At 71.0% G+C, this 57671-nt stretch carries 45 protein-coding genes and 6 pseudogenes; 16 read left to right on the plus strand and 35 right to left on the minus strand.

Annotation, left to right across the window (positions count from 1 at the left end; genetic code table 11):
- Positions 1-63 precede the first annotated feature (63 nt).
- From KGS77_RS08580 to thyX, 3 genes are all read right to left on the minus strand, one after another.
- The gene (locus KGS77_RS08580) at positions 64-1749 is read right to left on the minus strand and encodes a ribonuclease J (protein ID WP_242579998.1); all 1686 of its coding nucleotides are present in this window, start codon (positions 1747-1749) and stop codon (positions 64-66) included.
- Between the two features lie 140 nt (positions 1750-1889).
- Positions 1890-2804 (minus strand): 4-hydroxy-tetrahydrodipicolinate synthase, encoded by a 915-nt coding sequence (gene dapA, locus KGS77_RS08585; RefSeq protein WP_242579999.1) that lies wholly within the window; start codon positions 2802-2804, stop codon positions 1890-1892.
- 224 nt (positions 2805-3028) lie between these two features.
- Complete coding sequence (thyX, locus tag KGS77_RS08590) at positions 3029-3787, minus strand: FAD-dependent thymidylate synthase (protein ID WP_242580001.1); 759 nt, start codon at positions 3785-3787, stop codon at positions 3029-3031.
- A gap of 232 nt (positions 3788-4019) precedes the next feature.
- On the opposite strand from thyX, the gene KGS77_RS08595 reads away from it, so the two are divergent.
- Both KGS77_RS08595 and KGS77_RS08600 read left to right on the plus strand, forming a co-directional pair.
- Positions 4020-4268, plus strand: coding sequence for a hypothetical protein (locus KGS77_RS08595; RefSeq protein WP_242580003.1), 249 nt, complete (start codon positions 4020-4022; stop codon positions 4266-4268).
- 101 nt (positions 4269-4369) lie between these two features.
- Positions 4370-4921, plus strand: a complete 552-nt coding sequence (locus tag KGS77_RS08600) for a PH domain-containing protein (RefSeq protein ID WP_242580006.1) — start codon at positions 4370-4372, stop codon at positions 4919-4921.
- Between the two features lie 122 nt (positions 4922-5043).
- Here the strand turns inward: KGS77_RS08600 and KGS77_RS08605 are convergent, their stop codons facing one another.
- From KGS77_RS08605 to eccD, 6 genes and pseudogenes are all read right to left on the minus strand, one after another.
- Complete coding sequence (locus KGS77_RS08605) at positions 5044-5496, minus strand: hypothetical protein (RefSeq protein WP_242580008.1); 453 nt, start codon at positions 5494-5496, stop codon at positions 5044-5046.
- 15 nt (positions 5497-5511) lie between these two features.
- The gene (gene dapB, locus KGS77_RS08610) at positions 5512-6288 is read right to left on the minus strand and encodes a 4-hydroxy-tetrahydrodipicolinate reductase (RefSeq protein ID WP_242580011.1); all 777 of its coding nucleotides are present in this window, start codon (positions 6286-6288) and stop codon (positions 5512-5514) included.
- 90 nt (positions 6289-6378) lie between these two features.
- On the minus strand, positions 6379-7758 hold the full coding sequence (locus KGS77_RS08615) for a pitrilysin family protein (protein WP_242580014.1): 1380 nt from the start codon (positions 7756-7758) through the stop codon (positions 6379-6381).
- A pseudogene (locus KGS77_RS08620) lies at positions 7755-9970 on the minus strand (polyribonucleotide nucleotidyltransferase). The gene KGS77_RS08615 and the pseudogene KGS77_RS08620 overlap by 4 nt, the downstream one beginning before the upstream one ends.
- A gap of 285 nt (positions 9971-10255) precedes the next feature.
- Positions 10256-10543 carry a 30S ribosomal protein S15 gene (gene rpsO, locus KGS77_RS08625; protein ID WP_030414166.1) on the minus strand — a complete coding sequence of 96 codons (288 nt, stop codon included), beginning with the start codon at positions 10541-10543 and terminating at the stop codon, positions 10256-10258.
- 187 nt (positions 10544-10730) lie between these two features.
- Complete coding sequence (gene eccD, locus KGS77_RS08630) at positions 10731-12209, minus strand: type VII secretion integral membrane protein EccD (RefSeq protein WP_242580016.1); 1479 nt, start codon at positions 12207-12209, stop codon at positions 10731-10733.
- Positions 12210-12461: 252 nt separating this feature from the next.
- Here eccD and eccCa point away from each other — a divergent pair.
- Positions 12462-16411, plus strand: a pseudogene (gene eccCa / locus KGS77_RS08635) (type VII secretion protein EccCa).
- 126 nt (positions 16412-16537) lie between these two features.
- Here the strand turns inward: eccCa and KGS77_RS08640 are convergent.
- On the minus strand, positions 16538-17377 hold the full coding sequence (locus KGS77_RS08640) for a WXG100 family type VII secretion target (RefSeq protein WP_242580018.1): 840 nt from the start codon (positions 17375-17377) through the stop codon (positions 16538-16540).
- Positions 17374-17682 (minus strand): hypothetical protein, encoded by a 309-nt coding sequence (locus KGS77_RS08645; protein WP_242580021.1) that lies wholly within the window; start codon positions 17680-17682, stop codon positions 17374-17376. The genes KGS77_RS08640 and KGS77_RS08645 overlap by 4 nt, the downstream gene beginning before the upstream one ends.
- 336 nt (positions 17683-18018) lie before the next feature.
- Here KGS77_RS08645 and KGS77_RS08650 point away from each other — a divergent pair, with 336 nt between their 5' ends.
- The 4 genes from KGS77_RS08650 to KGS77_RS08665 all read left to right on the plus strand — a co-directional run bounded on the left by KGS77_RS08650 (position 18019) and on the right by KGS77_RS08665 (position 23715).
- Positions 18019-18429 (plus strand): hypothetical protein, encoded by a 411-nt coding sequence (locus KGS77_RS08650; protein WP_242580022.1) that lies wholly within the window; start codon positions 18019-18021, stop codon positions 18427-18429.
- A 281-nt stretch (positions 18430-18710) separates the two neighbouring features.
- Positions 18711-19880, plus strand: coding sequence for a hypothetical protein (locus KGS77_RS08655; RefSeq protein WP_242580023.1), 1170 nt, complete (start codon positions 18711-18713; stop codon positions 19878-19880).
- A gap of 149 nt (positions 19881-20029) precedes the next feature.
- Positions 20030-22384, plus strand: coding sequence for an ATP-binding protein (locus KGS77_RS08660; protein WP_242580025.1), 2355 nt, complete (start codon positions 20030-20032; stop codon positions 22382-22384).
- Positions 22381-23715 carry an SUKH-4 family immunity protein gene (locus KGS77_RS08665; protein ID WP_242580027.1) on the plus strand — a complete coding sequence of 445 codons (1335 nt, stop codon included), beginning with the start codon at positions 22381-22383 and terminating at the stop codon, positions 23713-23715. Before KGS77_RS08660 ends, KGS77_RS08665 begins: the two co-directional genes overlap by 4 nt.
- A 129-nt stretch (positions 23716-23844) precedes the next feature.
- Here the strand turns inward: KGS77_RS08665 and KGS77_RS08670 are convergent, their stop codons facing one another.
- Entirely contained in the window at positions 23845-24153 is a 309-nt protein-coding gene (locus KGS77_RS08670) for a hypothetical protein (RefSeq protein ID WP_242580029.1), read from the minus strand.
- 237 nt (positions 24154-24390) lie between these two features.
- Here KGS77_RS08670 and KGS77_RS08675 point away from each other — a divergent pair, with 237 nt between their 5' ends.
- Positions 24391-24723: a hypothetical protein gene (locus tag KGS77_RS08675; RefSeq protein WP_242580030.1), complete on the plus strand. Its 333-nt coding sequence runs from the start codon at positions 24391-24393 to the stop codon at positions 24721-24723.
- 134 nt (positions 24724-24857) lie between these two features.
- Complete coding sequence (locus KGS77_RS08680; protein ID WP_242580032.1) at positions 24858-25838, plus strand: PE-PGRS family protein; 981 nt, start codon at positions 24858-24860, stop codon at positions 25836-25838.
- A gap of 77 nt (positions 25839-25915) precedes the next feature.
- Here KGS77_RS08680 and KGS77_RS08685 read toward each other — a convergent pair whose 3' ends face one another.
- The 11 genes and pseudogenes from KGS77_RS08685 to eccB form a co-directional block, all read right to left on the minus strand.
- Positions 25916-26545, minus strand: coding sequence for a hypothetical protein (locus KGS77_RS08685; protein WP_242580034.1), 630 nt, complete (start codon positions 26543-26545; stop codon positions 25916-25918).
- A gap of 23 nt (positions 26546-26568) precedes the next feature.
- Complete coding sequence (locus tag KGS77_RS08690) at positions 26569-27525, minus strand: WXG100 family type VII secretion target (protein ID WP_242580037.1); 957 nt, start codon at positions 27523-27525, stop codon at positions 26569-26571.
- Positions 27522-27869, minus strand: coding sequence for a hypothetical protein (locus tag KGS77_RS08695; RefSeq protein ID WP_242580048.1), 348 nt, complete (start codon positions 27867-27869; stop codon positions 27522-27524). The genes KGS77_RS08690 and KGS77_RS08695 overlap by 4 nt, the downstream gene beginning before the upstream one ends.
- A 193-nt stretch (positions 27870-28062) precedes the next feature.
- Positions 28063-28809: a S8 family serine peptidase gene (locus KGS77_RS34935; protein WP_347404456.1), complete on the minus strand. Its 747-nt coding sequence runs from the start codon at positions 28807-28809 to the stop codon at positions 28063-28065.
- Positions 28810-28865: 56 nt separating this feature from the next.
- Positions 28866-29414, minus strand: a pseudogene (locus KGS77_RS34940) (S8 family serine peptidase); the annotation flags it as partial.
- 89 nt (positions 29415-29503) lie between these two features.
- Positions 29504-31033, minus strand: coding sequence for a hypothetical protein (locus KGS77_RS08705; RefSeq protein ID WP_242587841.1), 1530 nt, complete (start codon positions 31031-31033; stop codon positions 29504-29506).
- Positions 31034-31093: 60 nt separating this feature from the next.
- Positions 31094-31423 (minus strand): hypothetical protein, encoded by a 330-nt coding sequence (locus KGS77_RS08710; protein WP_242580051.1) that lies wholly within the window; start codon positions 31421-31423, stop codon positions 31094-31096.
- A gap of 1 nt (position 31424) precedes the next feature.
- On the minus strand, positions 31425-32708 hold the full coding sequence (mycP, locus tag KGS77_RS08715; RefSeq protein WP_242580053.1) for a type VII secretion-associated serine protease mycosin: 1284 nt from the start codon (positions 32706-32708) through the stop codon (positions 31425-31427).
- A gap of 179 nt (positions 32709-32887) precedes the next feature.
- Entirely contained in the window at positions 32888-33181 is a 294-nt protein-coding gene (locus KGS77_RS08720) for a WXG100 family type VII secretion target (protein ID WP_242580054.1), read from the minus strand.
- 137 nt (positions 33182-33318) lie between these two features.
- Positions 33319-33642 carry a WXG100 family type VII secretion target gene (locus KGS77_RS08725; protein WP_242580055.1) on the minus strand — a complete coding sequence of 108 codons (324 nt, stop codon included), beginning with the start codon at positions 33640-33642 and terminating at the stop codon, positions 33319-33321.
- A 272-nt stretch (positions 33643-33914) separates the two neighbouring features.
- Entirely contained in the window at positions 33915-35564 is a 1650-nt protein-coding gene (gene eccB, locus KGS77_RS08730) for a type VII secretion protein EccB (RefSeq protein ID WP_242580056.1), read from the minus strand.
- Between the two features lie 285 nt (positions 35565-35849).
- On the opposite strand from eccB, the gene eccE reads away from it, so the two are divergent.
- From eccE to KGS77_RS08745, 4 genes are all read left to right on the plus strand, one after another.
- Complete coding sequence (gene eccE / locus KGS77_RS08735; protein ID WP_242580057.1) at positions 35850-37133, plus strand: type VII secretion protein EccE; 1284 nt, start codon at positions 35850-35852, stop codon at positions 37131-37133.
- Positions 37133-37333 carry a hypothetical protein gene (locus tag KGS77_RS34945; RefSeq protein ID WP_347404457.1) on the plus strand — a complete coding sequence of 67 codons (201 nt, stop codon included), beginning with the start codon at positions 37133-37135 and terminating at the stop codon, positions 37331-37333. Before eccE ends, KGS77_RS34945 begins: the two co-directional genes overlap by 1 nt.
- Before the next feature lie 47 nt (positions 37334-37380).
- On the plus strand, positions 37381-37980 hold the full coding sequence (locus KGS77_RS08740; RefSeq protein WP_347404458.1) for a hypothetical protein: 600 nt from the start codon (positions 37381-37383) through the stop codon (positions 37978-37980).
- 330 nt (positions 37981-38310) lie between these two features.
- Positions 38311-41475: an SCO5717 family growth-regulating ATPase gene (locus KGS77_RS08745; RefSeq protein ID WP_242580058.1), complete on the plus strand. Its 3165-nt coding sequence runs from the start codon at positions 38311-38313 to the stop codon at positions 41473-41475.
- A 92-nt stretch (positions 41476-41567) separates the two neighbouring features.
- Here the strand turns inward: KGS77_RS08745 and KGS77_RS08750 are convergent, their stop codons facing one another.
- The 8 genes and pseudogenes from KGS77_RS08750 to rimP all read right to left on the minus strand — a co-directional run bounded on the left by KGS77_RS08750 (position 41568) and on the right by rimP (position 50162).
- The gene (locus KGS77_RS08750) at positions 41568-42518 is read right to left on the minus strand and encodes a bifunctional riboflavin kinase/FAD synthetase (protein WP_242580059.1); all 951 of its coding nucleotides are present in this window, start codon (positions 42516-42518) and stop codon (positions 41568-41570) included.
- Between the two features lie 356 nt (positions 42519-42874).
- Entirely contained in the window at positions 42875-43840 is a 966-nt protein-coding gene (gene truB, locus KGS77_RS08755) for a tRNA pseudouridine(55) synthase TruB (RefSeq protein WP_242580061.1), read from the minus strand.
- Positions 43837-44307, minus strand: coding sequence for a 30S ribosome-binding factor RbfA (rbfA, locus tag KGS77_RS08760; RefSeq protein ID WP_242580063.1), 471 nt, complete (start codon positions 44305-44307; stop codon positions 43837-43839). The genes truB and rbfA overlap by 4 nt, the downstream gene beginning before the upstream one ends.
- A 54-nt stretch (positions 44308-44361) precedes the next feature.
- Positions 44362-44658 carry a DUF503 domain-containing protein gene (locus KGS77_RS08765; protein WP_242580064.1) on the minus strand — a complete coding sequence of 99 codons (297 nt, stop codon included), beginning with the start codon at positions 44656-44658 and terminating at the stop codon, positions 44362-44364.
- 181 nt (positions 44659-44839) lie between these two features.
- Positions 44840-47950, minus strand: a pseudogene (gene infB, locus KGS77_RS34950) (translation initiation factor IF-2).
- Positions 47951-48128: 178 nt separating this feature from the next.
- Positions 48129-48421: pseudogene (locus tag KGS77_RS08785) on the minus strand (YlxR family protein).
- 173 nt (positions 48422-48594) lie between these two features.
- The gene (gene nusA, locus KGS77_RS08790) at positions 48595-49587 is read right to left on the minus strand and encodes a transcription termination factor NusA (RefSeq protein WP_242580069.1); all 993 of its coding nucleotides are present in this window, start codon (positions 49585-49587) and stop codon (positions 48595-48597) included.
- A gap of 2 nt (positions 49588-49589) precedes the next feature.
- A complete protein-coding gene (gene rimP, locus KGS77_RS08795; protein ID WP_242580071.1) occupies positions 49590-50162 on the minus strand; it encodes a ribosome maturation factor RimP in 573 nt (190 codons plus the stop codon).
- 160 nt (positions 50163-50322) lie between these two features.
- On the opposite strand from rimP, the gene KGS77_RS08800 reads away from it, so the two are divergent.
- The 3 genes and pseudogenes from KGS77_RS08800 to KGS77_RS08810 all read left to right on the plus strand — a co-directional run bounded on the left by KGS77_RS08800 (position 50323) and on the right by KGS77_RS08810 (position 52794).
- A complete protein-coding gene (locus KGS77_RS08800) occupies positions 50323-50952 on the plus strand; it encodes a hypothetical protein (RefSeq protein WP_242580073.1) in 630 nt (209 codons plus the stop codon).
- 313 nt (positions 50953-51265) lie between these two features.
- Positions 51266-51768 (plus strand): annotated as a pseudogene (locus KGS77_RS08805) (DUF4439 domain-containing protein).
- A 114-nt stretch (positions 51769-51882) separates the two neighbouring features.
- Positions 51883-52794: an aminoglycoside phosphotransferase family protein gene (locus KGS77_RS08810; protein WP_242580075.1), complete on the plus strand. Its 912-nt coding sequence runs from the start codon at positions 51883-51885 to the stop codon at positions 52792-52794.
- 192 nt (positions 52795-52986) lie between these two features.
- On the opposite strand, the gene KGS77_RS08815 is transcribed toward KGS77_RS08810, so the two are convergent.
- The 4 genes from KGS77_RS08815 to ispG all read right to left on the minus strand — a co-directional run bounded on the left by KGS77_RS08815 (position 52987) and on the right by ispG (position 57583).
- Positions 52987-54687, minus strand: coding sequence for a proline--tRNA ligase (locus KGS77_RS08815; protein WP_242580078.1), 1701 nt, complete (start codon positions 54685-54687; stop codon positions 52987-52989).
- Positions 54688-54840: 153 nt separating this feature from the next.
- Entirely contained in the window at positions 54841-55377 is a 537-nt protein-coding gene (locus KGS77_RS08820; RefSeq protein ID WP_242580080.1) for a GNAT family N-acetyltransferase, read from the minus strand.
- Positions 55378-55491: 114 nt separating this feature from the next.
- The gene (locus KGS77_RS08825; protein WP_242580082.1) at positions 55492-56337 is read right to left on the minus strand and encodes a GNAT family N-acetyltransferase; all 846 of its coding nucleotides are present in this window, start codon (positions 56335-56337) and stop codon (positions 55492-55494) included.
- A gap of 91 nt (positions 56338-56428) precedes the next feature.
- Positions 56429-57583: a flavodoxin-dependent (E)-4-hydroxy-3-methylbut-2-enyl-diphosphate synthase gene (gene ispG / locus KGS77_RS08830; protein WP_242580084.1), complete on the minus strand. Its 1155-nt coding sequence runs from the start codon at positions 57581-57583 to the stop codon at positions 56429-56431.
- Positions 57584-57671: the final 88 nt, after the last annotated feature.

Raw genomic sequence — 57671 nt, forward strand, 5'->3', positions numbered from 1 at the left:
GGGCGCCCGGATGCAAATCAGGGCGCCCCGCTCCGGCCGTGTGTGAACGGCTACGCCGGCACGTCAGACCTCGACGACCACGGGAAGGATCATCGGGCGGCGGCGGTAGTTGTCGGAGACCCACTTGCCGACCGCTCGGCGGACGAGCTGCTGGAGCTGGTGGGGCTCGGCCACGCCGTCCTGTGCGGCCCTGGCCAGGGACTCGTCGATCTTGGGCATCACGGCGGCGAACGATGCGTCCTCGATGCCGGAACCGCGGGCCTGGATGTGCGGGCCGCCCACGATCTTGCCCGTACTGCTGTCCACGACCAGGAAGACCGAGATGATGCCCTCGTCGCCGAGGATGCGGCGGTCCTTCAGGGAGGACTCGGTGACGTCACCGACGGAGAGGCCGTCGACGTAGACGTATCCCGCCTGGACCTTGCCGACGATCTTGGCGATGCCGTTGACCAGGTCGACCACGACACCGTCCTCGGCGATGACGATCCGGTCCTTGGGGACTCCGGTCAGCGCGCCCAGTTCGGCGTTGGCGCGCAGATGACGCCATTCGCCGTGCACCGGCATCAGGTTCTTGGGCTTGCAGATGTTGTAGAAGTACAGCAGCTCGCCGGCCGAGGCGTGGCCGGAGACATGGACCTTGGCGTTGCCCTTGTGGACGACGTTGGCGCCCCAGCGGGTCAGGCCGTTGATCACCCGGTAGACCGCGTTCTCGTTGCCCGGGATGAGCGAGGAGGCCAGGATCACCGTGTCGCCCTGGACGATACGGATCTGGTGGTCACGGTTGGCCATCCGGGACAGCGCGGCCATCGGCTCGCCCTGCGACCCCGTACAGATCAGTACGACCTCTTCGTCCGGCAGGTCGTCCAGCGCCTTGACGTCCACGACGAGTCCGGCAGGCACCCGCAGATAGCCCAGGTCACGGGCGATGCCCATGTTGCGGACCATCGAGCGGCCGACGAAGGCGACCCGGCGGCCGTATTCGTGTGCCGCGTCCAGGATCTGCTGGATGCGGTGGACGTGGCTGGCGAAGCTCGCCACGATGATGCGCCGCTGGGCGCTCGCGAAGACCTGGCGCAGGACGTTGGAGATGTCCCGCTCGGGCGGGACGAAGCCCGGCACCTCGGCGTTCGTGGAGTCGGAGAGGAGAAGGTCGATGCCTTCCTCCCCGAGCTTGGCGAACGTGGGCAGGTCGGTCAGCCGGCGGTCCAGCGGGAGCTGGTCCATCTTGAAGTCGCCGGTGTGCACGACCATGCCCGCGGGGGTGCGGACGGCGACCGCGAGGGCGTCCGGGATGGAGTGGTTGACCGCGACGAACTCGCAGTCGAACGGGCCGATGCGCTCCCGGTGCCCTTCGCGGACCTCCAGGGTGTACGGACGGATGCGGTGCTCCTGGAGCTTGGCCTCGATCAGGGCGAGGGTCAGCTTGGAGCCGATCAGCGGGATGTCCGGCTTCTCGCGCAGGAGGTAGGGCACACCACCGATGTGGTCCTCGTGGCCGTGCGTGAGCACGATGCCCTCGATGTCGTCCAGGCGGTCCCTGATCGAGCTGAAGTCCGGCAGGATCAGGTCGACACCGGGCTGCTCTTCCTCGGGGAAGAGCACGCCGCAGTCGACGATCAGCAGCCGGCCCCCGTACTCGAAGACCGTCATGTTGCGGCCGATCTCGCCCAGGCCGCCGAGGGGGGTGACCCGCAGGCCGCCCTTGGGGAGCTTCGGCGGGGCGCCGAGCTCGGGATGCGGATGACTCAAAAGACTCTCCTCACCACACGCGCCACGTCGCCCTGAGGCACGTGGCGCGCATGACATTCGTGCACTTGCTGTTGTGGCGGTTGTTGTCCGTGTTCAGTTGTGAAGTCTGTGATGACGGCTGTGAAGCCTGTGGCGACGTACTACGGAGCCTGCGAGGACAGCGCCACGCCGCCGGCCGTGAGGTCACGCTTGAGCTGCTCCGTCTCATCGGCGGTCAGCTCGACCAGGGGCAGCCGCAGCGAGCCGGCGGGCAGGCCCTGGAGGGCGAGCGCGGCCTTGGTCGTGATGACGCCCTGGGTGCGGAACATGCCGGTGAAGACCGGCAGCAGCTTCTGGTGGATCTCGGTGGCCTTGGTGACGTCACCGCTGAGGTGGGCGTTCAACAGGGCGCGCAGCTCCGGGGCGACGACATGGCCGACGACCGAGACGAAGCCGACCGCACCGACCGAGAGCAGCGGCAGGTTGAGCATGTCGTCGCCGCTGTACCAGGCGAGGCCGGAGCGGGCGATGGCCCAGCTCGCACGGCCGAGGTCGCCCTTGGCGTCCTTGTTGGCGACGATGCGCGGGTGCTCGGCGAGCCGCACGATGGTCTCGGTGTTGATCGGGACGCCGCTGCGGCCGGGGATGTCGTACAGCATGACCGGCAGGTCGGTGGCGTCGGCGATGGCGGTGAAGTGCCGCAGCAGACCTTCCTGCGGGGGCTTGCTGTAGTACGGGGTCACCGCGAGCAGACCGTGGGCGCCGGCGTCCTGGGCGGCGCGGGCCAGCTCCAGGCTGTGCCGGGTGTCGTTGGTGCCGGCTCCGGCGACGATGTGCGCCCGCTCTCCCACCGCGTCGACCACGGCCCGTACCAGTTGCGCTTTCTCCGCGTCGCTGGTGGTCGGGGACTCACCGGTGGTGCCGTTGACGACGAGACCGTCGTTGCCGGCGTCCACCAGGTGGGCGGCGAGCCGCTGCGCGCCGTCGAGGTCGATAGCGCCATCGGCCGTGAACGGCGTGACCATGGCGGTCAGCACCCGCCCGAAGGGGGTCTGCGGTGTGGAAGTCGGAGCCATGGGTCCCACGCTACTCGTAGCTCACCGCGGGTCGCGCCCCTGGGGAGTGGGGAGGTGGACACCGGCACTGCCTGCTCGGGGGTTCAGGCAGTGCCGGGTCCGTTTCTTCAGCGTAGATGAAGTTCTCAAAATGCTGCAATACGGACACCTCGCTCGTCCGTGCGGAGCGTGACGGTGCCCGTGACCGGTCCCCCGTCGGCTCCCACCCGGTGTCCCGCCTGTCCCTACGGAGCGATACGGCCGTTGGCGTTGAAGGCGGCGTACGTCAGCGGCATGAGCTTGGCCCAGTGGGCCTCCATCTGCTCGCCGACCATCTCGATCTCCCGCTGCGGGAAGGACGGCACGGCCGCCTGCTCGTGCTGCGTGCGCAGGCCGAGGAAGTGCATCAGCGAGCGGGCGTTGCAGGTGGCGTACATGGACGAGAAGAGGCCGACGGGCAGGACGGCGCGGGCGACCTCGCGGGCCACCCCGGCGGCGAGCATTTCCTGGTACGCCTCGTAGGACCGGCGGTAGCTGTCCTCCATGACGCGGCTGGTCAGTTCGTGCTGCTCGCGGGTGCCTTCGACGAACTCGTACTTGCCCGGGCGGCCCTGCTGGACGAGCTTGCGGGACTCGCCGGGGACGTAGAAGACCGGTTCGAGCTGACGGTAGCGGCCCGACTCCTCGTTGTAGGACCAGCCGACGCGGTGCCGCATGAACTCACGGAAGACGAAGATCGGCGCGCTGACGAAGAAGGTCATGGAGTTGTGCTCGAAGGGGCTGCCGTGCCGGTCCCGCATCAGGAAGTTGATCAGCCCCTTGGACCGCTCCGGGTCCTTCTGGAGCTCCTCCAGGGACTGCTCGCCGGCCGTGGAGACGCGGGCCGCCCACAGGACGTCGCTGTCGGCGGCGCTGTGCTTGACCAGCTCGACGCTCACCTCGCTCCGGAAGCTGGGGGCCGTGCCGTCGGGGCTGGCGGCGCTGTCGGCGGGGGTCTGGGACACCGGCGGTTCCTTCCGTTCGTTCCTCGGGGCGCCCAGCCTACGGCCCGCCACCGACAGCACCGCGAAATACGGCGTGATGCCAACGGGCCGTACAAAACGGACCCCGGCGTGCTCATGGACGGCCGAGGTTGATATTTTTCACAGAAGCCACTGAAAACGGGCACTCACCGGACGACACAGTCGTTGGACCGTGTGACAGTGCCCACTTCGAGGTTCCTAGGAGAGCCCGCTCATGTTCCGCCGGCGAGAGCCCGTCCCGTTCGCCTTCGTTGCCGAGGCAGACCGGTTCCGCAGCAATGTCGCGCCCCCTCCGCGCGAGCGTGCCAGTCGCGCGCAGGTCGCGGGGCGCACACTCATGGGCCTGGTGGTGGCAGGCGGCCTGGCCGGTGCGCTGCTGCTCGGCCTTCCGGCGCTTCAGCAGGACAGTGCCGGGATGAGCACGGTGCACCACTCCCGCTCCGAGGCGGCCAACAGCCGCTGAGCCGGTGGGCGGTGGGCGCGGCTGAGTGGTTCGGGGCCATGGGTCCCGATAGCCTCACCGGTCACAGCGTTGATCAGCGTGACCTTGAGTGAGGTTCAGCCGTGCCCCTGCCCTTCCTGACGGCCGACCACGACACGACGGACGGCCGTGGCGGGGAGACCGCTGCGCTGCCCCACGACGGGCCCGATCACTGGCGCCGTCCCTACCGGCCGGGTTCCTGGCGGGTGGGGGCGGCGTCGCTGCTTCTGCTGCTCGCCGCCTTCGTCCTGCTCTCGGCGACGGTCATCGCCCTGGCGGGCGCGCCGGCGACCGCGGCGCTCGTCACCGGCGCCGGGCTGTTCCTCGTCGCGTTCACGGCACGCATGCTGCGCGTGGGAGTGTGGGTGAGCGCGTACGGCCTGCGGCAGGTGGAGCCGCTGCGGACCACGACGCTGGCGTGGAGCCAGGTCGCGGCGGTCCGTACGGAACGGCGGCCGGTGCGGTGGCTGGGGCTGCCGCGCACCGTACGGGGCCGGGCGCTGATCGTCCAACGGGCGGACGGCGGGTCGCTGCGTCCGCTGCTCACCGACCACAGCGGCGACTTCCTCGCCCGTCCCGAGGCGTTCGACAGGGCCGCCGACGTGCTGGCGGTGTGGGTGGCTGACCACCGCTGAGCGGGCGCCGAGCGGCGTCCGGCCGGCTGGATTCCGTACGCCTGGGCCGCACGCCTGCGTCCGTACGCCTGGGCCGTACGTCCGCGCTGCACGACGGCAAGCCCGTACGTCTGCGCCGCCCGTCAGGGCCGTACGGGCTTGCCGTCGTGCAGGGCGATGGCCCGCTGCATCGCCTTACGGGCGCGCGGGGTGTCCCGGGCGTCGTGGTAGGCGATCGCCAGCCGGAACCACGAGCGCCAGTCCTGCGGTGCCCGTTCCGTCTCGGCCTGCCGCTTGGCGAAGACCGCGTCGGCCGAGTCCCGGTCGATGCGTCCCCCCGGGGTGCGCTTGAGTTCGTCGACGGGCAGGCCGCCCTCGGCCTCCAGCTCCCGCGCCAGCCGGCCCGCCTTGCGGGCGAACTGGGTGGTGTGCCACAGGAACCAGATCCCGATGAACGGCAGGATCAGGACGGCCGCCCCGAACGCGACGGTGACCGCGGTGCCCTGCCGGATGAGCAGGACCCCGCGGCTGCCGACGAGGACGAAGTAGACGACCAGAACCGCCGCGAGGACGCAGTAGGTGATCTTTGCTCGCACGGTCGGATCTGCCCGTCAGCCCTGGTCGCGGTGGTGCTCGTCGAACAGGAAGTGTTCCAGGCCGACCGTCAGCCCGGGGGTGTCCACCACCCGGCGCACACCGAGCAGGATGCCCGGCATGAAGCTGCTGTGGTGCAGCGAGTCGTGGCGGACGGTGAGGGTCTCGCCCACCCCGCCGAACAGCACCTCCTGGTGGGCCAGCAGTCCGCGCAGCCGTACGGAGTGGACCGGGATGCCGTCCACGTCCGCGCCGCGCGCCCCGTCCAGCGCGCTGCTGGTGGCGTCCGGCTGCGGCGCGCTGCCCGCTTCCCGGCGCGCCTGGGCGATGAGCTGTGCCGTACGGGAGGCGGTCCCCGAAGGCGCGTCGGCCTTGTTCGGGTGGTGCAGCTCGATGACCTCGACGGACTCGAAGAAGCGGGCCGCTTCCTGGGCGAAGCGCATGGTCAGCACGGCGCCGATGGAGAAGTTCGGGGCGATGAGCACACCGGTCCCCTCCGGCCCGTCGGCGAGCTGCTCGCGCAGCGTCGTCAGCCGCTCCTCGGTCCAGCCGGTGGTGCCGACCACGGCGTGGATGCCGTGGCCGAGGCAGTACTCCAGGTTGGCCATGACCGCGTCCGGGTGGGTCAGGTCGACGGCGACCTGGGCGCCGGCGGAGGTCAGCTCCGTCAGCGCGCTGTCCCGCCCCAGGGCGGCGACCAGTTCCATGTCCGGGGCGGCCTCGACGGCCCGTACGGCCTCCGAACCGATCCGGCCCCGGGCGCCCAGCACCGCCACCCGCAGCTTGCTGCTCATCTCGCTACCTTCCTGCCATCGGTGTCCGTGTCCTGCTCACCGCGCCGCGTGTGCCGCGGCGCGGTGCCCGTCCCGCGCGCCGTCCTCCACTCAGGACACCGCTTGGTGCAGACGGTCGGCCTGCTTGTCCTTCAGCGGGCCGATGACGGACAGCGAGGGGCGCCGTCCCAGTACATCGCGGGCGACCTCGCGGACCTCGTCCGGGGTGACCGCCGCTATCCGGGCGAGCATCTCGTCCACCGACATCTGCTCGCCCCAGCACAGCTCGCTCTTGCCGATGCGGTTCATCAGCGCGCCGGTGTCCTCCAGGCCCAGCACCGTCGAACCGCGCAACTGGCCGATCGCCCGCCGGATCTCGTCGTCGGTCAGGCCGTCGGCCGCCACCTGGTCGAGTTGGTCGCGGCAGATCTTCAGGACGTCGTCCACCTGGCTGGGGCGGCAGCCCGCGTAGACGCCGAAGAGTCCGCAGTCGGCGAAGCCGGAGGTGTAGGAGTACACGCTGTAGGCCAGCCCGCGCTTCTCCCGTACCTCCTGGAAGAGGCGGGAGCTCATGCCGCCGCCCAGGGCCGTGTTCAGCACGCCCATCGCCCAGCGGCGGTCGTCGGTGCGGGCCAGGCCCGGCATGCCGAGGATGACATGGGCCTGCTCGGTGCGGCGGCTGAGCAGTTCGACCCGGCCGGCCGTACGGATCGTACGGGCGCCGGAGCGCGGGGCGACGGGTACCGCGTCGCCGCGGTCCAGGGCGCCGGCCCGCTCGAAGGCGCGGCGGACCATGCGTACGACCTTGGCGTGGTCGATGTTGCCGGCGGCGGCGACGACCAGGTGGGTGGGGTCGTAGTGCTTCTTGTAGAAGCGGCGGATGCGCTCGGCGGTCAGCGCGTTGACCGTGTCGACGGTGCCCAGGACCGGGCGGCCCAGCGGGGTGTCACCGAGCATGGTGTGCGCGAACAGGTCGTGGACGCAGTCGCCCGGGTCGTCCTCGGTCATCGCGATCTCTTCGAGGATGACGCCCCGCTCGGCGTCCACGTCCTCGGACTCGATCAGCGAGCCGGTCAGCATGTCGCAGACCACGTCGATGGCCAGCGGCAGGTCGGTGTCCAGCACCCGCGCGTAGTAGCAGGTGTATTCCTTGGCCGTGAAGGCGTTCATCTCGCCGCCGACCGCGTCGATCTCGGCGGAGATGTCCAGGGCGCTGCGCCGTCCGGTGCCCTTGAAGAGCAGGTGCTCCAGGTAGTGGGTGGCGCCGTTGAGCGAGGGGGTCTCGTCGCGGGAGCCGACGTGGGCCCAGATGCCGAAGGTGACCGAGCGGACGGAGGGCAGGGTCTCGGTGACCACGCGCAGGCCGCCGGGGAGGGTGGTCCTGCGGACGGTGCCGGCGCCGGCGGTGCCCTTGAGAAGCGTTTGGGTACGGGCGACGGCCCGCCCCTCCGAAGAGGGGCGGGCCGTCGCGCGTGAGCTGCGGGACGTCACTTGGCGGCGTCGTCCTTCGCCTCGTCGCCCTCTTCACCCTCGATGACCGGGGTCAGGGAGAGCTTGCCGCGCTGGTCGATCTCGGCGATCTCGACCTGGACCTTGGCGCCCACCGCGAGCACGTCCTCGACGTTCTCCACGCGCTTGCCGCCGGCGAGCTTGCGGATCTGCGAGATGTGCAGCAGGCCGTCCTTGCCCGGGAGCAGGGAGACGAACGCGCCGAAGGTCGTGGTCTTGACGACCGTGCCCAGGTAGCGCTCGCCGACCTCCGGCATGGTCGGGTTGGCGATGCCGTTGATCGTGGCGCGGGCGGCCTCGGCGGCCGGGCCGTCGGCGGCACCGATGTAGATGGTGCCGTCGTCCTCGATCGTGATCTCGGCGCCGGTGTCCTCCTGGATCTGGTTGATCATCTTGCCCTTGGGGCCGATGACCTCACCGATCTTGTCCACCGGGATCTTGACGGTGATGATCCGCGGGGCGTTGGGGACATCTCGTCCGGGGTGTCGATCGCTTCCATCATCACGTCGAGGATGTGGAGGCGGGCGTCGCGGGCCTGCTTGAGGGCCGCGGCCAGGACGGAGGCCGGGATGCCGTCCAGCTTGGTGTCGAGCTGGAGGGCGGTGACGAACTCCTTCGTACCGGCGACCTTGAAGTCCATGTCACCGAAGGCGTCCTCCGCACCGAGGATGTCGGTGAGGGTGACGTAGTGGGTCTCGCCGTCGATCTCCTGGGAGATCAGACCCATGGCGATGCCGGCGACCGGGGCCTTGAGGGGCACACCGGCGTTCAGCAGCGACATGGTGGAGGCGCAGACCGAGCCCATGGACGTGGAGCCGTTGGAGCCCAGCGCCTCGGAGACCTGGCGGATGGCGTACGGGAACTCCTCACGCGTGGGGAGCACCGGCACCAGCGCGCGCTCGGCGAGCGCGCCGTGGCCGATCTCGCGGCGCTTGGGGGAGCCGACGCGGCCGGTCTCACCGGTGGAGTACGGCGGGAAGTTGTAGTTGTGCATGTAGCGCTTGCGCGTCACCGGGGAGAGGGTGTCGAGCTGCTGCTCCATGCGGAGCATGTTCAGGGTCGTGACGCCCAGGATCTGGGTCTCGCCCCGCTCGAACAGCGCCGAGCCGTGCACCCGCGGGATGGCCTCGACCTCGGCGGCCAGCGTACGGATGTCCGTCACGCCACGGCCGTCGATGCGGACCTTGTCCTTGATGACGCGCTCACGGACCAGGGACTTGGTCAGCGAGCGGTACGCCGCGGAGATCTCCTTCTCGCGGCCCTCGAACTGCGGCAGCAGCTTCTCGGCGGCAACCGCCTTGACCCGGTCCAGCTCGGCCTCGCGGTCCTGCTTGCCGGCGATGGTCAGCGCCCGGGCCAGCTCGTCCTTGACGGCGGCGGTCAGCGCCTCCAGGACGTCGTCCTGGTAGTCGAGGAAGATCGGGAACTCGCCGACCGGCTTGGCGGCCTTGGCGGCGAGGTCCGACTGGGCCTTGCACAGCACCTTGATGAAGGGCTTGGCGGCTTCCAGACCGGCGGCGACGACCTCCTCGGTCGGGGCCTCGACGCCGTCCTTGACGAGCTGGATGGTCTTTTCGGTGGCCTCGGCCTCGACCATCATGATCGCGACGTCGCCGTCGGAGAGGACGCGGCCGGCCACGACCATGTCGAAGACGGCGTCCTCGAGCTCGGTGTGGGTCGGGAACGCCACCCACTGGCCCTTGATCAGCGCGACGCGGGTGCCGCCGATGGGACCGGAGAAGGGCAGGCCGGCGAGCTGCGTGGAGCAGGAGGCGGCGTTGATGGCGACCACGTCGTAGAGGTGGTCGGGGTTGAGCGCCATGATCGTCTCGACGATCTGGATCTCGTTGCGCAGGCCCTTCTTGAAGGAGGGGCGCAGCGGCCGGTCGATGAGGCGGCAGGTGAGGATCGCGTCCTCGGAGGGCCGGCCCTCACGGCGGAAGAAGGAACCGGGGATCTTCCCGGCCGCGTACATCCGCTCCTCGACGTCGACCGTCAGGGGGAAGAAGTCGAGCTGGTCCTTGGGGTTCTTCGAAGCGGTGGTGGCCGACAGCACCATGGTGTCGTCGTCCAGGTACGCCACGGCGGAACCGGCGGCCTGCTTGGCCAGGCGGCCCGTCTCGAAGCGGATGGTACGGGTGCCGAAGGAACCGTTGTCGATGACGGCCTCGGCGTAGTGGGTCTCGTTCTCCACCAGGAATATCTCCTCGTCTGCGTCGGCTGCCCGTTTGGCAGCAGACCTTCTGCAGGGGAGCGCCGGGGTGCGGGCCGGTCTTCGATCGAAGCACCCGGTGTGATGCCGTGGTGGCGGTCATCCGGGGGCCACTACCGAGGACCGGCGGCGTGGGGGCGCCCCACCTCATGGTGTTGCTCGTGGAACCAGACTACAAAGCTTCCGCCTGCCATGGGCCGGCAGAAGCGTCCGGTACGTACGGCAAAGGGAGCGGTCCCGGGTGGGAACCGCTCCCTTCACGGCGTCTTACTTGGCGCCCGCCGCGCCGCGGCGGATGCCCAGGCGCTCGACCAGCGCACGGAAGCGCGTGATGTCCTTCTTCGCCAGGTACTGCAGCAGGCGGCGGCGCTGGCCGACCAGCAGCAGCAGACCACGGCGGGAGTGGTGGTCGTGCTTGTGGGTCTTCAGGTGCTCGGTCAGGTCCGAGATGCGGCGGGAGAGCAGCGCGACCTGGACCTCGGGGGAACCGGTGTCACCCTCCTTGGTGGCGAACTCGGCCATGATCTGCTTCTTCGTAGCGGCGTCGAGCGACACGCGGTACTCCTTCGATGCGTCCTGACCCGGGAGCGCCCCTGGTTTGCCTCACAGGGGATCTTCGATGACTCGTCCGGGCCGTTACTTAGCGTACCAGCAGCGGACGGCCCCCTGACCGGGCGGTCAGGGGCCGTGGTGCGCGGGCGGGCGTCCGGGCCGTCGCGGCGCCGGGGCGGGCCGGGCGGCGCTAGGAGGTGCTGGTCAGGCCGCGTACGGTGCCGTACACGTCCAGGACCGCCAGGCACAGCGGCACCAGCGACAGCAGGACCACGCCGTCGAAGATGTCGAAGAGCCGGCCCCAGAAGGGAGTGACACCCTTACGGGGGACGACCAGGCCCACGGCGACCAGGACCGCGGCACCGGCGGCGATGCTGGTGGTGAACCAGACGGTGCGGATGTTCAGCGGGCCGGAGTCCCCGAACCGGATGAGGTCGACGAAGATGTCGGTGGGCGGGTGCAGCGAGATGCCCAGGATCAGCAGGACGATCGTCAGGATGCCGGCCACCGTCATGCAGGCGACCTGCGAGGTGTAGTCGAACAGCCGCGCGCGCAGCATGATCGTGATGCCCGCGGCGAGCGCGAGGAGCTGGGCCCAGACGTTGTCGGAGAAGCCCAGGACCACGCCGGCGGCGCCGACGACCAGGGCCGAGCAGCCCGCGACCAGGCCGAGCAGCAGCTCGTGGCCGCGCTTGGCCTGGTTGCCGATCTTGATGAAGTCCACCGACTCGGTCTCGGGCTGCTGGCCGGGGCCGTCGTAGTTCGAGCCCTTGGCGATCTGGTCGGGCGACTTGTAGCCGATGGGCAGCCGGGCGAAGCGCGCGGAGAGGCTGGGCAGCCAGGCCACCACCGCGATGGCGACGACAGCGGTGACGGCGGCGACCTCCCGCGGCTCGGCGTCGGTGAGGATGGCCGCGAAGACGGCGAGGGTGCCGATGGTGGACAGGAAGGCCGCGGCCACGAAGGGCGCGTCACCGCGCGGCAGCAGCACCACCAGCAGGACGGAGGCGATCAGTACGGTCACGCAGCCGACCAGGAAGTGCAGCCGTCCCGGGGTCTCGCCGGCGTCGACCGGGAAGACACCGGAGCCCGCGAGGAGCAGATGGGGCAGGGAGGCCAGGCCCAGGGCGATGGAGGAGGCGTGGTCGTCGTAGACCCGGGCGCGTACGCCGGCCAGCGCGACCAGGACGACGCCGGTGACACCGGCGATGATGCCCGGCAGGCGGTGCATGTCGCGGTTCTCCGGGTTGGAGAACCACAGCGCGAACGCCATCATCACCAGCAGCAGGACACCGGCGGTCAGGCCGACGACGCGCATCAGGTCGTCGCTCCAGCGGTTGCGGTTGCGCTTGACCGCGGAGGCGACGGCGTCGGAGACGTCGTCGAAGACCGGCAGGGGCAGCGACTCGGCGAACGGCCGCAGCAGGAGCAGGTCACCGTCCAGGATCTGCTGCTGGGCGAGCGAGAGGCCGGCGTCCAGGACCGTACCGTCGCGGCGCACCAGGTGATAACCGGTCGGGGCGCCCTCCGCCTGGGACTGACCGGAGAGCCGCAGGATCTCCGGGTAGATGTCGACGAGTGCGACGTCCTCGGGCAGTGCCACGTCGATCCGTGCGTCCGGCGCGGCGACTGTGACCCGGCAGAAGCCGGTGCCTGTGGTCGTGCTCACCTGGCGGTTCCCCCTATCCGTTGGGCGGTTTGTCGCGTGCGCTCCCTTATATATAGGGCCGTGATGACGGGGCCGGGCGCGCTCGCGGTGCGTCAGCGTACCCCTCGGTTACGCCGCCGCCCCACCCGCCCCAGGGCTTGACCACGGACAGTAGGATCAACGCCTGCGTCGGGCCATGCACTTGGCTCGGGGGACCGTCGAACCAACGGGGGCGGTCCGAATCTGCGAGAAGCATGAAGGACTGATGCCTCGGTGAGCGTTGTCATCGTCAAGCGCCCGCCCCGCGCGCTGCCACCTGATGTCCCCAGTGAGGAGTTGACGCTCGAAGCACCTCCGGAGCTGCCTCGCGAGGGCGACGACAACCTCATGATGAACCTGCTGCCGATGCTCGGCATGGGTTCCTCGGCGGCGTTCTTGTTCATGCCCGGCTCCCAGCCGTTCATGAAGATCATGGGCGGCATGATGGTGGTCTCCACCCTCGCGATGGCGATCGTCCAGATCGTCAAGGCGCGGCAGGGACCGTCGGGGCAAATGCTCCAGGAGCGGCAGGACTACCTCAAATACCTTACGCAAAAGCGTAAGGAAGTGCGGCGTACGGCACGCAAGCAGCGCGACGCTCAGCTCTTCCTGCACCCCGACCCGGCGCAGCTCTGGTCGATCGTGGCCGAGGGCAAGCGGGTGTGGGAGCGGCGCGCCTCGGACGAGGACTTCGCGCAGATACGGATGGGACTGGGGCCGCAGCAACTGGCCACGCCCCTGAAGGCTCCGGAGACCGCGCCGGTGGACGAGCTGGAGCCGCTCACCGCGCACGCGATGAAGGAGTTCCTCGACAAGCACGGGCATTTGGACGCGCTGCCGCTGGCCGTCTCGCTGCGCGCCTTCTACCACCTGACCATTTCCGGCGATCCGGACACCGTGTACGGTTCCGCGCGCGCCATGATCGCGCAGTTGTGCACCCTGCACTCCCCCGAGGACCTGGTCGTGGCCGTGGTGGCGTCGCCGGGCGCACAGGCGGAGTGGGAGTGGACCAAGTGGCTGCCGCACGTCCAGGACAAGTCCGTGGACGGCGCCGGCACCCGCCGGCTGATCGTCGGGGACCTGGGCGAGATCGAGGAACTGCTCGCGGACGAGCTGGAGGGCCGGGGCCGCTTCAACCCGCAGGGCGCTCCGGTCAGCGACACCCCGCACGTGGTGGTCGTACTGGACGCCGGTGAAGTGCCGGTCGACTCGGTGATCGCCGGCGCGGAGGGTCTTCAGGGCGTCACGATCCTGGAGATCGTGCCGGGCGACCTGGACGAGATCCGCGGCGGTCTGGCTGTACAGGTGTGGCCGGACAAGCTGGTGCTGGAGTCGGCGAACGGCGCCGTCTACACCGGCACCTGCGACGTTCTGTCGGTCCCCGAGGCCGAGTCGCTGGCGCGGCTGCTGGCCCCGCTGCGGGCCGGTTCGGGCGCCGACGGCGAGGAACCGCTGCTGTCCAACCTGGACTTCACCGACCTGATGAACATCGGTGACGCCGGGTCGGTGGACGTATCGCGCACCTGGCGCCCGCGCACGCTGCACGAGCGGCTGCGGGTGCCGATCGGTGTCGACAAGGACGGCCAGCCCGTCATGCTCGACCTCAAGGAGGCCTCGCAGGAGGGCATGGGCCCGCACGGCCTGTGTGTCGGCGCCACCGGTTCCGGCAAGTCCGAGGTGCTGCGCACCCTCGTGCTCGCCCTGGCGGTCACCCACTCCTCGGAGACCCTCAACTTCATCCTCGCGGACTTCAAGGGCGGTGCCACCTTCACCGGCATGTCCGAGATGCCGCACGTCGCCGCCGTCATCACCAACCTCGCCGACGACGTCAGCCTGATCGACCGCATGCGCGACTCGATCACCGGTGAACTCCAGCGCCGTCAGGAGCTGCTGCGCTCGGCGGGCAACTACGCCAACATCACGGACTACGAGAAGGCGCGCGCCGCCGGCGCCCCGCTGGACCCGCTGCCGTCGCTGGTGATGGTGCTCGACGAGTTCAGCGAGCTGCTGACCGCCAAGCCCGACTTCATCGACATGTTCATCCAGATCGGCCGGATCGGCCGTTCGATGGGTGTGCACATGCTGCTCGCCTCGCAGCGCCTGGAGGAAGGCAAGCTGCGCGGCCTGGACACCTTCCTGTCCTACCGGCTGGGTCTGCGGACCTTCTCCGCGGCCGAGTCCCGTACGGCGATCGGCGTCCCGGATGCCTACCACCTGCCGAACGTGCCGGGTTCGGGCATCTTGAAGTACGACACCGAGACCATGGTGCAGTTCAAGGCCGCCTACGTCTCCGGTCCCTACCGTGGCCCCGGGGCCACCAGCGGCGGTGGCGGCAGCCGTACGCACCGCAGGCCGGTACCGTTCACCGCCGCGCCGGTCGCCCTGCAGGTCATCGAGGAAGCGCCCCGGGAGCCCGTCGCCCCGCAGCAGGACGACGCGCTGGCCGACACCGTCCTGGACGTCATCGTCCAGCGGATGCAGGGCCAGGGCCCGCCGGCGCACCAGGTGTGGCTGCCGCCGCTGGACGAGCCCCCGACGGTCAACCAGCTCCTCCCGGCGCTCGCGGTCACGCCCGAGCGGGGCGTGCACGCCCCGGAGTACACGGCGCTCGGCAAGCTGGTCGTGCCGGTCGCGCTCGTGGACAAGCCGTTCGAGCAGCGCCGCGACGTGATGTACCTGGACTTCTCCGCCGGTGCCGGCCACGGCCTGGTCGTCGGTGGTCCGCAGTCCGGCAAGTCGACGCTGATCCGCTCCACGATGGCCGCCTTCGCGCTCACCCACACCCCGGCGGAGGTGCAGTTCTACTGCCTGGACTTCGGTGGCGGCGGCATGCTCGCCATGGAGGACCTGCCGCACGTCGGCGGGGTCGCCTCACGTCTGGACGCCGAGAAGGTCCGCCGTACGGTCTCCGAGGTCGTCGGCATCCTCAACGAGCGCGAGGAGTTCTTCCGCTCCAACAGCATCGACTCCATGGGGACCTACCGCCAGCGCCGTGCGGCGGGCGCCTTCCCCGACCAGAAGTGGGGCGATGTCTTCCTGATCATCGACGGCTGGGGCACCTTCAAGACCGACTACGAGCAGCTCGACCCGGTGATCCTGGACCTGGCCACCCGCGGCCTGGGCTTCGGTATCCACCTGATCATCGGCTCGTCCCGGTACACCGAGGTCCGGCCGGCCCTGCGCGACCAGCTCCTGAACCGCGTCGAGCTGCGCCTGGGCGACCCGATGGAGTCCGAGTTCGACCGCAAGCGCGCCGAGAACGTCCCCATGGGCAAGCCCGGCCGCGGTCTGTCGCCCGAGAAGCTGGACTACCTGGCCGCGCTGCCGCGCATCGACGGGATCAGCGACCCGGAGTCCCTCAGCGACGGCATGGCGCACCTGGTGGCCACCGTCAAGGAGCACTGGCAGAAGGAACCGGCCCCCAAGGTGCGGATGCTGCCGACCATGCTCCACGTCAACGAGCTGCCCCGGGGCGGCGACTACCCGGAGCACGGTATCGCCATCGGTGTCGACGAGACGACGCTCTCCCCGGCGTTCATCGACTTCGAGACCGACCCGCTGCTGGTCATCTACGGAGAGAGCGAGTCCGGCAAGTCCTCGCTGCTGCGGCTGCTCGCCAAGCAGATCGCCGAGCGCTACCCGACGGACAAGGCCCTGATGGTCGTGTCGGACTACCGGCGCGCGCTGCTCGGCGAGGTGCCGGAGAGCCATGTCTACAAGTACTGCGCGGCGGGGCCGCAGTTGCAGGAGGTCATCACCGGACTGGCCGGCTCGCTGGGCCGCCGGATGCCGGGCCCGGACGTCACGCCCGAGCAGTTGCGCAACCGTAGCTGGTACGACCTGCCGGACGCCTTCGTCATCGTCGACGACTACGACCTGGTGGCGACCAGCAGCGGCAACCCGCTCATGCCGCTGGTGGAGTACCTGCCGTTCGCCCGTGACCTGGGCCTGCGGCTGATCCTGGCGCGCAGTTCCTCCGGCGCGGGACGGTCCTCCTTCGAGCCCGTCATGCAGCGCACCAAGGAACTCGGCGCGCAGGGTCTGATCCTCTCCGGTGACCCGGGCGAGGGCCGCTGTTCGGCAACATCAAGGCGACGAGCCTGACGCCGGGACGGGCGCAGTTCATCACGCGCAAGCGGGGGGCGCAGCTCGTCCAGACGGGCTGGCTGCCACCCAACAGCTGAGCCGGTGTACGCCGATATGCGAAGACGGCGGTGGGGCGTTCCTCCTGGGAGGGGCGCCCCACCGCCGTTGTGCGGGGAAGTGGGGGTGAGGGGGTACGGGGATTCGGGGGGTATGAGGGCCTGGGATCAGCCGAAGGCGCCGTGCCGCTGGACGTCGGTCCGCGGCGCGGCGGCCGGTGCGGCGCTGGTTCCCTTCTCCTTGCCGCTCTTCTCCGCACCCGCGCCGGGGCCGGTGCCGGTACCGGCGTCCGCGGGCTTTGCCTCGCCCGAGCCGCCCTTCGCGCCCGAGCCGACCTGCGTGCCCGTGGTGTCTTTGGCGCCCGCGGCCGTGGCGGCGTCCGTACGGGATCCCGTACGTGTTCCCACGCCGGAGCCCGTGACGGAGGCGGGTCCGCCGGCCGCGCTCACGCCCGTACGCACCCCCTTCGCCACGCCCTCGCCACCGCGCCGTGCGGAAGAGCCGGTCCCGGGCGGGCCGAAGGGGTCGGGGCCCGACGGCGCGGAGGAGGTGGCCCACTCGCCGTGGAGGGCGGGCCGCTGCCCCTGGCCGCCGCCCTTGCCGCCCTTGCCCCGCCCGCCGAACATCCCGCCAAGGGAAGTAGCCATCTGGCCCAGGGCCATGAAGCCGTACGCCGTCTGGGAGCCGGAACCGGAGGACCGGGAGCCGCCGTCGGAGGAGTCCTCGGCCGGCGCGTCGCCGCCGCCCTTGCTGTCCGCGGGATGTGCGGCGGCGCTCTCCAGGTCGGCGGCGGCCAGTTCGAAGGCGGGCAGCGATTCGTCCACGGTCCGCTTCAGCCGGTGCCAGTCCGCCGCGAACGCCTCGCCCGCCGGGCCCTGCCAGTTCTCCGCCGCGGCCCTGGCCACCTGACGGTCCAGATCCCGCACCAGGCCGTCCAGGTGCTTGCCCATGTCCCGCCAGCCGGCCGCCGCGTCGTGCAGCACTCCCGGGTCACGCCGCTCGGTCACTGAACACTCCGGATCATCTCGGCGATTTCTTCTTCGGCCGCTTCGGTGCCGGCGGCGTTCTCCTTTATGCCGCCACCGACCTCCGCCAGGCGCTGCTGGAGCTGTACGAGCGCGCGCTCGGCCTGTTCGTACATCTCCAGAAAGGGACCGGCCGCCTCCCGCGAACCGAATCCGTCACACAGCGCCTCGGCATCGGTCCGCCGTCTGAAAGCGGTGAGTTGCCGGCCCAGGTCGTCCGCGTGCATCTCGAAGGCCGTACCGAGCCTGTGCAACTCCCCGGTACTGATCCGGACCTCTTCGGACATCTTTTCTCCCCGTATTGATGGGCGCGGCAAACCCGCTGAACACCGCCCCAGGTCTAGCACACCCGGAAAGCCGCCGACGTGCCGTCCTCGCGGTCGGCGCCGGCCGGGACGGAAGGAAAACGGAAGGAAAACGGATCAAGATCCCGTAATGCCAACCACCCGCCCCGACCGATGTTTTGCCCGCTGCGTCGGCCACGGCTTCGGCTGCCGTATCGGGCACCGTATCGGGCACCGCCGCGACCGCCGTCTTGACCGAATGTTCGGCGCCGTCATTAGACTCGTGACGCCGGTGCCGCACGAGCGGTTGCTGTACCACGGAGTTCTCTGGGGGAACACATGAGCAATGAACGGCAGATCCGGGACGAGGACCTGATGGACGTCGCCCAGGATCCCGAGCAGGCGCACCGGCTGCGCAAAGCCCTGCAGACGCTGGCGACCAACCCCAAGGTGGGCGGCAAGCTCCAGGAAATGGCCCAGGAGGTGCTTTCCGGGCGGATCGGCATGAAGGAAGCCATCCAGACGGAGCGCTACATGGACGCATTGGGCGACCGGATTCAGGAGATCCGGCACGCGGCGGAGAACCAGACCACGCAGGAGCGGGAGGCCCAGCGCGAACTGGTCGAGCGCTGGAAGCGGCAGCAGCAGGAAGAGGAGGACCGGGAGCGCGCCGAGCGCGACGGCCCCACGGCGGGCATCATCAGCACGCCACGGCGCAAGGGCCACAGCGGGCCGGGCCACCGGGGATAAGGGACGAGGCGTCCACCGGGGAGCAAGGGACGAGGCGGGCCACCCACCGGGGACAAGGCCCCCCGTTCCCGCCGCCGTTGCTATCCTGCGCGGTCGCGTGTCTTCCGCACGGCGCGCAGGAGAGAGCGGAGCAAATGCCACAAATTCGGGTGCTCAGTAACGGTGCACGTATCACCGCCGGCATATTCTGCCTTCTTTTCTTTCTGCACACCGCGTACTGGCTGGGCCACGATGTCGCGCATGCCGGCACCGAAGCCATGTGGGAATACTGGACGCGAGGTGTGACCAAGGAGGCCGCCTCCTCCAACGCCGCCCTGGTGACCACCCCCTACGACATCGGACTGGCCATCTTGCAAGCGAGCGCGGCGTGGTCCGCGTTCGCCGGGTGGCGGTCGGCCGGCGGGCTGCTCGCCACGGCCACCGCCCTGTCGTTCGCCCTGCGGCTGCAGGTCGTCGTCAGTGCGGGTTCCCACACATCGGACAACCGCTGGTTCGTCGGGATGCCGCAGAACCCGGACACCGGCACCACGATGGAGGCGGTCCTCATCTCCTCCCTCTGGCTGCTGCTCTTCGCGTTCGCCGCGGCCGTCGTGCAGGTGGCCGGCATCCGCGCCTGGCCCGGACGCCGGCCGCAGCCCGGCCATCCGCCCGTACGGCCGGCCGGATCCGCGGGCACGGTCGGCGCCCTGATCCTCGGCGCCATCACACTGTGCTACCTGGGGTGGATCGTTTACGCGCTGGTGGAGATGCCGGGCAGCAGTCTCGGCGCCCTCTTCCTCGGCCACGGGCTGCTCCTCGCGTTCCTGGCCGTCGCTCCCGGCTGGTTCTGGCTGACCGCCATCCCGCTGTGCTCGATCGGCGCGCTGCTGGCCGGCACCCGGCGGGTGTCCGCCCGCGGCTTCTCGCTGGGCCTGGCGATGCTGCTGCTGCCCGCCTCCCTCTCCAGCCTGGCCTCGATGCTGGTCACCGGCACCCTCTTCCACCTGGAATCCGGCGCGGAGGGCGGTGCGCTGCTGGGCCGGGTGCTGACGCTGCTGGAACTGTTCGGGTCGATCACGATCCTGGTGCTGATGGGCAGGCGCGGCGAGCCGGTGGCTCCTGCGGGGATGCCGGGGATGGGTGTTCCCGGCATGGGCGTTCCGGGATGGGGGTTCCGGGGATGGGGGCTCCTGGCATGGGAGCGCCGTACGGTGCGCCGGCACCCGGTTATCCGCCCGCCGGGCCCCCCGGATACGGACACCCGGCTCCCGGCGGCTTCCCGGCTCCGCAGGGCGGTGGCTGGTCGCAGCCCGCGCCGCCGATGCCCCCGATGGCTCCGCCGGCCGCACCGCCGCCGCCCCAGGGCGGCTTCGGCCCGCCGCCCGCGTAGCACCGTACGGCAGGAGGGCCGCGCGCAGATCCGTACGGCGGAGGCGGTGCGCGTCGATCCGTACGGCGGAAGCGGTGCGTGAGAGAGCGGGGAAGCGGGCGGAGATCCGTACGGCAGGGGCCCGCCGGGAACTTCCCGGCGGGCCCCGCGCGTCCCGGATCATAGGATCGACCGGCGCACGCAGGCGTCCGCGACGATGAAAAGCTACGGTTCATGGGGGACAGGGAATTCATGAGCGCCACATCGGACGGCGAGGAGATCGCCGACCTGGACCTGCTGGACGGATTGGACGGATACCTCCCGCATCCGTACATCGGCGGCCGTACCGCCGTGCTGCGCGCACTGGCCGCCTGGCGCATGCGCTGGCCCGGCGCGCCGCGGGTCGTCGTGGTCACGGGCAGCCCCGGCAGCGGCCGTTCGCGTCTGATCACCGGCTTCCTGATGCTGTGCGACCCTGAGTACCGCAAGCGGCTGCCGCTGGACGCGCTGGACCCGACGACCGTACCGCCGGACCTGCCCGCCCCCGCCGTGCCCGACCCCTCCGGGCTCACGGCCGCCCAGGTGCTGTGGATGATCGCCGATCACTACGGGCTGGGCGCCACCAGCGCCGAGGAGGTCTTCCGGGAGCTGGCCGCGCTCGGCACGGACGACGAGCCGGTGACCGTCGTGGTGCCGGACGTCGACCGCGCCGGTGTCGTACGGGCCGGTGGCGAGCCCGCCCGGCTCGTACACGAGGTCCTCAAGCCGCTCGCCGAAACCGGCACCGTCCAGTTGCTCGCGGAGGCACCGCGCGAACTGGCCGCCGGTCTGGTGGAGTCGCTGCCGGCCGGCCAGGGCCAGATCATCGACCTCGACGACCCGCGGTGGGCCGACCCCGAGGGTCTCGTCCTGCACGCCGAGACGGCGCTGGATCCGCGGTCGGGCGCGCCCGAGCTGCCGTTCACGAGCGACCCGGGCGTACGGCGTGCGCTGGCCGAGGCCATCGCCCGGCGGGCGGACGGCAACCGGCTGACCGCCCAGCTCGCCGTGCAGTGCGTGCTGATGCTGCCCGACGGGTTCGATCCGGCTGATGAATCGCTTCTGCCGCGTACCGTGGGCGAGGCGCTCGACCTGCACGCGCGGCGGGCGGGCACCGATCCGCAGACCCTGCGGCTCATGCTGGCGCCGCTGGCGCTCGCGGAGGGCGACGGGCTCCCGGCCGAGCTGTGGGGAACGCTCGCGAACGCCGTCGCGGAGCGGGACCTGCGCCAGGACATCGCGGGCGGGATGCTGGTGGCCGGGCCGTTCGTCCAGCCGGTGGAGACGGGCGGGGTGGAGCCGGACACGGAAGCGGAGTCCGGCGCGGGCGCGGAGTCCGGGGACGGGTCGGAGGCGGCCGGGGACGGGCCCGAGGCGGTCGTGGACGGATCGCGGGCGGGCGGGCGGACGCTGCTGCGCCTGGCACATCCCGCCCTCGCGGACGAGATCCGGGCCGGCCTGCCCGACGCCCGGGGCGCCCAGACCCGGATCGCCATGGCGCTGCTGGAGGCCGTACCGCACCAGGACTGGTCGCAGGCCGACCCGTACATCCGCGACCACCTCGCCGGACACACCCTCGACGCCGGCCTGCTGCCCCAACTCCTCACGGACCCGGGGCTGTTCGCGTACGCCGACCCGGTTCCGCTGCGCGCGGCCGTGGAGGCCGTACCGCCGGAGACGCTCGGCGCCCCGGCCCGTACGTACCTGCGGACCGCTCCACTGCTCACCCGGTCGCAGGCGCCGGTGGCGATGCGGGCGGCGCTCCTGGAGACCGCGTTCGTCGAGGACGGGCTCGCTCCGTACGCCCAGGCGCTGCACGGCCTCGGGCTGGAGCTGCCCTGGCGCACCCTGTGGAGCCTGCCGGTGGCGGGGGTGAGCGCGGTGACGGCGGGGAGCCTGCCGGCCGCCGGGCCGGCCGCCGGGCCGGCCGAGCAGCAGGCCGGGGAGAAGACCGCGGCGGAGACCGGGGCGCAGACCGGGGAGCAGCGTGGCGGTGGGGGCGCCGGGCCGCTGCCGGTCGCCGTCCTCGTCGTCCCGCCGGGCACGCCCGGCTCCCGTCCGGTCAGCGGCTCCTCCGACGGCACGGAGTCCTCCGTACTCGTCCACGAACTGCTGCGTCCCGGGTACGTGGACACCGACCCCGCACGGGTGCTGCTCCCCTCCGAGGAAGCCAGGACCGCGGCGCCGCTCGGGCTCAGCCGGGGCGCGGACTACCTGCGCATCTGGGACCGGGCGAGCGGGCAGGTGGTGGCCGCCCTGATCAGCGACACCCCCTTCACCGGCGCCGACCTCTCGCCCGAAGGCGTCCTCGTGCTCGCCACCGCGCGGGGCGCCAAGGCACTGCACATCACCGCGCCCGCCCCCGCCGGCGGCTCCATCGGTGCGCCCGCCGACGCCTCCACCGACGCAACTGCCGCCGCCACTGCCGACACCCCCACCGGTGTCTCCGCCACGGCTTCCACCGACGCCACCGCCGGCGCCACTCCAGCACCGCCCACCGACACCCCCGGCCCCGGCCCCACCCCCACCCCTGACGGCCCACACGGCCGAGAAGGAGACCACTCGTGATCACCCAGGCGCAGGCTCACGCCACCGCCGACCGCTGGCTCAACCCCGAGGGTCACCAGGGCCCCCGGCGTGAGGTCGGCATGCAGGAATTCGATCTGGGCTGGGTGGTGTGGGCCGTTCCGCCGCCGCCGGAGGTCGACCCGGTGACCGGTCAGCGCCGGCCGCCCGCCGAGATCGGCGCCGCCTGCGGGGTCGTCGACCGGACGAGCGGCGAACTGACCGTATGGCCGTCGGTGCCCGTCGAAGAGGTCGTACGGATGTACCGCGAGAAGCACGGCGCGGGCGGCAGCCCGGCGCCCGCGCAGGCGCCGGCCGAGCCGCCGGTCACCGGCCCCGGCAACACCGCCGTCGCCACCTACGACGACCCCGCCACCGGCCAGGAGACCACCCTCGCCCGCGTCTCCGGGCCGGGTCTGCCGCCCGTCGAGCACCAGGTGTACGCCGAGCTGCAGCGCATGGGCGTACGCGGCGAGGACGTACGGGCCCTGCACACCGACCTGCGCCCCGCGCTGCTGCCCGGCGGCTACCCCGGCGACTTCGTCTTCCGCGCCTTCCCCAACGCCCAGTACTCCTGCACACAGGGGTACGGGATGAAGCCCGAGGAGCGCGCCGAGGGCGTCGCCGGACTGATCCGGCACGTGGAGATGATGCACCAGCTCACGGGCCGGCCGGCGCCGCCGCGACCGCACCGGCTGCCGCTGCCGCAGCACGTACCGGCCGCCGAGCCGGTGCGGGACGTGGCGCTCGGCAAGCAACTCGCCGAGGTCTTCGGCCCGCAGGGCGTACTGCGCCACGACGCCGACGACATCGCGGCGACCCCGCTCCCCGACGCGGCCAAGAAGACGCTGACCTGGGCCGGGCTGCCCTTCGACGTACCGTACTTCTTCACCGCCGACCGGTCGGACAACCCGCCCGCCGGGGGCCTGTTCACCGACGCCGCCAGTCATCTGCGCGCCGTCGGGACCCAGGCGGAGCCGGGGCCGCTGGAGACCCTCGCGGGCCATGTCCGGATCGGGACGGACGGACTGTACGCGATCACCGTGCAGTGCACCGCACCCGAGGACAACCAGGACCTGGTGGGAACCGTATGGGCGGTGCAGCCGTCCTCGGGCGGCGGACGGTTCGTCAACGCCTCGCTCTCGTCCTTCCTGCGGTCCCTGGCGCTGCTGACCGTGACCCGGGAGCGGATGCGGGGCATGGACCCGTACGCGGCGGGCGCGGCGGTCGCCGGCTTCCAGGAGCAGCTCGCGGCGATCGACTCCTGGGCGCTGGACAGCGACAACAACTGGTGGTCGGTCGTGGTCGAGCAGATGTGGCACGGCCTGTTCTGACGACCTGACGACCTGACGGCCCTTCCTGACAAGGTCTGACAGGAGACCGGGGGTGGAGACCAGGGGCCGGGATTCCGCAGCCCCGGAGCCCCGGTCTCCCCCTTTCCCCTTCCCCCTCAAGCTTCCCCCTCAGGGAAGCAACAGCCAGTCGCAGGCCAGCGCTGCTGCCAGACCGACGCCCAACAGCCAGGTCCCCAGCCGCGTCCGTCCGTTCCGGCTCAGTTCGATCACCACTCCGCAGAGCACCAGCGCGGCTCCGTACACGCCGACGACCAGGACCGACGTACGGCTGGCGAGGCGTACGACGAGGACCGCCGCCAGCGCGGCCATCAGTACGGAGGCCGCGGTGACCCGTATGCGGCGCGCCTGACGCGGCGTCAGCCGTCCACCACTCCCGGCGGGCAACTCCTCGTGCGCGGGCTCGGCGGATTCACTCATAAGCGGGAATGGTAAGGGACGCGTGTTCGGCCGCGCACGACGCGTATGCCTCGATGACGCATTCGAACCTTTACGCGGCCGAATGGCGCCCATTGCCCCGACATCACACTACTTCGGCCCCCATCCGTGACATCCACGGATTCCCGGCGACCTTGACACGGATGCATTAAGAACACATAAGCTGGGCGCACTGGTTGCGCTGGAGCGATTCCCGCCGAGCGGGAAAATCGGGGGGCCGTGGTGACAGGCAAGGCGTTCGACGTCGATCCGGATGTACTGAAAGCTCAGGGCGATGCGTTCGTCGGCATCGGTACGGATTTCTCCAAGGCGTCCAAGACCCTACAAGATGATCTTAAGGCTCTGGGCACTCCCTGGGACGGCGCGGATTTCGGGGACATCTTCGAAACGATCTACACGCCCATCCGCGACGGCATGTTCGAGTCGATGGATTCCCTGGGCGAACGCCTGGAAAAAATCGGCGACAACCTCCAGGCCATGGCCAGGACCTATGCCGACTCCGACGAGCAGGGCCTGCACGTCATCAGCCACGTCTCCCGCCCCGCCATCTGAGCCCCGCGCCCGCCCTCCCGCAAATCATCCCTCTTCCGCGCCTCAGCCCTTCCGCACCGCGACCATTCCGTGCACCACCACCCATTCCGCACATCAGCCGGCACCCGGCTGCAACCGTACGGGGGACGGCCACTGTGTCTCTGACGCTGCCGGGCGAGGTCGCCTGGGTTCTCGATCTGCTCGGCTACGACTGGCCGGAGGCCGACGAGGACAAGCTCTTCAAGTGCGCCGAGACGTGGCGCAATTTCGCCACCCAAGTCGAAGAGGCGTCGTCCCGGGGGAGCTCCGCCGCCGCCGAGGTCCTGTCGGCGAACTCGGGTGAGGCGGTCGAGGGCTTCGGCAAGGAATGGGGCACGTTCTCCGGCAGCAACGGCTCGGACAACTACCTGCGGGACGCCCAGCTCGCCGCCGAGGTGATCGCCGTCGCCTTCGGCGCGGCGGCCCTCGCCGTACTCACGGGCAAGATCGCGGTCATTGTCCAGCTCGTCATCCTCGCCACCGAGATCATCGCCGCTCAGGCCGCCGCGCCCTTTACCTTCGGCCTTTCCGAAGTGGGCGCACTGGGTGCCACACAGGTCACCCGGATCGCCGTCCGGGAGATCCTCAACAAGATCAAGCGCGAGGTCGTCGAAGCCGCCACCAAGGCGATGGAGCACGCGACGATGGACGCCGTGAAGAACATGGCGAAGAAGGCGGTGTCAAAGGAAGCCCGCAAGCTGGCCATGGATTACGCCAAGACGACCGTCAAGGAAACGGTCAAGGAGACCGTCAAGGAACAGGTCGTCGAAGAGGCCAAGTCCAAGGCGCAGGAAGCCGCCACCGAAATGGCACAGAACGTCGCCCAGCAGGGCGTCGAAAGCCATTTCGGAGCCCGCGACGGAATCGACCTGGGCGAGACCGCCGACATCGGCAAGGAGAAGGCGGGCGAGTACGTCGACGGCGTCAAGGAAGCCGCCCAGAGCCTGGCCGATCCGCAGACGTACGTGGACCACGCCCGGGACGACCTGACCGACCGCGGCCTCACGGCGGCGCAGAAACACGTCGACAGCCGCACCGGCGGGGCCGCCACCCGCCACCAGGACGTCACCGACGAAATCCGCGCCGTCTTCGGCTGACCCGCGCGAGCCCGATCCGGAAAGAGGCAGGCGGAAAGAGGCAGGCGGCATGGACGCCCGCCCCTCATCCGCGGACCTCAGCCCCGCAACAGCCCCGAGATCCGCGGTACATGATCCCGCTCGTCGGCCGACAGCGCCACCCATGAGCCGTCCGGGAACGCCACGTCCACGCGGTAGCGATGACGCGCCGGATGTCCTTCCCGGCGCTCCGCGAACTGCCCCCGCCACCACTCACCGAGCAACTGCGCCGCCACCCGCTCCGGCGAGCCCGGCTCGTTCAGGAGCAGCAGCCGCTGATCGGTGAAGACAAGCACCAAGGCGTCGTTGTCGTACCCGGTGCCCTCCACACCTCCCGTACGCCCCGCGATCACGAACCGCCCCGCCGCGCTCTCCCAGCCGCCCTGCCAGACGGGACCGCGGAACGCGCGCCTGATGCCTCGCCAGGTGCGGCTGCCGCCCTCCTCCAGCAGGCCCGCCGGCAGGCTGATGGCAGCCGCCACGGCTTTCACCGGCCACAGCAGCCACGCCGAGCAGCCCTTGGACCGTCCCGAGTCCCCCGCCGCCTGCGGTACGGGCCGCCGGTACGCCTTCGGCACCCGCTCCGGCACCAGCGGGTCGAACCGTACGGGAAAGGCACCCCGCAGCACCTCACCGGCACGTAGGTACACCGACGCATGCCCGACCAGCCATTCGCGCCCGGCGGGCACCACAATCCCTCCTCCGGCACAGGTCATCCGAAGGTGTCCTCGATGCTGCCCTTGGGCACGCGGTACGGCTTGTCCGCCGCCGGTTTGCCGTCGCGCTCCCAGGACCGCTTCGCGGTATCACTGCCCAGGGCTTCCTTCGCCGGCTCCGGAATCTCACCCGTCAGGCCGGTGAGGCCGTTCAATATGGGCACGGAACCATGGCCCTTGATCTGACCGGTGACGATGTGGTGGGCCCACCAGTCCTTGGTCCGGTACCGGTCCGCGTCCATGATGCCGCCCCGCTTACGGAGCTGCGCCGCGACCTTACGTGCCTCGTTGATCCGCTTGAAGGACTTCTCGCCCTGCTTCATCTCACGGACGGCCTTCATCAGCTCCTCAAGCGTCTTGGCGAGCTTGGCCGACACCCGCTCGACGCGGGCGATGAAGACCGCGACCTCCGCCTCCGCCACCAGGCCGTCCACGACGGTGGCCAGGCCCAGGGTGAGGATGTCGGTGATCACCATCGCGGCGAGCGTCATCACGGCCCACTCGATCGCCTCACGGATGATGGCGACGATGGTGTCCTCGGCCAGCTTGCACTCCGCCGCCGCCTGACTGAGGATCTGCGCCGTCTGGCCCATCTCCTCGCCGGTTCCGTCAATCGCGTCGACGATCCGTCCCATCCCCCGACCGAATGAATCCGAGGCCTCACCCTGCCACTGGTCCGGCAGCGAACGGGCCCCCGCGCGCAGTCCCTCCGCGACCTTCTGGAGCGCCTCGCCCTGCGCCTTCCACTCCTGCGCCGCGGCGGTGAGCTGGCTGGGCATGCCGGTCACTCTTTCGAGGTATTCCATCAGCCCGACCTTGTCCAGGAACCACTTGATGGCGTCGTCCAGCCCGGCGTCGATCCCGTGCTCGGCATTGCTGTGGACCTCAGCGATGTCCGGCAGCTTCTCGCCCTGCCGGCTCACCCACTCATACGCCGCCGTTCCCGCACTCACGCCTGCACACCCCCGCCGCTGCCACCGCTACCGCCGTTGCCGCCTCCGAAGCCCGCCTGCAGCGCGTACTCATTCGCGAAGTAATTCCCGGCCGCCTCCCGAAGGCTCTCGGCCGCCGTCTGGACCAGCTCCGCCAGGTCCTTAATATTCTGTTGCGCGGCCTCCGCATGCTCGTTGTAAGCACTGTGCAACTCATCGGAATCCGGCAGATGCCCGAACGCCCCGGACGGCACATCCACATGCGCCAACGCCAGCCCTATCCGGGGAATCTCCTCATGCTGCCGCTCGGCCGCCATCGCATAGCCGAGGATCGCCTCCGGATCCGTCTGGAACCCGCTCCCCATACCGCTCCCCCTTATTCCCTTAACGCATCGCTAATCCCTCCCACCCTAAATTCACAACAACATGAACCCTTCAACCCCACCCCAACTCCGTCCCAACACCCTCCCAAGACTTCCCCATTGCCTCCGCTCCGAAAAAGAGAGAGACCCGCGGCCGGAAGGCCGCGGGTCTCATCTCACTGCTGTGGAAGGGGCGTCACTGCCCCGGAGGCTGCGTCGGCGGCGCCGGCGGGTAGGCGCCCGGCGAACCCGCCTGCTGCTGATACGGGTTGGGCTGCTGCGGCGCGTACCCGGAAGGCCCGCCATAGCCGCCACCGTAACCACCCCCGTAACCACCGGGGCCGCCCGGGCCACCGGCCGGCGGTCCGTTACGCCGCTTCTTCCCCCGCACGACAAGGATGACGACGACCGCCACCACTACCAACACGGCAGCAGCGATCCCGATGATGACGCCGGTGCTCAGCCCACCGCTCTTCTCCTCCGCGGCCTGCTGCCCGTTCTTACCCGGCGACTTGGAGTTGTCCCCACCCGAACCGGCCGACTCCCCGCCCGCAGACGAAGCCTGAGCCTTCGGCATCTTGAGCGGCCCGTTCTTCGGCCCGGCCGGAATATCCCGCTTCAACGCTGCCAGCGGCTGGATGAACCCATAGCCGTACTTCTGGTCGGGAAGCGACAGCCCTTTGGCGGACGCCGGGAGGCCGGCGGATTTGGCGAGTCGATTGACCAACTGACCGACAGTCAGGTCCGGGTACTTCTCACGCAGGAGAGCCGCAGCCCCAGATACATATGCGGTGGCTTCAGAGGTACCCGTACCTTTTCGGTAGGGTGACGTAGTTCCGGTAGTGACGATTCCGACCGCCGGCGCGGACAGCAAGACGGAGGGGCCGTAGTTGGAGCCAGACCAGATGACACCGGAATTCGCGACTCCACCGACGCCCACCACCCCGGGTAACTGGCGGGGTACTCCTGCGCCTCAGGCCCTTTCCCATCATTCCCGGAAGCCGCCACTACCAGCACGTTCTTCTTCAAAGCATATGCCACTGCCTCGCGTGCAGCATCATTACTGTCGGGCGTGCCCTGCGAAATGTTGATCACCGAGGCGCCACGGTCGACGGCATACCGAATCGACGCCGCTAGGCCATCTTTTCCTCCATCATCACGAATGGCCAAGATCTTGGCATCGGGGGCCAGCCCCTTAACTCCGTCTGAACCACCCGCACCATGACCATGCCCTGCAATAATGCCAGCCATCTCAGTACCATGGCTTTCCCCGGGGCCCGGGCGCGCAATTCCCCCCTTGATGAAGTCTTTCCCCTCGATCACGTTGCCGCGAAGGTCTTGGTGTTGGGAATCGACTCCATCATCGATGACAGCGACGGTGATCCCCTTACCTGTCGCGATCTTCCAAATATCCTCTGCCTTGAACGCCTTGAGTGGCCACTGGCCGTCTCTGACCTGATCTGCCGAAGCAACCGGCGCGGTGCCGAAGAGCAGTGCTCCCGCCACAACCGCGCCGCCCACTGCACGCAGCGTCCGCGTGAAGCTCATGCCGTACACCTCTCTGCAACAGGACGGGGCCCACGGCCCGAAGACCGCGGGCCCCGTCTCGATCCGCCGATTACTTGGCTGACTGGTCCCTACTCGATGACCCGAGGGGCCACATTACGCTGCGGCGTCCAGGTCTCCTCGTCTTCCACAAGGTAGTCGGGACGCTCGCCGTTCGGCCCCTTCTCCTTGCCCTTACCGCCGTGTGCTCCAGGTGCACCGGGCATGCCGGCCGGGCGACGGTTGCCCCCGGCGGTGCCGGCCTGCGCTCCACCACGGCTGCGGTGCAGACCGGAACCGCCCTGCGCCCCGCCACCGGTCTTGCCGCCGGACGTACCGACAACGCCGCCCTTCTGGCGAGCCAGCGCGCCACCGCGACCGGCCGCGCCCTTGGCACCTGCTCCTCGGCCGGCACCGGCGCCGCCGCCCATACCGGGGGCACCGGGACGTCCGCCTGGCGAGCTGCCGCCCGGACCACCACCCGGTACGCCCTTGCCGCCAGGCGTCCCATTGGGCATACGCGTGCCCGGGATGGTTCCGCGGTTCTTGGGACCGCTGTTCAAGGGGCCGGGAAGGCCGCCCGGACCGTGCGGAAGCCCGGCGCCGGACGGGAAACGACCATCCCCGCCACCGCCACCACCGGGCAGCCCAGGGCCGTGCGGCAGCGTACCCGGGCCTTTGGGACCTACCTTGCTCGGATCGAAGTGGTCCAGGCCAGTGTCGACCTTGGGCGGCGTCCACTTGCTCCCAGGCGTTGGGTGCGTCGAACCGATACCGCCGCTGATGCCCGGAGTCTTGGGCATCTTGGGTGTCTGAAGACCACCGGAGGAGAAGCCCGGACCCTTGCCCATGGGCTTGAGAGAGGGCCCACCTCCCGGCTTCGGGCTTCCCGAACCACCAGGCATCGGGAGGTGCACGGACGGCGGCGGGGTGCCACCGGGAGACCCCGGGTACTCGTCGCTATCGCCGTGCGGCTTCATGCGACGATTCCACGACCCCATCGCCTTAGCCTGGCTCGCGTAAGCCGCCCCAAGCTGCTCCATCTTCACAGCCATGCGGAGCTGCTGTTCTTTACCCGCCGACAGGCTGTCGGCGTTCCTGTCCAGCGCGTCCTGGGTCGACAGGTTCTTGTTCTTCAGGTCGTCCTTGAGCCCCGAGTCATCGCGGTCGAAGCCGTCCTGAAGGGAATTGATGAAGCTGTTCGCATCGCTCGGCTTTTCCATCGACTCGATGTCAGGCTTCAGCTGTTCGAGGACGGTCGCCGCGTTGCCCATCGCCTGTGAGGTGTAATCCGCGTAGGACGCGCCGTCGAAGATCTTCTTGCTGATCTTGTCGGCCTCGGCCTTGAACTTCTGGGCGGCCTCGCCCTCCCAGTGCTCCATCACCGCCTTCACGGCGGCGTCGAAGGCGCCCTTGATGCCGCCGCCGCTGCCGCCCACGAGCTGGGTGTGGACGTCCTTCCAGCCGCGCGAGACGTTGTGCACCTCGCTGGGGTTGGCGGCCTTCACCATTTCCTTCATGGTGTCCATGTCCATCTCGGCGAAGTTCGTTTCGTGCTTCGCGTTGTAGCACATGGTCGCCGGCATGAACTCGTACTCGTACTCGCTCTTACCTGTTGTCATGAGCGATGTCCCCCTGTTCCACTCTTCACGCTGACCTCAGCCCCGCTCGTCACCACTGCCTCACTGACCGGACATGCTCGTGGTGACATCGGCTTCCTGGTTCTGGTAATGCCCGTGCGCCTTCTTCGTCTTGTTGCCGAACTTGTCCATCACCTCGTGAAGGTGCTGGACGATCTCCTCGATGTGCTGCTTCATGACCTCGTGCGCCTTGGTCAACTTACGAGCCTCGAGGAAGGTGGCGCCAGGCGCGTCCGCCCCAAGGGCGTTGGGGGACAGCGACGTCTTGTACCTGGTGTCCGCGTGCGCGTTGCCAAGGTCTTTCAGGACGCTGTTGAGCTTCTTGACCGTCTCGTCAAGGGCGCTCAGATCCACCCGATACTGATCAGCCATGCTAGGCCTCCCCGTGTGTGCTGAAACCGGTCTTGCGCCGCCAGTCGCGCAGGGCGATGGCGGTGCCGACGACCGTGGCGACGGCTAGGGCGCCGCCACCGATGATGTAGATGGCGATGCGGGCACGGCGTTCCTCGGGGCTTTCACCCAAAGTGAGGACGGCCGGCTGGATGTTGGCGCCGGTGTTCGCGGCCGAGCTGGCGTCGGAGTCCGGCGTGGGTGCGGCGGTGGGCTTGGTGTTGTCGTTGAGGGCCGCTACGGGGTCCACCACGCCCCAGCCGATGTTGTGGTCGCGGTCCTTGCGTACGCGCTCCGCGGTCTTCTCCAGATGCCAGATGACTTCGCGGGGCTTCCACTTGTCGTGCTCGGCCTTGTGCTTGCCGATGAGGAGGGCCGCGGCTCCCGCGGCGTAGGGGGCGGCGAAGCTGGTGCCCTGGTCGACGCAGTTGCCGCCGTTGGGGACCGTGGAGACCATGTCGACGCCGGGGGCGGCGATGTCGACGAAGTCGCCGGCCTGGGAGAAGGGGGCGCGTTCGTTGTTGCGGTCGGAGGCGGCGACCGCCATGACGTTGGAGTTCTTGAAGGCGGCGGGGTACATGTTCTGCTCTTCGCCGCTCGCGCCGCCGTTGCCCGCGGAGGCGACGATCAGGACGTTCTTCTCCTCGGCGTAGTCGACCGCGCTCTGGAGGGTCTTCAGGAGCACCGGGTTGGCGTTGGTGCCCTGGGAGATGTTGATGATGTCGGCCCCGGCGCCCACCGCGTCCTTGATGGCCGTGGCGAGGGTGTCGGCGGTGCCGCCCTTCTCCTTGTCCGTCTGCTGGAAGGGCAGGATGGTCGCCTTGGGCGCGATGCCGATGAAGCCGGAGCCGGCCTTGGGGCGGGCGGCGATGATGCCGGCGACCTTGGTGCCGTGGCCGACCTGGTCGTCGGTCGCCTTGGCCGCCGTCTTCTTGTCCGCGCTCTTGACGTAGCTCTTGCCCTCGGAGCCGAGGGCCGGGCGGATCTGTTCGTTGCCCGCGTCGACGCCGGTGTCGATGACGGCGACCTTGACGCCGCTTCCCGCGCCGTACGCCCACATCTGCCGGGTCAGGAGGCGCTGCAGCGACCAGGGGGTCTCTTTGATGTCGTCGGTGCCGAAGGTGCACTGGCCGTTGTTCAGGGGCACGTTCGTGTCCGCGGCGGCCGGCGCGGCGCAGGACAGGCCGACGGCGCACGTCGCCGCTGCCAGGGCGGTCGCCGTACGCAGGCGGGGCCCGGCTCGATGGCTCAGGGCGCGAGATCCCACGGGGTGTCTCTCCAGGAGGGGGCGGGAGGGAGTGGAGGGAGGAGGAAGGGAGGGCGGCGGGCGGATGGGGTGTGGACGGAATGAGGGCGAGCGCACTGATGCAGCGCGCTCGCCCTCATTCACCACTGTGCGAGCCTTCGGGGCTGCTCAGCCGTTGTACGTCCGTCTGTGGCCGACGGTCAGCCGGCCCAGATACCGGCGTTCTTCTGCTCGGTGCTCTGGTAGTTCTGCGCCGCGGTGTCCAGCGCCTTGGCGATGGCCTCCAGGGTGGAGTGGAGCGACGCGGCGCGCTGGTCCCACTCGCGCTGGCGGGCCTGGTAGCCCTCCTGCGCGGCACCTTCCCAGCTTGCGGCGATCTTCTTGACGCCGGACTCCAGGTCGTCGAGCTGGGAGCGGATGTTGTTGGCCGTTCCGCGAACGTCAGAAGCGGCCTGCGAGATCGTCGAGAAATTGACGAGGATCTGGCCGGACATGGTGTCTCCTCGGGGAGTTGATGAGGTCGGGTCGATTCACGTGCCGTGGCGGGCCACCGGGCGGACCGGTGTGCCTTTGCCGGCCGGTGGGCCGGCGCCACGGCGGGCCTGCGCGTCGCGCGGTGCGACGCCGGCCATCATCCGAACGGCGAGGCCGAAGCGGAGACGTGGGACATCGACTGCGCCTGCTCCTCTTCGGAGGCCACGTAGTTCTTCGTGGTCGCGTCGATCGCTTCCTTGATCTCGTTCAGAAGCTGGTTGAGGCGGTTGGCGTCGTCGTTCACCTGGCTCTGGAGCTGGTGGTAGGAGCTGGCCGCAGCACCCTTCCACCCCGAGGTGATGGAGTCGACAACCGTCTTCAGGCGCGCGATCTCACCCTGGATCGACTGGTTGACCGAGGAGATACGGCCGCTGAACGCGACCATCTCCTCCTCGGTGGTTGTGAACTGCTGACCAGCCATAAGTCAACGTCCCCCATGAGACTCGTACGTTGTTCCGTGTGCTGCCGGTGACGGCGGTACACGGCCGGCATCTCCTGTTGACGCCTTCCGCCACTTTAGCCACTCCATACGTCTGTTCCCAACAGGGGGCGGGAGCTTGTGACGGGATCACAACATTGCTTGTCACTTCCAACTGTCCGGAGCCGAAAGCCGGTTCGGCGGAAACGGACAGAAGCCTTTCTTTCGGTCACGATCGGCTGCCGGGGACGGCCCGGCAGCGCCCTGTGGAAGGCTCAGGAACTCTGCGGCTTCTTGGCGCTGCTGACATCCAGTACGGGCCCCTCGGAGAGCAACTGCGACCACGCCTTGTCGACCGTCGGCGGGCGCACGTTCTCGTATCCGAGGTGCAATTTCGACTGGTCCTGCTCCTTCTCGGCGTTGCCGGCCTTGTCGGCGCTGTCGTTGTTACGGGGCACCGAGTAACGCAGCCCCGTGTCCGTGACCAGGAACAGCGATCCGCTGTCGGCATTGGCGGTCACCTGCTGGTAGAGCAGTCCGCTGCCGGGCGTGACGTAGGAGGTGGCGCCGGGGGCGATGGGGGCGGGGTAGTCCTTGCCGACCCAGGTCGCCATGTCCGGTACGGCCTTGTTGAACCCGAGCGCCTTGCCGGCGCCGTTGGCGTACTCCGTGCTGGTGCCCTTGTAGACGCTGCAGGTGACGTCCGCGCGGTTCTGCGAGCCGAGGCCGGTCCCGGCCCCGCCCGGGGCCGCGGCGGCGTTGGCCATGGAGACCACTTCGCTGGGCCAGGGCAGCGCCGCGCCCGTACGCGGGTCGGCGCCCATGAACTGGACCGGCTGTTCCTTCTCGTCGGTCTTGGGGGTGATGCTGGAGGCGGAGACGGAGATGGCCTCCATCTTGCGGTCGCTCTTCTGGACCGCCTGGGCGTTGGGGCCCTCCAGCAGGAGCTTGGCGATGAAGTTGGACACCTTCTCCAGGCCGTCCTTGAGGACGACGTACTTCTGCTGGGAGTCGCTGGTCTGAAGGATGCTGCCGATGGTGTTGTGACCGGCCGGAACGCCCTTGGCGGTGCTGGGTTTGCCCGCGTCGGGGACGGCGGGCAGGCCGATGGGCACCGGGCTCTTGATGAGGGTGTTCATCCACTCCGCCGAGACCTGCTGGGGCTGGGCGTCGCCGAAGATGATGCGGCGCAGCAGGGCGTTGGCCGCCTCCTTGTTGCCGCCGGACAGCGGGATCTTTCCGCCCATGGTCGCGTCGAAGGTGAAGGCCACGCCGTTCTGGTCCACCAGGTACTTGACGCCCTTCGGGTCCTGCACGTACAGCGCCTGGTGGAGGTCGAGCCTGCCGTTGCCCTCGACCCGCTTCTTGTCCTTGCCGCCGAGTACGAAGACGGCCTGCTGGGCCTTGCTGTTCTCGCCGCTGCCCGGCCGTACGCACACCGCCCAGACCTTCGGCGCCTCCGCCTCCTTCGCGGACGGCAGCCGGTCGGGGGCGTAGGGAATTCCGATCGCGGGGCCGTGCGGAATTTTTCCGTCCAGCTCGGATTCCTTGACCTTGACGACCTTGAACTTCTTGGGGTCCAGCAGGAGTTTGGCCGAGGCCAGATTCAGGATGGGGTGCAGCAGTTTTTGATTCTTGCCGTTTTCGTCCTTGCTGTTGAGGACGACATAACGGGTGGTGGATTCATCGCCGACGATGACGTTCTGCGCCGGGGTGTCCCAGCCTTTGGGAGCGACCGGCTTGAGAATTCCGCAGGCCCCGAACCCCACCAGGACGACCGCACCCAGCACGATGCTCGGCAGCACCGACCGCAGCGGTCGCGGCGCGCTCTCGATCGAGCCGTTCGGCAGCGGCTTCAGAAATGCGGCAGTCGTCCGCTTTCGCGCGAACGAATACGCATTCAGCTCGTCCCGACGTGATGCCATTGTTGCTTTCTCTCCCCGCCTGTCGGATCCACCAAGGACCGCACCCGGCACTCGCGCCGCAGCGCCCTCTACTATGCCGTGTGTCGATCGACCCGTACGGTACGGGTGCCACCTTCCAGCGCACCAGTCTCATCGGCGGTCACCACGCCTAGAGGCCACACCACCAGTAGAGGAGCAGGCCGGGGGATGTCCAGCGCCACCAGGGCTCGACGCCGCAATGGGCGGCAGCAGCAGCAACAGCCTTACGCTCCGCCGCAGAACACGGGAAACGCGGGACAAAACGGTATGGCGCCCGGCGGTGCGGGCAATAGCGGCGGAGATCCGGCGAACCGGGCGGCCGGTCCGGTGGCGCCCCGGCTGCGGGCCCAGGCGGGAAGCATCGGCGGCGTACGCGTCCAGCAGCTCGCCATCATCGAACTCGCGGCGGCGCTGGTCCTGGTGGGCCTGGCGATCCGGAATCCCATCGCGCTGTCCGTCGCCGGCGTGGTGGCGGTCGTCCTGGTCGTCTTCGGGCTCGGCCGGCGCCGGCGGGTGCCGCTTCCCGAGTGGATCGCCACCGTCCGTGCGATGAAGAGCCGCACCAAGCGCAGTGCGTCGGCCGCCGGGACCAACGGGGTCGACCCGGCGTTCGCGCCGGTCGTGGAGTGCGACCCGGCGCTGCGCACGTATGAATACACCGACTCCGAGCAGCGGGCCGTCGGCTTCGTCGGAGACGGAACGTTTCTGACGGCCCTGGTGCAGATCGACGCCCGGGACGAGCCGCTGCGCCCGCAGCGCGGCCGGCACCCGCTGCCGCTGGACGCACTGCACGCCGCACTGGACATCGAGGACATCCACCTCGAATCCGTCCAGTTCGTGCAGTACACCCAGCCCGCGCCGGCGCCGCACCTGCCCGAGCAGGCCATCGCGGCCCGTTCGTACGCCCCTCTCCAGGCACAGACCCGCACCCCGGCCCTCCAGCTCACCTGGATCGCGCTCAAGCTCGACCCCGAACTGTGCGCCGAGGCCATCGAGGCACGCGGCGGCGGCATGGGCGGCGCCCAGCGGTCGCTGCTGCGCGCCGCCGACCAGCTCGTCAGCCGGCTCACCGCCCGCGGGCTGCGCGCCCGGGTGCTGGACGAGCGCGAAGTGGTGGCCGCGATCGGCACCGCGGTGTGCGTCAGTCCGCGCGCGGCCAACGGGGCGATGGGCCGGGACGGGCGGGCCGCCCGCCGTACCCAGGAGACGATCCGGGCCGTACGCTGCGACGACCGCTGGCACTCCACGTACTGGATCGGCCGCTGGCCCCAACTCGGCCAGGGCGGCACGCCGCTGTCCGGCATCGCCCAGCTCCTGACCAGCACCCCGGCGATGGCCTCCACCTTCGCGCTGACCGCCTCGCACGGCGGCGGACGCGCCCCGGCGATCTCCGGTTACGTCCGGCTCTCCACCCGCAGCGAGAACGAACTGGACGCGGCGCAAGGGGAGTTGGAGCGCCGTTCCGGCTCCGTGAAGGTCGGGCTCGTACGACTGGACCGTGAGCAGTTGCCCGGCCTCCTGGCCACGCTCCCCCTCGGAGGTACCCGCTGATGGCCACGCCCACCTACCAGCCCCGCACCGACCAGGGCGGCAACGGCTGGCGCAATCCCCCCATCGGCGGCCCGGCGGCCGGCGGCGGACGGCGGCTCTCCCACGAGCCCCGGCCGGACGAGCGCCAGGCGGCGCCGGCCGGCCCCAAGCCGCAGCCCGGCTTCGGCCTGCGCGGCCCCGGCGCAGCCCGCACGTCCTGACCACCGAGTCCCTGGCCGCCCTGACGCTGCCGGTCGGTGACGACGGCGTGATCATCGGCATCGACCCGGAGAACCAGCCGGCGGTGCTGAGCCTGCTGCGGCCCAACCCCCTGGAAGTGGTGTTGGTCGGCAGCATGTGGATGGCCCAGGTGCTGGCGCTGCGTACGGTCGCCACCGGCGCGCGGGTCGCGGTGGAGACCGCCCGGCCGCCGGCCTGGGCCCAGATGGCGCAGGCCGCGGGCGGTGGCCAGCAGTGCGTCTCGGTGCATGACGTACGGCAGATCGCGCCGCAGGGACCGTCGGTGTCCAGCCCGGTTCTGGTGGTCCGGGACATGGGCGCGCGCCCGCCGCGCAACCAGTTGGCACCCAGCCCCTGGCAGTCCGTCCTGACCGTGCTCCCCTTCCTGGGGCCTCGCTCGCCGCAGATGCTGGCCCGGGCGGACCTGGTGGGCCTGCAGCGGCTCTCTCCGGAGGAGGCCGAGGTCGTCACCCGCATCATGCATCTGCCGCCGCAGGTCGGCGGGGTGCTGCCGACCCTCAGCGACAACGCGATGCTCTGGTGCACGCGCGACAACCACCAGTTCGTGATGACCCAGCCCACCGAGGCGGAGACCGGCCTGCTGGGCGCCGCGCGACGGATGGACTGACACCACCGGGCCGTCACGGCCCTGTCGCGGGCCGACGCCGGGGAACGGCCGCGGGCCGTTTACGCTACGGGCGCACCCCCGGGGGTGCGCCCGTTGGTGCGTCGAGAGACCTTTGATGACGACATGACATCGGCTGCCGTTTGAGGCCGTCTCTTGATTAGGCTGTACGGAGAGCCGCAGGAGCACACTGGACGGCTGCCGATACGGGGATGGAGAGAGTTAAGTGTTGGGCCAACCCGGGGTGGTGTGTTCCGACGTCCGCTACATCCGATTGATCCGCCTGTATCCGGTCCTGCCGTTCAGGTGCGTTTCAGTACACCAGGAGGCACAGTGAACGAGCGGGAGGCTTTCCGCCCGGACGGGAACGATCCTGACGACGACCAGTCCGAGTTCGACCTGACCGGCGAGTTCAAGATCGACTTCGCTGCGCCGGCCTGGTACACGAGCAGCGACACCAACGGTGGTGGCTCGGGCGCGAGCGCCGCGGCGCCGCCCGCCGGTCCCGCCGCCTCCACTCCCCCTGCGTCTCCCGCACCCGCTCCCGCCACCTCGTCCGCCCCGCCGCCCACAGGCGCTCCGTTGGGCGCCGCGCCCGTACAGGGCGCCCCGGAGGCCCCGCAGGGCGCGCCCGCGCCGGTGACCGCGGCTCCGGGCGCTCCGGGCGCTCCGGGCGCTCCGGTCCCCGCGGCACCCGCTCCCGCTCCCGCTCCCGCCGATGGCGTCGCGCCGCCCGGATTCCCGACGCTGCGGCCCAGCGACGGCGGTACGGACGCCGGCGCCGCTCCGGCGCAGAACGCGGCGACGCCCGCCGCCCCGGAACAGGAGACAGCCGCCGGAGCCGGGACCACACCGCCCGAGTCCGCGCCGGCCGAAGCCGCGCCGTCCGAAGCCGGGTCCGGCCCCTCGGACGCCGCGGCCGGATCCGCGGACGCCGGCAACGTCCGTACGGGCACGGGGGTCGACCCGTCGGCCTCGCTGTGGGACGACGACGACTCCGAGCCCGAACCGGCGCCCACCTCCGCACCGGCGCCCGCGGACGGGACCTCCGCGCCCGCCCCGGTGGCCGAACCGCAGGCGGAGGCCGGCGGTACCGCCGCTCCGGCCGCCGAGCCCGTGGCGGCGCCGCCCGCCGCGCCCGCGCCTCCCCTGCCCGAGGCCGGTGCGCCCGGCGCCGAGGCCGGTGCGCCTGCCGCCGCGCCGCAGGCCCCTCAGCAGCAGCCGCCCGCCCAGCCGCAACAGGCCCAGCAGCCCCAAGCGGAGCAGCAGCCTCAGCAGGCCCAGCAGCCCCAGGCCGGTACGCCGCAGCAGGGCTCGCCTTGGGCCGCCGCCGGGCAGCAGCAGGCCGCGCCCATGCCCGAGGGACTTCCGCCGCTGCCGCCGGAGTTCCAGCCGGCGGACCCGCAGGTGGCCCAGGCGCCTCAGCAGCAACAACCGCAGCCGCAGGACCAGTACGGGCAGCAGGCCCCGTACGGGCAGCAGGGCTTCCCCTCCCCGCAGGGCCAGCAGCCGTACCCGGCGCAGGCCGGCCAGCCGCAGGCGATGCCGCAGCAGGCCCCGCCCGCGCCGCAGCACGGCGGTTACGCCCCGCAGCAGCCCCAGGTCGCCCCGCAGCCCCAGCAGCCCGCCCCCGCTCAGGCCGGTTACGGCTACCCCCAGCCCGCGTACGGCTATCCGCAGCAGCCCGCACAGGGCGGCGCTCCGGTGCCGCAGCAGGCGCCCGGCCCGGAGGCGGCGGCCTACCCCAACTCCGGCCCGCAGCCCGCGTACGGCTACCCGCAGGGCTACGACAACGCCCCGCAGCAGCCCGTCCAGGGCTACCCGCAGCAGGGCGTACCGAACGCCGCCCACCCGGCCGCCCCGCAGGACGCATACGGGCAGCACCACGCGTACGGCCAGCAGGACGCGTACGGACAACAGCACGCAGCGCAGGCCCAGCAGGCACAACAGCCCCAGCAGGGGCAGCAGATGCCGCCGCAGCAGGCCCAGCAACAGGCCCAGCAGGCACATCAGGCCCAGCAGCAGCCCCAGCCACAGGCCGCCGCCCAGCCGCTTCCCCAGCAGGCTCAACAGCCGCAGCAGCCCCAGCAGTTCGCCCCTCAGGCGCCCGCCCCCCTGCCGGTGCAGCCCGGTGACCCCCACGCCGCGAACTACGCGTCGTACTCGCAGCCGGGTCAGCCGCAGCAACAGCAGCGGGCCGCCCCCGGCGCGCCGCTGGGCTACAGCGCCGCCGTGGAGCTGACCTCGGACCGGCTGCTGCGCAACCAACCCAAGAAGCGCAAGCCGGGCGCCAACGCCCAGCCCTCCCGCTTCAAGCTGGGTGCCAAGAAGGAGGAGGCGGAGCGCCAGCGCAAGCTGGAGCTGATCCGTACGCCCGTGATGTCGTGCTACCGGATCGCGGTCATCAGCCTCAAGGGCGGCGTCGGCAAGACCACGACGACCACGGCCCTGGGCGCGACGCTGGCCTCGGAGCGGCAGGACAAGATCCTGGCGATCGACGCCAACCCGGACGCCGGCACGCTCGGCCGCCGGGTGCGCCGGGAGACCGGTGCGACCATCCGTGACCTGGTGCAGGCGATCCCGCACCTGCACAGCTACATGGACATCCGCCGGTTCACCTCGCAGGCGCCCTCCGGCCTGGAGATCCTGGCCAACGACGTGGACCCGGCGGTCTCCACGACCTTCAACGACGAGGACTACCGCCGCGCCATCGACGTCCTGGGGAACCAGTACCCGATCATCCTCACCGACTCGGGCACCGGCCTCCTGTACAGCGCGATGCGCGGCGTGCTGGACCTCGCCGACCAGTTGATCATCATCTCCACCCCGTCCGTGGACGGCGCGAGCAGCGCCAGTACGACCCTGGACTGGCTCTCCGCGCACGGCTACGCCGACCTGGTGCAGCGCGGTATCACCGTCATCTCCGGGGTCCGCGAGACCGGCAAGATGATCAAGATCGACGACATCGTGTCGCACTTCGAGACCCGCTGCCGCGGCGTGGTGGTGGTGCCGTTCGACGAGCACCTGGCCGCCGGTGCCGAGGTGGACCTGGACATGATGCGGCCCAAGACGCGCGAGGCGTACTTCAACCTCTCCGCCCTGGTGGCCGAGGACTTCTCCCGTACGCAGCAGGCACAGGGCGCATGGTCCGGCGACCCGAACGCGGCGCAGCCGCAGCAGGGGGCCCCGCAGGTCCAGGCTCAGGGCCAGGTCCCGGGCCAGGGCCAGGCGCCGGCCGGCCCGTACGCCCAGCCGTACCCGCAGCAGCAGCCCTATCCGCAGCAGCCGGGGCAGGACGGCGCACAGGGCCCGTACGGACAGCCCGGCCAGCAGGGGCAGCCGCCCGTCGGCTACCCGCCGCAGCAGGGCGGCTGGACCCAGCAGCCCGCCCAGCAGCCGCCGGCCAACTGGCAGCAGCCGCCCGCTCCGGACGCCCCTGCCCAGCCGGAGCAGCCGGGCCTCCACCCGGGCTGGCAGCAGCAGCCTCCGCCGCAGTGAGCGCACGGCGGCGGTGAGCACAACGGGAAGGGCCCGGCACCTAGGTGCCGGGCCCTTCCCGTTGTGCTCCTCCGGCTTTCCGGGCCGGCCGGTCAGCTCCCGGCCGGGCCGATCAGTTCGCGGGTCCGCTTCACGTCGTCCGCCATCTGCTCCAGCAGCCCGTCCAGCGTCTCGAACGTCTCCTGTCCGCGCAGCCGGGTGACGAACTCCACGGCCACGTGCAGTCCATACAGGTCCAGGCCGACGCGGTCGACGGCATACGCCTCGACCGTACGGCTCTTGCCGTCGAACTGCGGGTTGGTGCCGACGGAGATCGCCGCGGGCATCGCCTCGCCGTTGACGTGCAGCCGGCCCGCGTACACACCGTCGGCCGGGATCGCGGTGTGCGGCAGGGTCTCCACGTTCGCCGTCGGGAAGCCCAGCTCCCGGCCGCGCTGTGCGCCTCGTACGACCACGCCCTCGACCCGGTGCGGCCGGCCGAGCACCTCCATGGCGCCCGCCACGTCACCGTCGGCGACCAGCCGCCGGGTCAGCGTGGAGGAGAACGGCTCGCCGCCGCCCGCCCGGCCGGACTCGTACAGGTCGATCACCTCGACCTCGTAGTCGTAGGTCCTGCCCAGTTCGGCCAGGGTCTCCACGGTGCCCGCCGCCCGGTGCCCGAAGCGGAAGTTGGGGCCCTCCACGACGACCTTGGCGTGCAGCTTGTCCACCAGCGCCTTGACCACGAAGTCGGCCGGCTCCAGCCGGGAGAACTCCTTGGTGAAGGGGAGGATCAGTACGGCGTCCACGCCGAGGTCGGCCATCAGCTCCGCGCGCCGGTGGTGCGGGGCGAGCAGCGGCGGGTGGGTGCCGGGCCGTACGACCTCGCTGGGATGCGGGTCGAAGGTGACGACCACGGCCGGTATGCCCAGCTCGCGGGCGCGCTCCACCGCCTTGCCGATGATCAGTTGGTGCCCGCGGTGCACGCCGTCGTAGGAGCCGATGGTGACGACGCTGCGCCCCCAGCCCTCGGGGATGTCCTCCAAGCCACGCCAGCGCTGCACTGTGCCCGCTCCTCGCCCGAACTCTTGTCTGTCCATTGCGCCCATTGCGCCATTCCGGCCGTACGCAGGTCTAAGAGTGCCATGCCGTCAGGACGGGTTCGCGCGAAGGGTGGCCCCGTCCCGTGTTGTGTACAGCACCTGACCGTGTCCCTCCCGGACGGGCCGCGGGGCGAAAGCGCCCCCGTCCGCGCCCGTGGTTCACTCCGAGCGCCTGCCCGATGGGGTGAATCCAGGGCTTCGAACGGATAGAGACAGACCAGGGGGCAACGAGGGGGATCGTGGAACGCGGGCTCCTCCGGGGCGGAGGGCCCGCGCTCCACGGTGTGTCCGAGGGACCCGGCGAACCTCAGGGGCCGTTACGGCGCGAAGACGGCCAGGCTCTTGGCCCTGCCGCCCTGGTTCTCCAGCAGCGCCAGGAACGTCCCGTCCGGCCCGAAGGCCGCGACCGGCCCGCCGCCTTCGAACAGCGGCATCGGGACCCGCGCCCCGTTCATCAGCAGCCGCGCCTGGTCCGCGGTCACCTCCCAGCGGGTGAAGGCCGCGCTCGCCGCCTCCCCGATGGGCATGACCGGCAGCCCGCCGCCCGCCTCGTCGTCGACGGCGGCCTGCAAGTCCTCCAGTGTGCGGGCCTGGTCGAGCTTGTACGGGCCCACGCGGGTGCGCCGCAGCGCGGTCAGGTGCCCGCCGACGCCGAGCGCCGCGCCCAGGTCGCGGGCGAGCGCGCGGATGTAGGTACCGGAGGAGCACTCCACGGAGACCAGCAGGTCCGTGACGGGGGTGCCGTCCTCGGCCTCGGTCTCGTGCACCGAGTGCACCACGAACGAGGAGACGGTGACCGGCCGGGCCGGGATCTCCACGTCCTCGCCGTCCCGTACCCGGGAGTACGACCGCTTGCCGTCGATCTTGATGGCGCTGACCTTGGACGGCACCTGCATGATCGCGCCGGTCAGCTCCGCGACGCCCGCGTCGACGGCCTCCCGGGCGATGCCGTGCGCCGCCCGGGACGCGGTGATCTCGCCCTCGGCGTCGTCGGTGACGCTCTGCTGCCCGAGCCGGATCGTGCCGACGTACTCCTTCTCCGTCAGCGCGAGGTGGCCCAGCAGCTTGGTGGCCCGCTCGATGCCCAGGACCAGGACGCCGGTCGCCATCGGGTCGAGCGTGCCGGCGTGCCCGACCCGGCGGGTGCGGGCCATGCCGCGGGTCTTGGCCACGACGTCGTGCGAAGTGAAGCCGGACGGCTTGTCGACGATGACCAGGCCGTCCGGCGTCCCCCCTGCGCGGCGCGCCTCCGGGCGCTTCGCACGGGTGTTCTTGCCCTTCATTCCGCGGCGGTCCCCTTGTCGGCACCGTCGCCGTCCTCGGCGGCGTCACCGGGCTTGCGGTACGGGTCCGCGTCCCCGGCGTACGTCGCGCCCGAGGACACCTCGCGCACCTTGGCGTCCGAGGCCCGTGCCCGGTCGAGCAGGTCCTCGATGGTCTTGGCGTTCTCCGGCAGGGCGTCCGCCACGAAGGTCAGGGTGGGGGTGAACTTCACGCCCGCCGCCGCCCCGACCGCCGAGCGCAGTACGCCCTTGGCGCTCTCCAGCCCGGCTGCCGCGTTCGCCCGGTCCTCGTCGTCGCCGTAGACCGTGTAGAAGACCGTCGCCTCCCGCAGGTCGCCGGTGACACGGGTGTCCGTGATGGTCACGTGCGTGCCCAGCCGCGGGTCCTTGACACCGCGCTGCAGCTTTTGAGCGACCACCTCCCGGATGAGGTCCGCCAGCTTCTTCGCCCGCGCATTGTCGGCCACTGGTCCGTCTCCTTCTTGTCTTCCACAATTGTGCTCTTGGCGGCGGCGACGCGCTCAGTCGTCGTCATCGCCGTGGAACCGCCGCCGTACCGACAGCAGCTCCACCTCCGGACGTGCGGCGACCAGGCGCTCGCAGCGGTCCAGGATGTCGGTGAGGTGTCCGGCGTCCCCGGACACCGCCGCCAGGCCGATGACGGCCCTGCGGTAGAGATCCTGTTCCCCGACCTCCGCCACGCTCACCGCGTACTTGCGGTGCAGCTCGGCGACGATCGGGCGGACGACGGAACGCTTCTCCTTCAGCGACCGTACGTCGCCGAGGAGCAGGTCGAAGGACAGTGTCCCTACGTACATATATGACGGGTAAAGCCACCCGGGGGGCCTTGGCTGCGCATGCGGTGTACATGCCTTTTGAACCGTACACGCAACGGCCGGGGCCGATCGACGGAAATATGATCCGCCGACCGGCCCCGGACGCTTGCGACCCGATCAGGCCGCGGCCGGGCCGTGGTGCGGCCCGACCTGGCTGAGCGCGTCAGCCGCGCGGCTTCTCGCGCATCTCGTACGTCGCGATGACGTCGTCGACCTTGATGTCGTTGAAGTTCCCGAGGTTGATACCACCCTCGAAGCCCTCGCGGATCTCGGTGACGTCGTCCTTGAAGCGACGCAGACCGGCGATGGTGAGGTCCTCCGCGACGACCTTGCCGTCGCGGATGAGGCGCGCCTTGGTGTTGCGCTTGACCTCGCCGGAGCGGATGAGGACACCCGCGATGTTGCCGAGCTTGGAGGAGCGGAAGACCTCGCGGATCTCCGCGGTGCCCAGCTCCACCTCCTCGTACTCCGGCTTGAGCATGCCCTTGAGGGCCGCCTCGATCTCCTCGATCGCCTGGTAGATGACCGAGTAGTACCGGACGTCGACGCCCTCGCGCTCGGCCATCTGCGTGGCACGCCCCTCGGCGCGCACGTTGAAGCCGATGACGATCGCGTCGGAGCCGGACGCCAGGTTGATGTCGGACTCGGTGACCGCACCCACGCCGCGGTGCAGCACGCGGATGTCGACCTCCTCGCCGACGTCGAGCTGGAGCAGCGAGGACTCCAGGGCCTCCACCGAACCGGACGCGTCGCCCTTGATGATGAGGTTGAGCTGCTGCACCTCGCCGGCCTTGAGCACCTTGTCCAGGTCCTCCAGGGACACCCGGCGGGTGCGCTTGGCGAACGCGGCGTTGCGCTCACGGGCGGCACGCTTCTCGGCGATCTGACGGGCCGTACGGTCCTCGTCGACGACCAGGAAGTTGTCGCCGGCGCCCGGGACGTTGGTCAGACCCAGGACCAGGACGGGGGTCGAGGGACCCGCTTCCTCGACGTTGTTGCCCTTGTCGTCGAGCATCGCCCGGACCCGGCCGTACGCGTCACCGGCGACCATCGTGTCACCGACGCGCAGGGTGCCGCGCTGGACGAGCACGGTGGCCACGGCGCCGCGGCCACGGTCGAGGTGGGCCTCGATCGCGATGCCCTGCGCGTCCTGCTCCGCGTTGGCGCGCAGGTCGAGCGAGGCGTCCGCGGTCAGGATCACGGCCTCAAGGAGCTGGTCGATGTTCAGACCCTGGCGGGCGGAGATGTCGACGAACATCGTGTCGCCGCCGTATTCCTCGGCCACCAGGCCGAACTCGGTGAGCTGGCCGCGCACCTTGGTCGGGTCCGCGCCCTCGACGTCGATCTTGTTGACCGCGACCACGATCGGCACGTCGGCCGCCTTGGCGTGGTTCAGCGCCTCGATCGTCTGCGGCATCACACCGTCGTTGGCCGCCACCACGAGGATCGCGATGTCGGTCGACTTGGCACCACGGGCACGCATGGCGGTGAACGCCTCGTGACCCGGGGTGTCGATGAAGGTGATCCTGCGCTCTTCGTCGTTGACCTGGGTGGAGACCTGGTACGCGCCGATGTGCTGGGTGATGCCGCCGGCCTCGCCCGCCACCACGTTGGTCTTGCGGATGGCGTCCAGCAGTCGCGTCTTACCGTGGTCGACGTGACCCATGACGGTCACCACCGGCGGACGCGCGACGAGCATCTCCTCGCCGCCCTCGTTCTCGCCGAAGTCGATGTCGAAGGACTCCAGCAGCTCGCGGTCCTCCTCCTCCGGGCTGACGATCTCGACGGTGTAGTTCATCTCCTGGCCGAGCAGCTCCAGCGTCTCGTCGGAGACCGACTGCGTCGCGGTGACCATCTCACCCAGGTTCAGCATGACCTGGACGAGCGACGCCGGGTTGGCGTTGATCTTCTCCGCGAAGTCCGTCAGCGAGGCACCACGCGACAGCCGGACCGTCTGGCCGTTGCCGCGCGGCAGCATGACGCCGCCCACCGACGGGGCCTGCATGGCCTCGTACTCCTGGCGCCGCTGGCGCTTGGACTTGCGGCCACGGCGCGCCGGGCCGCCGGGACGGCCGAAGGCGCCCTGCGTACCGCCACGGCCACCGGGACCGCCCGGACGGCCGCCGAAACCGGGACGGCCGCCGAAGCCGCCGCCACCGCCGCCGGGGCCACCGCCACCGGGACGGCCGGCGAAGCCGCCGCCACCACCGGGACGACCGCCGCCACCGCCGGGACGGCCGGCGAAGCCGCCGCCACCGGGACGACCGGCACCGCCGCCGGGACGGCCCGCGCCGCCCGGACCGCGACCGCCGCCCGGACCCGGACGCGGACCCGCGGCCGGGCTCTTGGGCATCATGCCCGGGTTGGGACGGTTACCGCCGGGACGGGGACCGCCCTGGCCCGCGCCCTGCGGACGGGGCATGCCGCCCGGAGTGGGACGGTTGCCGCCGGGAGCCTGCGGACGGGGACCGGGACCGCCCTGGCCGGCGCCCTGCGGACGCGGGCCGGGACCACCCTGGCCACCGGGGCGCGGCGCGCCGCCGGGCCGGGGGCCTGCGGACGGGCCATGCCGGTGGAGCCGCTGGAGGTGAAGGGGTTGTTGCCCGGACGGGGGCCGGCGGGACGGTTGCCGCCGGGGCGCGGGGCACCCTGGCGCTCACCGCCGGGACGCGGCGCGTTGCCGCGGCCCTGGCCGCCCTGGCCCTGGCCGCCGGAGGCCGGACGGCCCGGACGCGGGCCGGGGGTGGCACCGGAACGGGGCGCGGCCGGGGCCGACGGCGGAGCCTGGAACTCGGGCTGCGCGGGGGCGGCCGGAGCGGGCTTGGGCGCCGGGGCCTTGGGGCCGGGCGTGGGGCGCGGGCCCGGAGCCGGGACCGCGGAGGGGGTGCTGCTCTTGGGTGCCTCGGGGGCCTGCGGCGCCTCGGGGGCGCCGGGGCCACCGGCGCGGGGCCCGGCTTGGGGGCGCCCGGCTTCGGGGCGGCGGGGCGCTCGCCCGCTGCCTTGGCGGCACGGGCGGGGCCGCCGGCCTGCGCCGGGGAGGGCGCGGACGGCTTCGCGGGGACGGTGCCGCCTTGCGCGGCGCCGAGGGCTTGCCGGCGGCACGGCCGTTGCCGTTGCCTGCCTGGAAAGCGTCGGTCAGCTTGCGAACAACCGGCGCCTCGATCGTCGAGGACGCCGAACGGACGAATTCACCAAGTTCTTGGAGCTTGGCCATGACGACCTTGCTCTCCACACCGAACTCCTTGGCGAGTTCGTAAACCCGGACCTTAGCCACTTCGCTCCTTCTAGGTCCGGGTTGTCCACCGGACCGTCGCTACTTCATGGGCGTACTCATCGCGTACTCATCGAGTGCTCATCGCAATCTCGACCTACTTCCGACTCGCGAGGTACCTGACCGCACGGTTTTCCGTGCGCTGTGCTTTCTTGCCGTGCTCTTCAGCGGTGGTGCCCGATCAAGTGGTGCTTGATCGACGAGCGTCCCGTTCGACGAACCGGCGCAGACCCGCCGTGTCGAACGGTCCCCGGCCCCGGAAGGCCCGGGGAACGCCCGGCGGCGGACCGCCAGGTCGAGACAGACCAGTGTCGGGTGCACGTAAGCACCCCGGCCGGGCAGCGTACCGCGAGGATCGGGGGCACACTCGCCCTCGATCGCCACGATGCGCAGCAAATCGCCCTTGGCCGCTCGCTCCCGGCACCCCACACAGGTTCGCTCAGGGCATGCGCGGGCATGCGTCCGGCCAGACACTGGTTAAGTCTACCTCCCCGCGCCGACCTCATCCCTAATGGGTAAGGGCGAGCGGCTGCTCGTTGTTCCCGTCCGGTCACACCCGTCACGGGTGGTCACTGACGGTCTGGATGATCAGCTCGGTTGCTTACGACCAATCCAGATCAATCTCGGTCAGTCCCGATCGTTTTCGGTCAAGACTGATCGGACGGCTGCTCGGTGTCCGGACGGATGTCGATCCGCCAGCCCGTGAGCCGGGCCGCGAGCCGGGCGTTCTGCCCTTCCTTGCCGATGGCCAGCGAGAGCTGGTAGTCGGGCACGGTCACCCGTGCGGAGCGGGCCGCCAGGTCCACGACCTCCACCTTGCTCACCCGCGCCGGTGACAGCGCGTGCGCCACCAGCTCGGCCGGGTCGTCCGACCAGTCCACGATGTCGATCTTCTCGCCGTGCAGCTCGGCCATCACCGCGCGGACCCGGCCGCCCATCGGGCCGATGCAGGCGCCCTTGGCGTTCAGGCCGGACCGGGTGGACCGTACGGCGATCTTGGTGCGGTGGCCGGCCTCGCGGGCGATCGCCGCGATCTCCACCGAGCCGTCCGCGATCTCCGGGACCTCCATGGCGAAGAGCTTCTTCACCAGGTTCGGGTGGGTGCGCGAGAGGGTCACGGACGGGCCGCGCACGCCCTTGACCACCCGTACGACGTACGAGCGCAGCCGCGTGCCGTGCTTGTAGTCCTCGCCGGGGACCTGCTCCTGCACCGGCAGGATGGCCTCCAGCTTGCCGATGTCGACCAGGACGTTCTTCGGGTCGCGGCCCTGCTGTACGACGCCGGTGACGACGTCGCCCTCACGCCCGGCGTACTCGCCGAAGGTGATCTCCTCCTCGGCGTCCCGCAGCCGCTGCAGGATGACCTGCTTGGCGGTGGTCGCCGCGATCCGGCCGAAGCCGGACGGCGTGTCGTCGAACTCGCGGGGCTCGGCGCCCTCTTCGAGGTCGGACGGGTCCTCCTTGGCCCACACCGTCACATGTCCGCTCTCGCGGTCCAGCTCCACCCGCGCCTGACGGCGGCTGCCCTCGGTGCGGTGGTAGGCGATGAGGAGGGCCGACTCGATGGCCCCGACCAGCAGGTCGAACGAGATTTCCTTCTCCCGTACCAAACCCCGCAGGGCACTCATGTCGATGTCCACGGTTACGCCTCCTCCTGGCTCTCGTCGTTCGTGTCGTGCCCGGTCTCACCGGCACGTCCGGCGGGGCGCTCCCCGGCCTCCGCCTCGTGCTTCTTGTCCTGCTTGCGGTTGAACTCGATCTCCACCCGCGCCTTGGCGATCTCGGAGAGCGCGAGCCTGCGGGCGGTGGGCCTGCGGCCCTTGACGCCCGGCACCTCAAGATCGAGTTCCGCGCCGTCGAACGCGAGAATCCGCGCCACCAGCTCGCCGCCGTCGTGGAGCCGCGCCTTGATCAGGCGGCCGACGGCGCGGCGGTAGTGCCGCGGCTCGGTCAGCGGCCGGTCGGCGCCGGGAGAGGTGACCTCAAGGGTGTACGGGGCTCCGCCCATGGCGTCGGAGTCGTCCAGGACCTTGGACGCCTCACGGCTCAGCTCGGCGCACTCGTCGAGCTGCACGCCGTCGTCGGAGTCGACCACGATCCTCAGCACACGCCGCTTCCCGGCGGGCGTCACCTCGATCTCTTCCAGATCCAGGTCTCGCGCGGCGACCAGCGGTTCAAGCAGTCCGCGCAGCCTCTCGCTCTGGGTGGTGCTCATCCGGGTGACTCCTCGGCCGCGTGTGCTGTTGTGGGAAGGTCGCGTGTCGGGTCAAAGCCTATCTGTTCCGGCGGGGTACTGACGATTCGGTGGCCGGGCACGGATACGCTCGCCTGCGGTGATCACTGGCGAAGACCCCGGGAAGAGATACGTGCGGAACGTGGCGCTCACGCGCAGGAGGACCTTGCTGGCCGGCGCCGCGCTCGGCGGGACGGCTCTGATCTCGGGCTGCTCCGAGGACGCCGGCGAGCGGCGGCACGACGGCGGCACCGGACGCGTCGCGGCGGCCGGACGGCTGCGCGAGCGCGCCGCGCGGGACAGTGCGGCGCTGCTGGCCCGGTATGACGCGACGCTGGCCGCGCACCCCGCGCTCGGCGACCGGCTGCGCCCGCTGCGCGCCGAAGTCGCCCGGCACGCCGAGGCGTTCGGCGCGGCCGTGCCGCCCGGCGGGCCGTCCGCGACGCCTTCCGGGCGTCCGGGCGGTACGGCGGGGAGCGGTACGGGCGGGGGGCCTTCGAAGACTCCCTCGGCGGGCCCGACGGACTCGGCGGGTTCGGCGGGCTCGACGGGCTCTGTGGGCGCAACGGCCTCCGCGGGCCCCTCGCGGACGCCCGAGGTGCCCCGGGACGAGCGGCAGGCGCGGGCGGCCCTCGCCGACGCGGAGCGCCGCACCGCCGACGCCCGCACCGCGGCGCTCGCCGACGCACCCGCGGAACTGGCCCGGCTGCTGGCCTCGGTCGCCGCGGCCGGTGCCGCACACGCCTATCTCCTGACGGAGGGCGGCACGTGAGCCGGCCGGAACCGGGACTGGGACTGGGAGCGGCACCGGCACCGGAACCGGGACCGGATTCAGGGCCGGTGACGGCGGCGGAGGAGGCCGCGGTGACAGTGGTGGGGCGGGGCACGAGAGGAACAGCGGGATGAGGACACCGGGCAGTGACAGCCGTGGTACGGACGCGGCCCGCAGGGGGACCGCCCGTGCAGGGGCGGGGGAGGACCTGGGGGTGCCCCGTACGGGGAGGGTTCGCGCCGCGGCAACCCGTACGGAGGCGGCCCGTACGGAGGCGGCCCGTACCGATGCGGCCCGTACCGAGGCGGCCCGCCTGCGCACGGCCGGCACCGGGAGCGCGGCGAGCGGGGACAGCCCCGAACTGCGCGCACTCCAGGCCGCGCTGGAGGGCGAGCACGCGGCCGTGTACGGCTACGGCGTGGTCGGCGGGCGCGTCGGTGCGGACCGGCGCAAGGAGGCCCGACAGGCGTACGACGCCCACCGCGCGCGGCGGGACGGGCTGCGCCGCGCCGTACGCGACCTGGGTGCCGCCCCGCGCCCGGCGGCGCCCGCCTACGCGCTGCCCTTCCCGGTGCCCGACGCCGCCGCCGCGGTGCGGCTGGCCGCCGAACTGGAGGACCGGGTGGCCGCCGTCTACGCCGACCTCGTACGGGCCGCCGGCGGGTCGCGGCGCCGGGAGGCGGCGGGGCGCTGCGCGAGGCCGCGGTGCGCGCGGTGCGCTGGCGCGGCAGCGGCGTAGCCTTCCCTGGGCTCGCGGAACGCGCCACGGCGAACGCGCCGTCGGCACCCGCGCGCGCCCCCGCGGACGGAGTCTGAGGGCGCGCCGGGTCCAGGTGGCGCAGGGACGGGCAGGAGTCCGAGAACGCCCCCGGCACCACCCCGGGAACCGGCCGAAGTGGCCCATAAGCCCAGGAAAGGGACAGCTCAAGCATGGCAACGGCACCCATCGAACCGCCGCAGAGGCTGGTCAGCTCGCTGAGCGCGGACCCGGACGGCCCGGCGCGCGGCTGGCTGGAGGCGCTGCCGGAACTGGTGCGGCGGCAGTTGACGCAGTGGGAGCTGACGCTGGAACGGGTGCTGGTGCCGGGCGGCCGGAGCAGCCTGGTGGCGCTGGTGCGGCAGCAGGACGGGACGCCGGCCACGCTGAAGTTCCCGGCCCCCGGAGAGGCGCGGGCGCACGAGAGCGCGGCGCTGGCGCACTGGGACGGCTGGGGCGCGGTACGGCTGCTGCGCGCCGCCGACGACGGCGGGGCGCTGCTGCTGGAGCGGCTGCGCGGCGCGGTCTCGCTGCGCTCGCTGCCCGAGGCCAAGGCGGTGCTGGAGGCGGCCGGGACGGTACGGCGGCTGTGGGTCGCCCCGGCTCCGGGGCACTGTTTCCCGACGCTGGCGGGCCGTACGGAGGAGGCCGTCGAGTCGCTGCGTACCGTCGGGGCCCTGGCCGGGGCCGCCGGGCCGCTGCTGGAGGAGGCGCTGGAGCTGCGCCGCGCGCTGCCCGCGCAGGCTCCCGAGGAACTGCTGCTGCACGGCGCCTTCCGGCAGGGCAAGGTGCTGTCCGGGGAGCGCGCGCCGTGGCTGGCGGTCGGGCCCGCGCCGGTGGTCGGCGAGCGGGCGTACGACCTGGCCGGGCTGGTGCTGGACCGGGTCGAGGACCTGGCCGCGGGCTCCGGCGCGGCCTCGGCGGCCCGCCGCCGGGTGGCCCGGCTGGCCGACTCCCTGGACGTGGACCGCGACCGGCTGCGCGGCTGGTCGCTGTGCCGGGCGGTGGAGACGGGCGCCCGGGAGCTGGCCGTGGGCGACCGCCAGCGCGGCGAACTGCTCCTGGAGTTCGCCACCTGGCTCTGAAGCCGGGCGCCGGGACCGTGCTCTCGGAGCCGGCTCCTCGAAGGCGTAGGGGTACGCAGCGGAAGTCGTAGGGGTACGGGGGCGAAAGGCGTACGGGGTACGTGGCGAGAGGTTCGCCCCGTACCCCGTACCCCGTACCCCGTACGCGGTTCAGCGGCCCGGCGCGTACCGCCGCCGGACCGGCCCGGTGCTTCAGGCGCTCAGCCGGGCCACGGCCTCCTCGACCGTCAGCTCCTCGCGCTCGCCCGTACGCCGGTCCTTCAGCTCCACCACGCCCTCGCCCGCGCGGCGGCCGGCGACCAGGATGGTGGGGACGCCCAGCAGCTCGGCGTCGGTGAACTTCACCCCGGGCGAGACCCCGGCCCGGTCGTCGACCAGGACCCGCAGGCCCGCGGCGCCGAGCTTCTCGCCGACCTCCAGGGCCAGCTCGGTCTGCTTGGCCTTGCCCGCCGCGACCACGTGGACGTCCGCCGGGGCGACCTCGCGGGGCCAGCACAGGCCGGACTCGTCGGCGGTCTGCTCGGCCAGGGCGGCCACCGCGCGGGAGACGCCGATGCCGTAGGAGCCCATCGTGACCCGGACCGGCTTGCCGTTCTGGCCCAGCACGTCCAGCTCGAAGGCGTCCGCGTACTTGCGGCCGAGCTGGAAGATGTGGCCGATCTCGATGGCGCGGTCGATGCGCAGGCCGGTGCCGCACTTGGGGCAGGGGTCGCCGGGCTCGACCACGACCACGTCCAGGTACTGGTCCACCTCGAAGTCACGGCCGGCCACCACGTTCTTCGCGTGCTTGCCGGGCTTGTTGGCGCCGGTGATCCAGGCGGTGCCGGCGGCGACACGGGGGTCGGCGATGTACCGGAAGGCCTCCCCTGCCAGACCCTGCGGGCCGACGTAGCCGCGTACGAGGTCGGGGCGGTCGGTGAAGTCCTCGGCGGTGACCAGTTCGACGGTGGCCGGGGCCAGGTGCTCGCCCAGCTTGCCGAGGTCCACCTCGCGGTCGCCGGGGACGCCCACGGCGACGATCTCGCCGTCCACCTTGACCAGCAGGTTCTTCAGGGTCGCGGAGGCCGGGACGCCCAGGTGCTCGGCGAGGGTCTCGATGGTGGGGGTGTCGGGGGTGTCCAGCTCCTCGACCGGGCCGTGCGCCGAGCCGTCGACGGGCTCGACCTTGACCGTGACGGCCTCGGTGTTCGCCGCGTAGTCGCAGGCCGGGCAGTCCACGAAGGTGTCCTCGCCGGCCGCGGCGGGGGCCAGGAACTCCTCGGAGGCGGAGCCGCCCATGGCGCCGGAGACGGCGGAGACGATGCGGTAGTCCAGGCCCAGGCGCTCGAAGATGCGGGTGTACGCCTCGCGGTGCAGACGGTAGGACTCCGCCAGGCCCTCGTCGGTGGTGTCGAAGCTGTAGGAGTCCTTCATCTGGAACTCACGGCCGCGCAGCACACCGGAACGGGGGCGGGCCTCGTCGCGGTACTTGGTCTGGATCTGGTAGAGGATCACCGGCAGGTCCTTGTAGGACGTGCACTGGTCCTTGACCGTGAGGGTGAAGATCTCCTCGTGGGTGGGGCCGAGGAGGTAGTCGGCGCCCTTGCGGTCCTTCAGGCGGAAGAGCAGCTCGCCGTACTCCTCCCAGCGCCCGCTGGCCTCGTAGGGCTCCTTGGGCAGCAGGGCGGGCAGCAGGACCTCCTGGCCTCCGATGGCGTCCATCTCCTCCCGCACGACGCGCGAGACGTTCTCCAGGACCTTCTTGCCCAGCGGCAGCCAGGTCCAGATGCCCGCGGAGTTGCGGCGGACGTACCCGGCGCGTACGAGCAGCTTGTGGCTGGCGGTCTCGGCGTCGGCCGGGTCGTCGCGCAGCGTCTTGATCATCAACCGGGACATGCGCTGGACCTGGGCCATGGTGATTCTCCTGCGTCGGAAAGGTAACTCCCAGGAGGTTAGCCGCCAGGGTCCGGCGCACGGAAATGCGTTACGGCACCCGCCCGGTCGGCGCCGCCCGGCAGCCGCCCTCCACCGCCCCCGCCGGCCCTGGCCGGGGCTCGCCAGGGCCCGTCAGCCGCGCTTGAGCGGCAGCGGCGCGCCCATCACCGCGTACGGGGCGGGCGCGCTGGGGAACAGGACGCGGCGGGCGATGTCCCGGTAGCCCAGCGAGCGGTACAGGGCGCGGGCCGGGCTGTCGGTGTCGATGGCGGACAGGATGCTGCGCGGCTCGCTCGCCTCGTCCGTGATGCGGGTGATCAGTGAGCGGCCGATGCGGCGGTTCTGGTAGGCGGGGTGGACGTGCAGCTCGGTGATCACGAAGGAGTCGTCGAGCCAGTGGTCGAGCTGCCGGGCGCGCAGGTACGGCTCCACGACCGTGGACCACCAGTGCGTACGGCTGTTGGGCATGCCGTAGACGAAGCCGACGAGGCGGCCGGCCGGGGTGGTGGCGCCCAGCGCCCGCGCGCCGGGGCAGGCCAGGTGCCGCAGCACGATGTGCCGGCGCACCCCGATCTCCTCGTCGGTGAGGCCGAAGGCCAGCGCCTGGACGGCGAGCGCGGCGTCCACACGGGCCGCGAGATCCAGGGGGCCGACCGCGACGTCATCCATGGTCGGGAGCGTACAAGGCCCGGGGCGGGAAGACGATCGGCCCCGGGCCCGCGGGCCGGGACACCGCCGACGGAGGTGCTGAACCGTTACGCCTGAGTTGTCGTGCGACGCCGTTCAGAACAGCACGCTCATGAACGCGCCGACCTCCTCGAAGCCCACCCGGCGGTAGGCGGCGCGCGCCGCGGTGTTGTAGTCGTTGACGTAGAGGCTGGCGAGGGGGGCGACGTCCTGGAGCGCGTAGCGCAGGACGGCCGCCATACCGGTCTCGGACAGGCCCTTGCCGCGGTGTTCGGGGGCGACCCATACGCCCTGGATCTGGCAGGCCCGGTCGGTGGCGGCGCCGATCTCGGCCTTGAAGACCACCTTGCCGTCCTCGACGCGGGCGAAGGAGCGCCCGGCGCCGACCAGTTCGGCCACCCGCGCCTGGTAGAGCAGGCCGCCGTCCCCGGCGAGCGGGGAGATGCCGACCTCCTCGGTGAACATGGCCACGCACGCCGGCATGATCAGGTCCATCTCGTGCTTGCGCACCCGCCGGACGTGCGGGTCCGGCGGGATGTCGGCCGGGAGCGTGGAGGTCACCATCAGGGGCTGGTGGGCGCGCACCTCGCGGGCGGGGCCCCAGTGGGGTTCCAGCAGCGCCCACAGCGCGGAGGTGGCGCCGGCCGGGCCGACGATGGAGGAGCAGCGGCGGCCCTGGCGGCGGGCGCGTTCGGCGAAGCCCCGTACGGCCTCGGGGCCGGCGCAGACGGGTACGAGGTTGGCGCCCGCGTAGCACAGGGACTCCAGCCGGCCGCCGACGTACCAGCCCCACATCTCGCCGCCCAGCCGCCAGGGGTCGAGCCCGGCGACCTGGACGCGGGCGGCGACGAAGGCGTTGGCGACCGGGTCGCGGTCCAGGACCGCCAGGGCGTCCTGAAGCTCTCCGGGCTGGAGGACCTTGACGGTCGTGGTCGTCAGCACGTGCGGGAAAGCCTCACCTTTACGGGCCTGGGGGCCAGGCGGGAGCAGGTCCTGGCACCATACCTCCCCGCGGCCGGAGGAGGCCGGTCCGCTAGCCGACGGAGATCTGGGGCTCGCCCGAGGCGATGCCGTCCTTCTCCATCTGCGCGGCGATCTTCATGGCTTCCTCGATGAGGGTCTCCACGATCTTCGACTCCGGCACGGTCTTGATGACCTCGCCCTTGACGAAGATCTGCCCCTTGCCGTTGCCCGAGGCCACCCCCAGGTCCGCCTCCCGGGCCTCACCGGGACCGTTGACCACACAGCCCATCACCGCGACCCGCAGCGGCACCTCCATGCCCTCCAGACCCGCGGTCACCTCGTCCGCCAGCTTGTACACGTCCACCTGCGCCCGCCCGCACGACGGGCACGAGACGATCTCCAGCCGCCGCTGCCGCAGGTTCAGCGACTCCAGGATCTGGATCCCGACCTTGACCTCCTCCGCCGGCGGCGCCGACAGCGACACCCGGATGGTGTCCCCGATCCCCTCCGACAACAGCGCCCCGAAGGCCACCGCCGACTTGATGGTGCCCTGGAACGCCGGCCCGGCCTCGGTCACCCCCAGATGCAGCGGATAGTCGCACTGCGCGGCAAGCTGCCGGTAGGCGTTGACCATCACCACCGGGTCGTTGTGCTTCACCGAGATCTTGATGTCGCGGAACCCGTGCTCCTCGAACAGCGACGCCTCCCACAGCGCCGACTCCACCAGCGCCTCCGGGGTGGCCTTGCCGTACTTCTGGAGCAGCCGGCGGTCCAGGGACCCGGCGTTGACCCCGATCCGGATCGGGGTACCCGCGTCCGCAGCCGCCCGCGCGATCTCCTTGACCTTGTCGTCGAACTGCTTGATGTTGCCCGGATTCACCCGCACCGCCGCACAGCCCGCGTCGATCGCCGCGAAGACGTACTTCGGCTGGAAATGAATGTCCGCGATCACCGGGATCTGCGACTTCCTCGCGATCACCGGCAGCGCGTCCGCGTCGTCCTGCGTCGGACAGGCCACCCGCACGATCTGGCACCCCGACGCCGTCAGCTCCGCGATCTGCTGCAGCGTCGCCCCGATGTCCGAGGTGCGCGTCGTCGTCATCGACTGCACCGACACCGGCGCGTCTCCGCCCACGGCAACCGGGCCGACCTGGATCTTGCGGCTGACGCGGCGGTCGGCGAGCTTGGTCGGTACGTCCGGCATTCCCAGTGAAATGGCAGTCATCTGGCGAGCAACCCCAAGGTATGAATCAAGGCCCCGAATTCGGCGGGCTCCGACCTTCGAGATTACGGCACCGAGGTTGCCGTGAGCA

Origin of the sequence: Streptomyces sp. MST-110588, assembly GCF_022695595.1 — a bacterium.
Classification (GTDB): domain Bacteria; phylum Actinomycetota; class Actinomycetes; order Streptomycetales; family Streptomycetaceae; genus Streptomyces.

Bases quoted from the DNA above. Each gene is read 5' to 3' on its own strand.
- dapA (WP_242579999.1), bottom strand. From the start codon at position 2,804: ATGGCTCCGACTTCCACACCGCAGACCCCCTTCGGGCGGGTGCTGACC.
- KGS77_RS08595 (WP_242580003.1), top strand. From the start codon at position 4,020: ATGTTCCGCCGGCGAGAGCCCGTCCCGTTCGCCTTCGTTGCCGAGGCA.
- dapB (WP_242580011.1), bottom strand. From the start codon at position 6,288: ATGAGCAGCAAGCTGCGGGTGGCGGTGCTGGGCGCCCGGGGCCGGATC.
- KGS77_RS08645 (WP_242580021.1), bottom strand. From the start codon at position 17,682: ATGTCCGAAGAGGTCCGGATCAGTACCGGGGAGTTGCACAGGCTCGGT.
- KGS77_RS08650 (WP_242580022.1), top strand. From the start codon at position 18,019: ATGAGCAATGAACGGCAGATCCGGGACGAGGACCTGATGGACGTCGCC.
- KGS77_RS08660 (WP_242580025.1), top strand. From the start codon at position 20,030: ATGAGCGCCACATCGGACGGCGAGGAGATCGCCGACCTGGACCTGCTG.
- KGS77_RS08670 (WP_242580029.1), bottom strand. From the start codon at position 24,153: ATGAGTGAATCCGCCGAGCCCGCGCACGAGGAGTTGCCCGCCGGGAGT.
- KGS77_RS08695 (WP_242580048.1), bottom strand. From the start codon at position 27,869: ATGGGGAGCGGGTTCCAGACGGATCCGGAGGCGATCCTCGGCTATGCG.
- KGS77_RS08705 (WP_242587841.1), bottom strand. From the start codon at position 31,033: ATGACAACAGGTAAGAGCGAGTACGAGTACGAGTTCATGCCGGCGACC.
- KGS77_RS08710 (WP_242580051.1), bottom strand. From the start codon at position 31,423: ATGGCTGATCAGTATCGGGTGGATCTGAGCGCCCTTGACGAGACGGTC.
- KGS77_RS08720 (WP_242580054.1), bottom strand. From the start codon at position 33,181: ATGTCCGGCCAGATCCTCGTCAATTTCTCGACGATCTCGCAGGCCGCT.
- KGS77_RS08725 (WP_242580055.1), bottom strand. From the start codon at position 33,642: ATGGCTGGTCAGCAGTTCACAACCACCGAGGAGGAGATGGTCGCGTTC.
- eccB (WP_242580056.1), bottom strand. From the start codon at position 35,564: ATGGCATCACGTCGGGACGAGCTGAATGCGTATTCGTTCGCGCGAAAG.
- eccE (WP_242580057.1), top strand. From the start codon at position 35,850: ATGGCGCCCGGCGGTGCGGGCAATAGCGGCGGAGATCCGGCGAACCGG.
- KGS77_RS34945 (WP_347404457.1), top strand. From the start codon at position 37,133: ATGGCCACGCCCACCTACCAGCCCCGCACCGACCAGGGCGGCAACGGC.
- truB (WP_242580061.1), bottom strand. From the start codon at position 43,840: ATGAAGGGCAAGAACACCCGTGCGAAGCGCCCGGAGGCGCGCCGCGCA.
- KGS77_RS08765 (WP_242580064.1), bottom strand. From the start codon at position 44,658: ATGTACGTAGGGACACTGTCCTTCGACCTGCTCCTCGGCGACGTACGG.
- rimP (WP_242580071.1), bottom strand. From the start codon at position 50,162: ATGAGCACCACCCAGAGCGAGAGGCTGCGCGGACTGCTTGAACCGCTG.
- KGS77_RS08810 (WP_242580075.1), top strand. From the start codon at position 51,883: ATGGCAACGGCACCCATCGAACCGCCGCAGAGGCTGGTCAGCTCGCTG.
- KGS77_RS08815 (WP_242580078.1), bottom strand. From the start codon at position 54,687: ATGGCCCAGGTCCAGCGCATGTCCCGGTTGATGATCAAGACGCTGCGC.
- KGS77_RS08820 (WP_242580080.1), bottom strand. From the start codon at position 55,377: ATGGATGACGTCGCGGTCGGCCCCCTGGATCTCGCGGCCCGTGTGGAC.
- ispG (WP_242580084.1), bottom strand. From the start codon at position 57,583: ATGACTGCCATTTCACTGGGAATGCCGGACGTACCGACCAAGCTCGCC.